Here is a 57671-nt window from a genome sequence, read left to right as displayed (position 1 = left end):
GGTGATCCGCTTTTTATGTCTGTTGTTTTTTATCTGGGTGTTGATCGGTTTCAACAGTAATGCGCCTAAACTGACACTGGCGCCGGATTACAGTGCTGAGCAGCAGGCGATAAAAAACGCGTTGAGCGAGAAAACTGGCGGTGTGCGAGATTTGTCGCCGCGCCGGGAAACAGCCGCTGAAACCAGTGAGCGTTTACAGTCTTTGCGTGAGGCGCAGAAAGAAGAGACTGTCGGAGAGGAATAGGAGCCGTTTGGACGGGGCTTGGATACTGAGCGCTCCGATACCAGTGAAAGCACCCGGAATCATCAAGAGTGCCTCGGGGCGCTCAGGCAGTAGGTGGACAGCGCAAATATGCCGGATACAGAAGATACGAGCCTTATTTGCGCCGTCCATTTTCTGATCGGGCCCCTGAGTCAGCAGCCCTGTTGCTCATGACTCAGAGGTGACTTCTCAGTTCGCGGCCAGGGACGGCATCCGGTTGCCGTCGGCATCCAGCTCCGCAATGGGGCCGATATTCAGGCTGCGGATCTTTTCCTCGATCTTGTTCTTATCCCCCACAATCACCCAGGTGAACTGATCCGGTTTGATGATCTGCCGCGCCAGGTCGTGAATGGTCTCCAGATCGGTGTTGCGGATCAGCTCGGCGTAGCCGTTCATGTAGTTCAGCGGCCGCTCATAGGTAACCATGCTCGCAACCGCACCGGAGACTGCTTGTATGGTTTCAAAGCGCCCTGGTAGTTCATTGATGCGCTTGGCTTTTACCTTGCTGAGTTCTTCCTCGGTGGCTGGCGCATTGCCGATATAGGAGCGCAGTTCCTTTTGCAGTTCTGTCAGGGATTCCGCGGTTTTATCGGTCTGCACTGGTGCGTAGACCAAAAGCGGCTGTTGGCTCTTGGCGCCGGTGAAGAAAGAGTAGGCTCCATAAGCCCAGTGTTTCTCCTCGCGCAGATTCATATTGATGCGCGCGGTGAAGGTACCGCCGAGGATGTCGTTCATCATGTGCAGGGCTTCGCGCTCGGGGGTTTTTTCCGAGGGCGCCAGAAGGCCGCCGATAATGATGGACTGTTCGGAGCCGGGTTTGTCAATTAGGAAGACACTGGCTTTTTCCGGGTGCGCCACTTCCGCTAGGTTTTTCTGTGGCAGAGGAACGTCCGGTGCGCGCCAGTCGGCAAAGTGGTTTTCCAGTTTTTGTACCAGCGTGTCCAGGGTGATATCGCCCACGGCAACCAAGGTGGCGTTGTCCGGACGCATCCAGGTGCGGTGGTAGTCGACCAGGTCTCCGCGGGTCAGGGATGCGATGGATTCCTCGGTACCGGAGCCGGTGAGAGGCACGCCGTAGGCGTGGTCTTTGCCGTAGAGCAGCGGCGGCAGACTGCGCAATGCCATGTCCATTGGCCGGGTTTTTTCCTGCTGTATGGCGGCGATCCAGCGGCTGCGCTTGCGTTCGATTTCCTCGTCGGAGAAGGCCGGGTTCAGCACTATATCGGCGAAGAGTGCCAGAGAATCGTCCAGGTTGACGGTGAGGGCATTCAGGCGCACTTCTGAGGTATCGATAGCCGCGAAGGCCGAGATGCGCGCGCCCAGCATTTCCTCGCGGGCGGAGATTTCCAGTGCGCTCAAGTCTGAGGTGCCTTCTTTCAACATGGACATGGCGTAGCTGGAGGAGCCCAGTTTTTTGCCCTGGTCGGCGGCATAACCGGCGTCAAAGATCAGGCGCAGGTCCACGATTGGTACAGTGTTGCGTTCTGCCAGTACGACTTTCAGTCCGTTGGACAATTCCGCCGTTTGTAGTTCCGGGAAGGGCACGGAAGGGAATTCGCCGGTATCCGGCAGCTTGGATCTGTCGGCGCCGCTGTCGGCCACTTTGTATTCCGGGAAGGGGTGTACTTCCAGGTTGTAGTCGCCGCTTGAGAGCCATTTCTGAGCCGCGGCCTGCACTTGTTGCGGCGACAGTTTCTGTTTCTCGGCCAGGGCCTCCATGTAGGCGGTGGGGTTGTTCAGATAGAGTTCGCCCCGGGCGAGTATTACGCCTTTGCCGTTCCAGCCGCCGACCTGTTCCAGGTTGCGCGCGTAAGTGGCGTACTCGCTCATATTGACTCGTGCCAGCTCCTCCGCGGTTGGCCCCTCTTCCAGGAAGCGCTGCAACTCCTCTTCAATCGCTGATTCCACTTGGGACAGCTCGACGCCGGGTTTGGCATCGGCGACTACCCGGAAAATCGAGGCCAGCTCGAATTCGTCAACGGTGGCGTACACTCGGGTGGCGATCTGGTCCTGATAAACCAAGCGCTTGTAGAGGCGCGAGTTCTTGCCGTCACCGAGCACCGCTGCGGCCAGGGCCATAGCGCCGGCATCTTCGTGTCCCAGGTTGGGGGTGTTCCACACCTTGTACAGGCGCGACTGCGCCACCCGGTCGTACATTTGCTCGCGCTTGGTTTCGTCTCGCTTGGCGATCCAGGCCTTCTTCTTGATTAGCGGCGGCCCGGCAGGAATGTCTCCGAAGTATTTACTCACTTTCTCCCTGGCCGTTTCTACGTCGATATCACCAGCCAGAACCAACACTGTATTGGCGGCACCGTAGTAGGTTTTGAACCACTGGTGCACATCGTCCAGGCTGGCTGCGTTCAGGTCCTCCATGCTGCCGATGGTGGTCCAGGAGTAGGGGTGGCCTGCGGGGAATATGGCGGCTTGCATCTTTTCCCAGACCTTGCCGTAGGGCTGGTTCTGGCGCTGGCGTTTCTCGTTCTGGACCACGCCGCGCTGCTCGTCCAGCTTCTCCTGGGTGATGGCGCCGAGCAGGTGGCCCATGCGGTCCGACTCCATCCACAGCGCCATGTCCAGTGCGTTACTGGGGACGGTTTCAAAGTAGTTGGTGCGGTCCAGCCAGGTGGTGCCGTTCATACCGGTGGCCCCGGCCTGCTCGAAGGGTTTGAAGTATTCGTCGTTGTAGTTTTCCGAACCGTTGAACATCAGGTGTTCAAACAGGTGGGCGAAACCGGTGCGGCCGGGCTTTTCATCCTTGGAACCCACGTGGTACCAGACCCCCACAGATACGATCGGTGCCTTGCGGTCTTCGTGCACGATGACCCGAAGCCCGTTGGGCAGGGTGAACTTTTCGTAGGGGATGTTCAGTGCCTCGGTGGCGGCCTGGGTGGTGCTCAACTGTGTCTGGGGAGCGGGCGTTGAGGAGTCGGCGGATGCGTCGGGCTTCGGCGCCTCGCCGCAGGCGCACAGGGCCAGTGACAGCGCCAGAGGAGCCCAGCGCAAATTTGCGGTCTTCATAGCGGTTTCCTTGCTTGTAGTTGTTGTCCCGAAACTGCCATACCGGCGCTTCGGGAGACCGCCGGCGACAGGGGCCGGTTTCAGCCCCTGTCGCTGTGCACCGGCATCCAACCGGCTGCGGCATCCCTGCGCGCTGTAGGAAATGATGGGGTGGCAGTTTCTGTTCGGATTTTATACCGGCCCTGTGCGGGGCTGGCAAACCGCTACCGGACGCAGGGTGACCGCTGTGCGTCTCAGTAGGCTCCGCGAATGATCTCGATGCCCGGTTGAATCGCTCTGCGCCAGGCGGATTCAACGGTGTCGGAGAACTCCGGGTCGTGCCGGCGCAGTGTTTTCATCAGCGCTTCCAGCCACAGGTGATAGAAGTCCGGGCGAACATTGTAACCCCTGCGGGAGTGACTCTCGCCGAGAGCGCGCAGCTTGGTGTCGGGCAGGCCGCGGGCGTGCAGCACCAGCTGCATAATGCCGTTGCGCAGCAAGTGGCGCTGCTGTTTCATGTCGGTTTCAGTGAACATAGCGCGGACTTCTTCGGAGCTGCTCATAAAGAAGTCGTAGAAGTCGACAAAAAACTGTTCGTTGTTGCAGCATCGTCCGTAGCTTTGAAAAACGATATCGCTATCGGCTGGGTCCATTGCGGATACTCCCTGTGATGATTACGCATGGTTTTTGTAGGGTTATGCCGCGCGGATTCTAGCGGCGGGGGGGACGGGCGCAAGGACTTTTTTTGCCGCTGCCATTGTGCAATTCGCTGCGCGGTCCTCCTGGGCGCGCGGATGTGGGTGGATTTAACCCCGTTTCCCGGACAGATAGGGCTCGGCCCAGGCGGCCAAAGTGTTGGCCAGGTAGTCCGCGTCCGCGCGCCGGGTCAGCAGGTGGTCGGCCCGGTCCAGGCTGATAAAGCTCTTTGGGTGCCTGGCACGGTTGTAGATTTCCGCTGCCTCATCGATGGACACCGTTCTGTCCACAGGCGAGTGATAGATCAGCAAAGGCCGGCCGAGATCGCCGATATAGTCTGCCTTGTGTTTGTCCAGATCATCGAGAAATTGTTTTTTGATGACAAAGGGACGCCCGGCCAGTTCCACCTCGGCTTGACCCTGGTGGCGGATAGTGTCCAGGGTGCAGGCGAACTGCTTGACCACGTGATCCGGGCTTGCTGGCGCGGCGATGGTGACAATGGCCCTGGCTTCCGGGATATCCCCCGCGGCGGCTAGTACCGCGGCGCCGCCGAGGCTGTGGCCGATCAACAGGTCCACCGGCCGGTGGACCTTGCGCAGAAAGCCCGCGGCGCATAGCAGGTCTTCTACATTGGAAGAAAAATTGGTATCGGCGAAACTGCCTTGGCTTTCGCCCAGGCCTGTGAAGTCGAAGCGCAGTACCGCGATGCCGAGATCCGCCAAGCGGCGCGCGACGCGCGAGGCGGAGAGCACGTCTTTACCACAAGTGAAGCAGTGGGCGAAGAGTGCATAGGCCCGCGGTTCGCGCCCTTCCGGCATTTCCAGTATGCCCGCCAGGCGGGCGCCGTTGCTGCCGGGAAACTCGACCTTGTGCCGCTTTGACATACACACCTCTTCTTTACCGGGACGCGTTCCACAGTGCCCATTGTATTACGCCGATGCGCGGACGCTATGGCAAAGTCATCAGTCCGCCGCTTGTGGCTGGTCGTAATTCAACTACACAGGGGCTTGGTATACTCGGCGCCGGTGGGCGGTAAGCGCGCATCGGCTTATAATCCGCGCCCACTTTTCAGTTACTCACAGTCACAGCAAGGGGATTGGCGAATGGCGGTTAAATTGATGAAGGATCTGGATTTGGCGGGCAAGCGCCTATTGATCCGTGAAGATCTCAACGTTCCAATCAAGGATGGAGCGGTCACATCCGACACCCGTATCCGAGCGGCACTGCCCACCATTGAGGCCGCCATCAATGCCGGTGCCAAGGTGCTGTTGATGTCCCACCTGGGGCGACCCACTGAGGGCGAGTATGACGAGGCGTTTTCCATGCGGCCAGTGGCTGACCACTTGAGTACACTGCTCGGCCGCGAAGTGAAGCTGGTCAAGGAGTGGCGGAACAGCGTCGAATTGGCGGATGGCGAAGTGGCGTTGCTGGAAAACGTGCGCTTTAACCCCGGTGAAAAGAAAGACGACGAGGCCCTGGCCAAAGCCTACGCCAGTCTGTGCGACATCTTCGTGATGGACGCTTTCGGAACCGCCCACCGCGCTCAGGCATCCACCCACGGTGTGGCCAAATTCGCGCCCGTCGCCTGTGCTGGCCCGCTGCTGGCTGCCGAGCTCGATGCTTTGGAAAAGGCGCTGGCAAATCCGGCGCGCCCCATGGTGGCCATCGTCGGCGGCTCCAAGGTCTCCACTAAACTGACAGTGCTGGAGAGCCTGGCCGACAAGGTGGACCAGCTGATTGTGGGCGGGGGCATCGCCAATACCTTCCTCGCCGCCAGCGGCAAGCCAGTGGGCAAATCTCTGTGTGAACACGACTTGGTGGACACCGCCAAGGCTCTGATGGACAAGTGCGATATTCCGCTGCCGGAGGATGTGGTGACCGGCAAGGAGTTCAGCGAATCCGCCGCCGCCGAGACCAAGTCCGCCGCCGATGTGGCTGAAGACGATATGATTTTCGATATAGGCCCGCAGTCTTCCGACAAGCTGGATGAGATTTTGAAAGAGGCCAAAACCATTATCTGGAACGGCCCGGTGGGGGTGTTTGAGTTCGATCAGTTTGGCGGCGGTACCGAGCGCCTGGCTCAGGCCATCGCCGATAGCGATGCTTTCTCCATCGCCGGCGGCGGCGACACCCTGGCCGCGGTGGACAAATACGGTATTGCGGACAAAGTCTCCTATATATCCACCGGCGGCGGCGCCTTCCTGGAATATGTGGAAGGTAAAAAACTACCGGCCGTGGCAGTACTCGAAAGCCGCGCCGCCGATTAGTAATTGGCCAATTCAATCATCTGAATACCCCCTCCCGGGGCGAGGTATCTTCTGGCCCCGGGAGCGAATTCACTAAAAGCGCTTTAGCGACTAAAAAATAATTATTTCAATACCTACAGACGACGAGAAAGGAAGATTCCATGGCCCTAATCAGCTTGCGCCAGTTGCTGGACCACGCCGCCGAACACGGCTACGGCGTGCCCGCGTTCAATGTCAATAACATGGAACAGATGCGCGCGATCATGGAGTCCGCGCAGCAGACGGACTCCCCGGTGATCGTGCAGGCTTCCGCCGGTGCGCGCAAATACGCTGGTGCCCCGTTCCTGCGGCACCTGGTGCTCGCCGCGATTGAGGAATTCCCGCATATCCCGGTGGTGATGCACCAGGATCACGGCACCAGTCCGGCCGTGTGCCAGCGCTCTATCCAGCTGGGTTTCAGTTCGGTGATGATGGACGGTTCCCTGCTGGAGGACGGCAAGACACCAGCCTCCTATGAATACAATGTGGACGTCACCCGCCGCGCGGTGGAGATGGCTCACGCCTGCGGTGTATCCGTCGAAGGCGAGCTGGGCTGCTTGGGCTCCCTGGAAACCGGTATGGCCGGCGAAGAGGACGGTGTCGGCGCAGAGGGCAAACTGTCCCATGAGCAATTGCTGACCGATCCGGAAGAGGCCGCGGATTTTGTCCAGAAGACCAAGGTGGATGCTCTGGCCATCGCCTGCGGTACCAGCCACGGCGCCTATAAATTTACCCGTCCGCCCACTGGGGATATCCTCGCTATCGACCGCATCAAGGAAATCCACGCACGCATCCCCGACACCCACTTGGTGATGCACGGTTCTTCCTCAGTGCCACAAGAATGGCTGAAGGTCATCAACGATTTCGGTGGAGAAATTCCGGAAACCTACGGTGTGCCGGTGGAGCAAATTTGCGAGGGCATCAAGCACGGCGTGCGCAAGGTCAACATCGACACCGACCTGCGCCTCGCCTCCACTGGCGCGGTGCGCCGCTTCCTGGCTCAGAACCCTTCGGAGTTCGACCCGCGCAAATTCCTCAAGGAGAGCGTCAAGGCGATGAAGGAAATTTGCGTGGCCCGCTACGAGGCGTTTGGCACCGCCGGTAATGCCAGCAAGATTCGCCCGGTCAGCCTGGAGGCGATGAGTCAGCGCTACGAATCCGGCGAACTGGAACCGCAGATCAAGTAGAACGCCGCGGGCGTTTGCCGCAGGGGTGGCCGCCACCCCTGCTTCCTCCCTGCCGCCTTGCAAAATGCAGTACCATTGCGTCAATGGATCTTCTGCAAGATATCACCACCGTTGAACACAGCCCGGTCATTCGGCGCCCGGACTACTCGGCCCTGCGCGATCAGTTGCCGGAGCTGGACTTCAGCAGTGCCGATGAAGGCCCCCTGCTGCCGGCACTGCAGGAGTACCGCAATTTCTATAATCTGCACTTTCCGCAGGCGTCCAGGACCGGTGTTGGCACCTTTGCGGCCGCGGGGTTCGAGCTGGTGGCCCAGTACTGGCTGGTGGAAAAGCCCCGCGGAACCCTTTTTATCTGCCACGGGTATTTCGACCACACCGGAGTCTACGGCCCGGCGGTGCGCTTTGGGCTCGAGCGCGATTTGAACGTGGTGATCTTCGATTTTCCCGGTCACGGCCTGTCCAGTGGGGAGCCCGTGGCGATAGACACCTTTCTGCAATACCGTCAGGTTTTGCAGGTGTTACTGCAAAAAGCCCGGGATAAATTATCCGGCCCCTGGCACGCCATGGGGCAGAGTACCGGTGGCGCTGCGCTGCTGGCATACCTGCAGTACAGCCGCTGGCAGCCATTCGATAAAATTTTTCTGCTGGCGCCACTGGTGCGCCCGGCGCGCTGGCATGTGCGCAAGTGGATGTACTACCTGGGCCGCTTTTTCCTGGTGGCGCCCGACCGGGGTTTCAATATCAACACTCACGACGCCGAGTTCGCGCGCCGTCAGGCACATCGGGACCCCTTGCAGTCGCGGGTGATCTCCATGCGCTGGCTCGGTGCCATGGTGGACTGGCTGAAGACCTTTCCCGCCACGGCGAAAAATCCCAAGCCCATTCTGGTGGTGCAAGGCACCGGCGATGAGACAGTGTCCTGGCGCTACAACATGCGCGCAATACGCGACCGCTTCCCCAATAGCCGCCGCGTGATTATACGCGGTGCCCGCCATCAAATGATTAACGAGACCCAGCCCTATCGGCACCAGATTCTCAAGGCGCTGGACGACTGGCTTAATCGCTAACGGGGCGGGGCAGCCGCGTCGGTGAATCAGACCAACGCCTTTTTCTGCTGCCGCATCTTCCGGCGTTGTGCCAGGGCGTCCGCAGTATAGAGCAGCAGCCCCGACCACACGCAGGCGAAGGTAATCACCTTGCCTTCGCCAAAGGGCTCGTGGAACACCAGCGTTGCGAGCAGCAGCATCAGGGTTGGCCCCAGGTACTGCAGAAAGCCGAGGGTGGAAAGATTCAGCCGACGCGCGGCGATATTGAACAACAGCAGCGGCGTCAGAGTAATGGGGCCGGCCAGTAGCAAGAGGCCGTTGGTCCGCCAGTCGTTGGCGAGCAAGTTGCTGCTGGGGCTGTCGGACCACAAAAGGTAAGCCAAGGCTGGCAGCAACATATACAGGGTCTCTATGGTGAGGCCGGTCAGGCTGTCCACCGGTGCGCGCTTGCGCACCAAACCGTAAAAGCCGAATGACAATGCCAGCAGTAGAGCCACCACTGGCACCCTGCCAAATTGCCAAAGCTCGTGAGCGATACCTATCACCGCCAGCACAACGGCCAGCCACTGCAGGCGCCGCAGCCTTTCCCCAAGAATCAGCACGCCGAGTAGGACGTTAACAATCGGATTGATGTAATAGCCGAGGCTGGCATCCAGCAGATGGGCGTTGGTGATGGCCCAGATAAACACCAGCCAGTTGCTACCGATCAAGAGGGTGGACAGGGCCAGAATGCGCATTTTCTTGCCGTCGCGCAGGGTTGCGGAGACATCGGAGAGGCGGCCGATCAGGACGAGAACCCCCACGGCCAGCACCAGTGACCAGATGCTGCGATGGGCGAGAATTTCCACAGCGGGAATCCCGTCTAATAGATTGAAGTACAGCGGCGCCAGCCCCCAGATAAGGAAGGCGGCAACGCCGGCGAGCAAGCCGGTTGCGGCGGAGTCGTGATTACGCAAAGAGGTACACCTGATTATGGAAGGGCGGCGGCGCCGCCGGAGCGAAGAGGCGCTATTTTAGGAGGGAGCGGACGTCACCATCAATCCTCCTTGAGAGCGCAGCAGAAGGTCCCGTGCACTCACTGGGTGCTCAAAAAACGCCGGCTCCGGATGAGGAACCCGTGCGAATGCATCGGAGCTTCCCCACCGGAGCCGTTTTGTTTCCCGAAGTGCGTTTTGCCTAGGCGTCTTAGAAGAGTACGCGGCAGCGCAGCGTGCCGGGAATATTTTTCAGCTTCTCCAGCGCCAGATCTGAGTATTCCGCGTCCACATCGATTACCACGTAACCGAGGGTTTCGTTGGTCTGCAGGAACTGCGCAGAGATATTGATGTTGTTCTCCGAGAACACCTGGTTGATGGCGCTGAGCACTCCGGGAACATTGCGGTGGATGTGCAGCAGGCGATGCGCGCCCACATGACCCGGCAGCGCCACTTCCGGGAAGTTGACTGAACTGGTGGTGGTGCCATTGTCGGAGTAGTAGGCCAGCTTCTCCGCCACTTCTATGCCGATATTTTCCTGCGCTTCCATGGTGGAACCACCGATGTGGGGTGTGAGCAGGGCATTATCGATTCCGCGCAGCGGCGATACGAACTCGTCGTCATTGCTGCGCGGCTCCACCGGAAATACGTCGATGGCCGCACCGGCCAGGTGGCCACTCTTCAGCGCTTCCGCAAGGGCCTCTATGTCCACCACGGTGCCGCGGGAGGCGTTTAGCAATATCGCACCGGGCTTCATGCGGGCGATTTGCTTGGGCCCCATCATCATCTTGGTGGAAGGCAGTTCCGGTACGTGCAGAGACACAACGTCCGCCTCGCCCAGCAGTTCATCCAGCGAACTGATTTGTACTGCGTTGCCCAGCGGCAATTTGGTGACCACATCGTAGAAGATCACGCGCATGCCCAGGGCTTCCGCTAGCACCGAAACCTGAGAGCCGATGGCGCCGTAGCCGATAATGCCCAGGGTCTTGCCGCGGGCTTCGAAGGCACCGGCGGCGGATTTCATCCAGCCGCCGCGGTGGCAGGCGGTGTTTTTGGCCGGGATACCGCGCAGAGTCAATATGGTTTCGGCAATAATCAATTCCGCCACACTGCGGGTGTTGGAGTAGGGCGCATTGAAAACGGCGATGCCCAGCTCTGTGGCCGCCTTGAGATCCACCTGGTTGGTGCCGATGCAGAAACAGCCGATGGCGACCAGTTTGCGCGCACTTTCCAGAACCTTGCGGGTCAGCTGGGTGCGGGAACGAATGCCGATAAAGTGGACATTGGATATTTTCTCAATCAGCTGGTCTTCCGGCAGCGAGGTCTTGAGGTACTCCACATTGGTATAGCCACGGGACGCAAGCAGATCGACGGCGGACTGATGTACGCCCTCAAGCAGCAAAATGCGAATCTTGTCTTTTTGCAAAGAAGTTTGTGGAGTCATATACACTCTCTTGACTGATGGCGAGGGAACAAGCGGTAAAATTTTCGACTGCCGGGGGCCCGGCGAAGGCGCGATCATACCACAAGCGCCCTGGAGCGCTTTATTCGAAATGCCTATCACAACTATCTAATTTTATGATGTACAGACACCATTACACCTGCGGCACTCAAATGCCGCTCAGTCCGCGCAAGATCGTCTGTGTGGGCCGTAATTATGCCGCCCACGCCGCCGAGCTCGGCAACCCGGTTCCAGAGGAGCCGCTGCTGTTTATTAAGCCGGCCACCGCAGCGGTGCCCATGGCCGAGCCGATTCGCCTCCCCGCGGGGCGGGGCAGCTGTCACTTTGAGGGGGAGTTGGCACTGCTGATCGGCGAGCGGCTCACGGGAGCCACTCCCTCGGAAGTGCCGGCCGCCATCGCCGGTTTGGGGCTGGCGCTGGACCTCACTTTGCGCCAGCTGCAGTCCCAGCTGAAAAAAGACGGCCATCCCTGGGAAAAGGCCAAGGGCTTCGACGGCGCCTGTCCTCTGTCGCCTTTCGTGAAATTGGGCTCTATTCCAGACTGGGGTGACCTCACCTATTCCCTGTGGTTGAACGGCGAACTGCGCCAACGCGGAGAGACGGCGCTGATGCTGACACCCATTCCCGAGCTGGTGGCCTATATCAGCGCTTATTTCACGTTGATGCCCGGCGATGTGGTGCTCACCGGCACACCGGCCGGTGTGGGCGAACTGCAGAGTGGTGACCGCATTGCGATGCAGCTGGAGGACGACTGGTTGCGGGTGGAAACCCGAGTGGATTGAGCGGCCTGCAGGGGCTCCCATTTGTGGGGTTACTGATATGCTTTGATTTGTGATCACATTTTGGTATAAGCCGAACAATGATTCAGGTCTGACAAGAGGTGTGCCATGGCAGCGCAACAACCGATCCCCCAAACCCTGCAGGAGTGGCAGGCTCTGGCCGCCGCTTTGGAAATTGAAAGCCGCGCGTTTATCAATGGCGAATATGTGGATGCCCTCGGCGGCCGGACCCGGCCGACCGTCAACCCGGCGGATGGCAGTGAACTGGCACAGGTGGCCAGCTGCGGTCCCGAAGACGCCAAAGTCGCGGTGGAGGTTGCCCGCCGTACTTTCGAGTCTGGGGTCTGGTCTGCAATGCCGCCCATGGAGCGCAAAAAGATCCTGGTGCGTTTTGCCGAGCTGATCGAGCGGGACAAAATCGAAATCGCGCTGTTGGAAAGCCTGGATGCGGGCAAGCCGATCAGCGACACGGTAAACGTAGATGTCCCCGGTGCGATCACCACAATCCGCTGGAGTGGTGAGGCCATCGACAAGATTTACGACGAAGTGGCGCCCACCGGACCGGACGAACTGGCCCTGGTGCAGCGCATGCCTCTGGGGGTGGTTGCGGCCATAGTGCCCTGGAACTTTCCTCTCTCCACCACCGCCTGGAAGCTGGGGCCGGCGCTCGCCACCGGCAACAGTGTGATCTTAAAACCCGCTTCCAATACGCCGCTGACGGCGATCAAGCTGGCGGGGCTGGCCAAGGAGGCGGGTCTGCCGGACGGTGTGTTGAACGTTCTGCCGGGCCCCGGTTCCACCCTCGGCAAAGCCCTGGGCCTGCACATGGACATCGACTGCCTCACCTTCACCGGCTCCACCGCCGTGGGCAAAACCCTGACGGAGTATGCCGGCCAGTCCAACCTGAAACGCACATTTCTAGAGCTGGGGGGCAAGAGTCCCAATATTGTTTTCGCCGACGCGGACCTGGACAAGGCCGCCGAGGCCGCCGCTCTGGCGATCTTCTACAACCAGGGCGAGACCTGCACCGCAGGCTCGCGTCTGCTGGTGGAAAAGTCCATCGCCGACGAATTTATCCGCAAGGTGGCCGCAGCCGCGGAGCGTTTCCAACCGGGCCATCCACAGGACCCCAACACGGTGATGGGGGCCCTGATTGATCAGAGCCAGTTCGATACCGTTGAGTTCTACGTGGCCAAAGGTCTGGAACAGGGGGCGCAGCTGGTGTGCGGCGGCAAGCCGGCGGATGTGGTGGCCGGTGGTTACTACTATCAACCGACCATCTTCCGCGGTGTCAGTGGCGATATGACCATCGCGCGCGAGGAAATTTTCGGCCCGGTGTTGTCAGTGATCGAGTTCGAGACAGAGGCGGAGGCGCTGCGCATCGCCAATGACTCCATTTACGGCCTGGCCGCCGGTGTCTGGACTCACAATCTCGGCCGTGCGCACCGCATGGCCCGCGGTCTCCGCGCCGGCTCCGTATGGGTGAACAACTATTTCGGCGGTGATATCACCGTGCCTTTCGGTGGCTTCAAGCAGTCCGGCAATGGCCGCGACAAGTCTTTGCATGCGCTGGATAAATACTGCGAGTTGAAGTCCACCTGGATCGATTTGGGTTAATTGTACTGTTACTTACAAAGGCCGCGGCAGCGGCCTTTTTTATGGCGTAGATTGGCTGGCGTTTGCGAACCCCGATACTCTAGTGAGGATTATGGACCCGCTGCGAATCGCAGTGCACGCTTGAAAGGAGAACACCATGGAGTTTCTGATTAATATCGATGTTGATGACCTGCCCCGTGCCATTGATTTTTATCAGAGCGCCTTCGGTCTGCGCCCGGGGCGCAGTTTCGGAGCTTCTGGAATGGAGATGCTCGGCGGCAACGCGCCCCTCTATCTTTTGGCGAAGGCGCCTGGCTCCCAAGCCAGCGAGGGCCAGCGGAGGAATTACCGGCGCCACTGGACACCGGTGCACCTGGACATGGTGGTAGACGATGTGGAAGCCGCCGTTGACCGGGCGGTGGCTGCCGGCGCAAAACTGGAAGGAGAAATCCGGGTAAACAGCTGGGGGGCGATTGCCACACTGTCTGATCCCTTCGGCCACGGTTTTTGCCTGTTGGAATTTCGCGGCCGCGGTTACGATGCACTGGCTCAGGAGCCTTCTGGCCAAGGAACCTCTGATTAATTCGCGTGAACACTATGGTAGCTTCCGGGGCGCTCAGGCAATAGGACGGATATTTCGAAAACGCACGAGTACTTCCCTGTAGCTCCGACGGATACATCCCTGTATCCGACGGTTTCGAAATATCCGTCCTATCACCTGAGCTTCATATCCGTCCCTGAAGAATTTCTGCCACCAGAAAGTGATTTAATCAGAGGTTCCCTAAGGCGCCTTTGACTCTGCGCTCCTCCAAGGATTTGTACAATTTCGGAGAACAAAAATGAATACACGAAATACTGTGCCTGCACTGCTGCTCGGTGTTGGCGTACTATTGGGATTCGCCGCCCTCGGTTTCCTTTTCGGCAACGCTGTGGAAAAGTTCAAGAGTTACGAGCGCACTGTTACCGTTAAAGGTTTGGCGGAGCGGGAGGTGCCGGCGGATATTGTGATTTGGCCCATCCAGTTCACGGCGGCGAGTAACGATTTACCTTCCCTCTACCAGAATATTGCCGCCAGCAGTGCGCGCATCGAACGATTTCTGAACGATCAGGGGATTGATCCGGATGAGGTCACCGTATCTCTGCCGGCCATCACTGATAAGCTGGCCCAGCAGTACGGCGGACAGCGAGCGGAGTTCCGCTATTCCGCACTGCAGACGGTCACTGTTTACTCGGATCAGGTGGACAAGGTACGCGAGGCCATGCAAAAACTCGCGGACCTCGGCAAGGAGGGGATCGCCTTTTCCCAGGGCAATTACCAGGGGCAGATCGAGTACATCTATACCGGTCTGAACGATATCAAACCGGAGATGGTTGAGCAGGCCACTCTCGAAGCACGGTTGGTCGCGCAGAAGTTTGCCGAGGACTCGGACAGTGTCCTCGGCAAGATCAAGCGTGCCTCCCAGGGCCAGTTCAGTATTCGGGACAGGGATAAAAACAACCCTCACATTAAAAAAGTGCGTGTGGTATCGACGGTAGAGTATTACTTGTCAGACTGAGAGTGGTGAGGGGCCGCCGAAAATGGGCCATTGTCACTGTACCGAACGGTTTCGGAATGTCGCTCCCATCACCTGAATTCCTTATCTTGAGGCAAAGCCACTCTACAGCCGGGAAGCGAATGAATCAGAGTTCGCCAAACAAAAATCACTCGGGCTGCAGGGAAGCGCGTGAGGGAATAAAATAGCCTCTTCAAATAAACTCCCTTTGTAAAAAAAGGAAATTTCCTATGTTTGAATGGGTGGCTAACCCCGAGGCCTGGATTGCGCTGGTGACACTGGCGGCGCTTGAGATAGTTCTCGGCATTGACAATATTATCTTTATTTCCATCCTCGTCGGCCGCCTGCCGGAAAAGCAGCGCGAGCCGGCGCGTTATATCGGCTTGACCCTGGCCATGGTCACACGCTTACTCCTTTTGTTTTCCATTGTTTGGGTGATGGGATTGGTGGAGCCCTGGTTTACTGTGTTAGGGCAGGAGATCTCTGGACGGGATCTGATTCTGATTGGGGGCGGCCTCTTCTTGTTGGCCAAGGCTACCCACGAAATTCACAACAGCTTGGAAGGTGTCGATGGCGGCGGTGGTGAGGTGGCTACCGCCGGTTTTGGTATGGTACTGGTGCAGATTGCGATTCTGGATATCGTTTTCTCACTGGATTCGGTGATTACCGCAGTGGGCTTGGTGGACGAGATCTCCATTATGGCGGTGGCCATTGTGCTGGCGGTGATAGTGATGCTGGTAGCGGCTAAATCTATCGGCGATTTTGTCGACCGGCATCCGACGGTGAAGATGCTGGCGTTGTCTTTTCTGATCATGGTTGGTTTAACTCTGATTGTGGAAGGCTTCGATGTACATGTGCCCAAGGGGTATATCTACTTTGCCATGGCCTTTTCGGTGGCGGTGGAAATGCTCAACCTGCGTCTGCGCAAGCGGCAGCAAGCGCGCCCCGTGGCGCTGCACAGCCCTTACCGTGAGGAGAGCACGAAAATAGCAGAAGGCAATTCCGATTAATTCGCTCGGAAGGCCCGGAGAGACCTTGCGGCTGGCTGAGTTGTGGATAGATGAAAAGGACCTTCCGGCGCCGTCGGATACAGGCCGTATCCGGCGGTGCGGAAATATCAATCAGCCTATTGGCACAGGCTGCGTATCTTGTGTGCCTCCTGCACTGCTTCCAGCCAATAGTAGGTGTCGTTATCGCTGAAATAGTAGTAGATACTGTTATTGGGCAGCAGTACCACGGTAATGCCGCCGAATCCGGATAGGAAGGGAATCCACAGATCGCCGCTGCAACTGCTCAGCTTCCCCGCCACATTGTGTGCCCAAAATCCATTGTTGTAGCGATAGTTCGCCATGGGCACTGTACCTGTATCAGTTGCCGAGCGCTGCAACGCCGCATCCAGTTGGTTTGCGTCCAGCACCTGCTCTCCATTGATTTTTCCCCTGTCGATACCGATAAAACTGGCAATTTTGACGATGTCGTCCGGCAGCCAGATCAGTCCCCAACCGGTGAAAGGCTGTCGCACCGAATCGTAGGTGCGGCGCGTGTAGCGGCCGGTGGCACTTACGCCGATGGGTTTCCACAGATCCTCGACGATAATATCCGTGAACAGGTCCGCATCACTGCCGCGCCGACTGCGCAAATAGGCGTTCATCAAGGTGCCGGCGATATAGGTATCCGATGTGTGGTAGACCCACTGGGTGCCGGGTGGCGCCTTGCGTGAATAGCGGGTACAACTGTAGTGGATCTTGTTGGCGTGGGTTTCCGGTAGAAAAAAATAATCCGTGTGTTTCGCGTCTTCATCCTGCATGTAAGTGCTGCTGCTGTAATTGCCGGAGGCCATGTCCAGCAAGTTATCCAGTGTCACATCATTCCAGTTGCCGTTCTTGTCACAGTCGGGCACATAGCTGCCTACAAGGCTGTTACGTACACCGGGATACAAGTACTCCAGTCGCATCATGGCGACGCCAGCGACCAGTGATTTGGCGGCGGAGTAGGAGGGGACGACCAAGGATTCGCAGAAAGGGTAGTCGCCACGGCGAGTGGTGCAGTCAGCGCGATAGTGGATACCGTCAATCACAAAGCCGGCGGTGCTTACATGAGTGGGATCTGTATCATTTGGCGCTGCAAAGGCGCTGGTATTGATACCTGGATAATCGTCTGCCAGTGTGGAAAGTGGTTTCACCGGCAGACGCGCAGCGATTTCCTCCTGGTACTCGCGGATCAGCCGGGCTTTATCGGCAATGTCCTGCGGTGTGTATGTGGCACTAAGCAGCCCCCACCAGTCCGCTTTGAAATAGAGGCAGGTTTCACTGCTGATTTGATAGGCCACCTTGGAAATCGCGCCATTTTCCTTGAACAGAAAAGACATTACGCCGTTGTGCACACAGTTGGCGTTGCGTTCCTGCAGGGCAAAGGGAATCGATACGCGCGTGTAACCCTTGTCACCGTTTTCCCGCCAAACCCTACCCGGTGCCAGCACATATTCCCAGTCTGGGTGGGCGCTGGGAATAGAGCCGCGTTGCAGTGGGAAAATATGGCTGCCAGTCTGCACAAACTGAAAATCGAATTCCGGTAAATGTTTGCGCGGACTGTCGCTGTTGTCGGTGTAGTTGTAGGTGTCCACCTGCTCGAAAAAACCTCCACCGCTGGCTTCCCCGTGAAGTGTCAGTCTGCCAGCAAAAAGGTGTTGCGGATGGGCGGCTTCGGGCGGAAGTGCGTAGCCGGATAAGTCGATGCGCGAACCGGGATCGGAGCCGTTCATCAAAGTGTCGTAGCTGAGCAGGGTCCGTTCCACATTGCCGCTACCGTTTAGCGTTCCATAGGCGTTGTGGTTATTGTTGTGATCATTGAAAGGGTGAGGAATACTGGCGGGCCGACCGTCAGTGCTGCCATCCTGAAAGTCGCCGGATACAACGGTATTCGTTTTCAATGAGGATGAGGTGCAGGCGGAGATTAATGCAGCAAAAGTTAAATATTTAAGAGCGTTCATTGTTGTAATTTTTTTCATTGTTAGGCTCAGATTCTCTAATCCCGGGGGCGATCCTACAAGTACGGTCCTTTATCTCCAATGGATACAGGGATGTATCCGTCGGAGCTACAGGAAAGTACTCGTGTGTTTTCGAAATGTCCGTCCTATTTCCTGAGCGCCCCGGAAGCTACCATAGTGTTCACGCGAATTAATCAGAGGTACCTTAGCAATATTCGTGTCACAGAAAAGAGTGACTTCGCTTTGTAGTAGCCTAACGCCCTTGATAGCCGGTGCCGTACCGCGCTGTCCGGCCTGGGTAAAATACAACGGCGTTACGGAACGGGCAGTGGATAGTAAGCTCTGTTCCGCAATGCCGCCGTGATAGAAACCTTCTGTCGCCTAAGATGACTTAAGCCGCACGGTTGAAACGCCGGCGCGGTGAGGATGGGCGGCTGGGGAAATTCGGCCCGGTGGGCGTGGATTGCCGTTGCAGATAGTCCTGGATAACCTCCCGTAGTTTGGCATCGCCGCCCTCTATACCCTGGTTACCAAAAAGCCGGTTGAATTCGAGCACGTAGGGGTGCCCGCCGACCATGGCGATATCGAAGCCAGCGTGGTTGATATCCAGCGTTCGGGCCAGGTGAAGCGCAAGGGTGACAGCGGCTTCGGGCACCGGGCTTCGCTCAATAAGACCGCCCTTGGAGACATTGTTGTAGAACCCCTGTGCCGCCTGCAGACGCCAGTACGCGGTGATGACCTGATCGCCGATAACAACGATGCGGATATCCCTGTCAATTGGCAGTTGCTCCTGTACGTAGAGTACATCGCTTTTGCTCAGGTAGTCGCGCCAGTCCTGCAGTGACTCGATCAGCCAAACGCCATTGCCCTGGGAGGATTTGGGCAGTTTGGCCACAAAGGGTTGGTCCATTTCATTCCAGAGGTGTTCGGCATTTTCCGGAGTATTGGCAAGAATACGCGTGTAAGGCGTGTTAGCCGGAGCGACTAACTCGAAGGCGCGCGTCATTTCTATTTTGTTGTGGCCCAGGCGGTAACTGGCTTCGCTGGGAAACACCCGCGCCTGCAGGCCATAGATGAGTGCGTTTAGTTGCCAGTACTCGGGGAAAAGCACCCATTCTGCCGTGCTGATCTCCTCTCGGTATTTGAACACATCTTCCGGCTTCAACTGTAGGGTATCAGGGAACCCCAAAGTGCGAAAAATATTGAACGAGACCCAGGACATCGTTTTGCTTGAGGATGCTCTGATTAAATCGCGCTAATGCTGCCAATGGTTAAGAGGCGCTCAGACATTGTGCATTCGCTCACCTGCATCTTTGCGGATGGTTGTCTGCAGGCTTGCCAAAATGCATCCGGCCTTTTTAAGCCAGCTTTGGGTTTGGGTCAATATGTGATGTGCAGCGGCGAATGCTGGGGCTGGTCATGAACTGGACACGTTGAACAGATTTGCGGGTGGGCCGGATAAACCGTCCCGCAGGATTATGCCAGTGCCGAGCGGAGCTCCCTGTTGACCAGGTCGATAACCCGAGCGTCTGATGGCATCCACCGGTGCAGCTTAACCGGTACTTCGTAAGATGTTCCGATCGGCAACAGGGCGCTGGAATGGGGCAGGATGGTGATGTCGTATTTGGTCCAGATAGAGACCGGCGCGGTACAGGATAGTGATTCCATATCGTTGTTAAGCTGCTCCAGAAACTGACTGCCAATACGCAGCTGCCGGCCGCCCTTGTACGGCAGGAAGTTGGCCCAAAAGCTGCCGAAATGGGGGCTGGATATGGCGATGAACTTGTATACCCGTTCAAGTCCACCCATTGATTGGAGGTAATATCTTGCGACTATACCGCCCATGCTGAAGCCGACCAGGGCACAGGTGTGCCCTTTGTCCGCGAGCGTCTCTACGCTGCGCTGCAACTGTTCCGATAGATGCTCCAAGCCGTGCCAGCCGGAATTGTATTTCAGGTGGATATAGTGGGCGGAAAAGCCGGCTTCATTCAGCATTTGTTCCATGCGCCGCATCGACCAACCGTAATCGAAAATACCGGGTATCAGAAGAACGGTGCGACTTTTAGGAGTCATGGATAAAACCTTCTCCAGTTGTGCCACCCTCAGTTGAAAGCATTGTTTGAGGGCGGCGCAGTAAACTGTAGTCAGCCGTTGATGATAATCCTATTCAATAGGAGACGCTTATCTTTCGTAATCCCCGGCGCGCTCCGGTTGATAGAGAACCTCAATAATTTTCACTTTAATAAAGCCGCCACCCGGCTTTGGCCATTCGATTTCATCCCCTTGGGATAGGCCGAGCAGCGCACTTCCTACCGGGGCCAGAATCGATATGGTCTTTCCGCTCGTGTCGACATCATCCGGATAGACCAGAGTCAGCTCGAATTCACTTTGGGTGGACTCTACGAAAAAGCGTACCGTTGAGTTCATTGTCACTATGTTGGGCGGCATTTCCGTAGGTTTGACGATATTGGCCCTGGCAAGCTCGGTTTCCAAATCGCTTAGGCCCGCAATGCTGTTTGATGGCAGGGCGTCAATCAATTTATACAAACGATCTAAGTCTAGTGATGAGATTGTTATTTCTGGTCTCTTGCTCATTTTTCCTCCTTGACGATAAGAAAATATTTCAACGGTTATACCTGAGATTCATTTCATTGTTTCAAACAAATAACATGGTGCTGAAATGGTAAGCCCTATCTAGGGGACCTCTGATTAATATACTCAGTGTTGACAAAATGCTTTGATTCTCAAGAATCACCCACATTGCACACGAGAATTCATCAGGGATCTCTTAACAAGTTTAATCCTTGCAAAAATACTTGACTCGCGAATATGCCTCGGCTAGCCCATTGGATTTCCAAGTGTAACGTGCCGTGGACCATTGGTGCAGTGGAATCCTTAAGGCGCCTGCCTTGGACTGTAATAGCTGGCGCTCAATTTCCGGTGTTACGGTAAATCCGTAAGCATCAAATCTTTTGTTGTCTGATGTTAAATGAAAGTCACCATCCAGTTTGAATTCCACATTGTACGGAAAGTAAAGATGTACGTCTTCCGTTTTCGGCAAATACCACGGATAGTCCCATTTTATGGTCATAGCAATTTGATTTTGTGCGGTGCAGGAAAAACTGATTCCATAATCTAAATTCGTGTGTTTGTAGTTATCCTTAATAAAAAAATTTGTGGCGACTTGTTTTGCGATTACCTTTCCTCGGGAGTCAAACGTAGAAAGAAATACCTTCACTGGTTCATAGGTTCCATCGAAGCGTTTTTCGAGAGGAACCAGGTTGCCATGAAGGATATCATCTTTATCGTTATGAACAGCTGTGTCGTTCACCGTCAATGATATGGAATCAAAACGGCTGTCAATTAAACCTAGGTCTCTCATTGTATATTTTTTATTGAAGACTCTATTGCCGCCATCGTCCAGAATATAAAACCTGAAGATGTCAAACTCCGGGTGTGCTTCAACCTCTGATAAAGTGACTTCCTGTCCGTCGTTAAGCTTTTCCATAGTTTCCAGTGCCGCCATCTGTTTGAAAACGCGGTACTTTTGTCCTTCGAGCTCTTTGGCTAAAACGCCATTGATTGCTCTGTCAGAATTTGCGTATGCGCTGCTAATAGCAAAAATACCCAATAGAAAATACGCAAATTTCATACTGTCTCCGCTGGTGTTGTGTAAAGTTTTGCACGAGTTTAGGTCGCGTGCATGTAATCGAATGCTGCCACCTTAAAATACGATCGCGATTCTAATTGGCCCGCTGGTAGATTTTAGAAGCGTTGGCCACTGGGCATCCTGGCGAGAATACAGCAGTTGCGCGCCCCCTGAAATCCCTAACCGGCAAAAGCCCCGATTACCGACTGTTTTGTTCATTATTTGGTCAGATTGGCCCGCCGGTGAGTGACGAATAGCCCCCGACATAGAGAATCATGAATCAGAGATGATTGCGCTCGGAAAGCAGATCCTGGGGTGAAATTTAGATAACCTGGATCTATTCAGATCAAGGTGAAGAGAGTTTTTATAGGTGCAGCAATAACAGGGGGTTGGCGGGTGATCGGACGAGTGGTGCGAAATTTGGGGTAGCCTGACGTTAACAGTGCCGGGAAAACGATAGTAAACTAGATAATAAATAGGATAAGAGCGAAAAACGAAGCAGCGGATAATCTGGTTTTTTGGATTGTCAGTCAGCTCGGGGTAATCATGATGTAATAATTTCTATAGGCTGTAATACAGGAAATATTAATACGCTGGATGAAATGTACAGATATTCACCGCCTTTTTGTGTTTAATGTGTGTGTTAATCTTCACTATTGATTCTAATAATAGTGTTTTAGCATATTAAAACTGCCTGTATTTATGCGGTTTTAACTTTCATTGGTTTTTTCTGAAATAAAGTATCGTTTCTTTCGTCGCGTTATTGCGGTTTTTGATTTGGCATCTTCGCCCGGGATGTCAAATAGAGTCAGTCGGGCAATAGGAGTTAAAATGAAAATTAAACTTTTTTCCGCGTTTCTCGCGAGTTCACTGCTTTTTGGTTGTGCTTCTCAAACATTCACCATTAACGGTGAAGGAGGGGAAGTGCCAACCTCGCAAAAAACGCAGCACTTTTTTGTCAGTGGTATTGGGCAGGAAAAAATTACTAATGCGGCGGAAATCTGCGGAGGTGCGGAAAATATCGTAAAAGTTGAGGCTCAGCATACCTTCATGAATGGCTTCCTGAGCTTTATCACGTACGGGATTTACACGCCCCGTGATGCCAAGGTTTACTGCAAGTCAGAATAAATAGATTGAACAAAGGGCGACTTAATTGGGGCCTTTCTCAAGCATTGCATAACTCATTATGAGTGCTTTCCTTGAAATAATTGTGATAAAAGGAGATTGGCCGGAAGGGCTCCGCGGGCAGTATCTCAAGGTGCTTTCCGTGGGCCCGCAAACTGCGCGCCTCTTCGCTGTAAATGATGGTTATGGTTGGGGATATATGACGTTTGTATTACCTTGAAGGAGCTGTTTGATAAAAGCTTCGCTCGTGTTTTTGATCGTGAGTAATCCGCAGATATATATGAGGAGCTTTTATCAGATTATCTGAGCTAAGGAACCTCTGATTAATTCGCGTGAACACTATGCTAGCTTCCGGGACGCCCAGGCAATAGGACGGATATTTCGAAAACGCACGAGTACTTCCCTGTAGCTCCGACGGATACATCCCTGTATCCGTCGGTTTCGAAATGTCCGTCCTATCACCTGAGCTTCACATCCGCCCCGAAGCGCCTCGGCCACCAGAAAGTGACTTAATCAGAGGTTCCCTAACATGGGCGGTAAAGTAATCGCTAGAGACTTGTTAGAGAGAATTTCGGCTAGATAAAAAATTTCTTGACTCTCATTGTTTCTCATATCAGAAGGGTAATCCCTGACCTTGAGTGCTAATGTACCTTCTCTCCCCTTAAAGTGGATATTTCAATAAGTAAGCGCAGTGTACAATTATTTATTGATTTCTAATGACTCCAAAAACAGCCGCACCGCCGGGTGTTCTGCGGCACTTCGCTTGAAGGTCGCCGCGTTCTCGATCCGGTAGCGGAACCGCTCCGGCCGCAGGGCCATCAGTTGTCCGCGCTGCACGTAGTCCTCCGCCAGGTACTCAGGCAAAAAGCCCACAAACTGCCCCGACAATATCATCGCCAGTCGCGCCGCCATATGGTTGGCGGTGGATTTGCGCGGAAACAGGCGGTAAAGGTGCGCTGCGCCGGATAGGACGGCGTGGCTGGGGGCCGCCAATTCTTGCTTTGTTAGTGACTCCTCGCTTACTTCTTCTGCAGCGGCCAGCGGATGCTGCTGGCTGCAGTAAAGTAGTGACTGGTGGTGGAACAGGGGGCGGTACTGAAGGCCGGGGCGGTGGGAGTGAAGCGGGTTGATACCCACATCGGCACGGCCGGCGAGGATTTCAAGTTCCAGCTCCTGCGGGTCGGCCAGCTGCAGGTCCAACTGCAGCTCCGGGGCCTGCTGGCGGATACGGGCCAGGGTCGCGGGCAGGTCCAGCTGGGGGATTTCCAGTACATCGTCTGGCAGCACGATGCGCAGGCTGCCAGTCAGGCTCGACTGGATGGCATTGACTTGGCTTCTGAAGGCATCCAGGTGGCTGTCCAGTTCAATAATGGCCCGGTAGACCGCTTCGCCTTCCGGGGTGAGCTTGAAGTCGGCACGGCCCCGGGATCTCAAGCACAGCGGCATGCCCAGACGCGATTCCAGGTCGGAGAGGTGTACGCTGATGGTGGAGCGGCTGATGTTCAGTGCCACTTCGGCGGCGGCCAGGCCGCCAGCGCGGACGACTTCGCGGAATACGCGCAGCAGACGCAGGTCCATGTCGCTCAGGCGGCCGCCGAGGGCGCTTTTGCTGGTTTTTTTGGCCTTGCTCATCCGTTTTACCCGTGTGCTTGCTGATGGATTGCCTGCGGGAGCTTGGGGCACCGCTGATTAAGCCCCTTGACGACAAAATACTTGAAGCCGCATGAGAATCTCAGGTGATGGGATGGGCGCCCCAGAATCGACTACAGCGCTCAAGCATATGAATTGGGATTCCTCGGGAACCTTTGATTAATCCGCGTGAATACTATGGTAGGTTTTGGGGCGCTCAGCCAATAGGACGGATATTTCGGAAACGCACGAGTACTTCCCTGTAGCTCCGACGGATACCTCCCTGTATCCGTCGGTTTCGAAATATCCATCCTATCACCTGAGCTTCTCATCTGCCCACGAAGAATCTCTGCCACCAGCAAGTGAATTAATCAGAAGTTCCCTAGCTTAGGAGAAAGTTTGATAAAGGTAAATTTTTGTTGGAAAGATACTACTATTCGCCGCCTGTACTCCGCGCCAGAATCCTTGCAAGAGCATTGAAAAGCAATAATTGCAAGGAGATTTGCGGTGCAACTGGCCAATAATGATTTGTTGAAACTGCACAACTATATCGGTGGTGAGTGGTGTGCGGGAGCCGGCACTGTCGAAGTGCGGGACCCGGCTAACGGCGATTTGTTGGCGGAGGTAGCGGATGGCAGCGCCGCCGATGCCGAAAGAGCGGTGGCCGCCGCCAGCGCGGCTTTTCCGGCGTGGAAGTCGAAAACTGCCGCCGAACGCGCCGCGGTATTGAAGCGCTGGTATCAGCTGATTATGGACAATGTCGATGACCTGGCGCGCATCCTGACTCTGGAACAGGGTAAACCCCTGGCGGAGGCCAAGGGCGAGATTGTCTACGGCGCTTCCTTTATCGAATGGTTTGCGGAGGAATGCCGGCGGGCCTACGGCCAGACAATTCCCACTCACAACCCGGCCATGCGCCTGAACACCATCCGCCAGCCGGTGGGCGTGGTCACCTGTATCACCCCCTGGAACTTCCCCAATGCGATGATCACGCGCAAGGCGGCGCCTGCACTCGCGGCCGGTTGTACCGTGGTGATCAAGCCCGCGGTGGAGACGCCGCTGTCCGCCCTGGCCCTGTGCCAGCTGGCGGAGGAAGCAGGTTTGCCGAAGGGCACCATCAATATGATCGTGGGATCGGATGCCCCCGCCATCGGCAAGGTACTGACCCAGGACCCGCGGGTGGCGAAGTTCACTTTTACCGGCTCCACCGCGGTGGGCAAGTTGCTGATGGCTCAGTGTGCCAGCACCGTGAAGAAAATGTCTATGGAACTAGGTGGCAACGCGCCTTTTATTGTTTTCGACGACGCCGATCTGGACACCGCGGTCAGTGCCTGTGTAGCGACTAAATTCCGCAACGCTGGCCAGACTTGTGTATCCACCAACCGCATTTATGTGCACGAAACGGTGCACGATGCCTTTGTCGATAAATTGCGTGCGGCGATGGGAGAGCTGAAAGTCGGGCACGGTTGCGATGAAGGGGTGACCGTCGGCCCGCTGATCCACCGCCGCGCCGCCGAGCGGGTAAACACTCTGGTACGGGATGCGGTGGAAATGGGTGCGAAAGTCGAGCTGGGCGGCGATTACCGGCCCATCGGCGAAAACTACTTTGCACCTACACTGTTAACCGGCGTTAGCGACGAAATGCGCATTGCCCGGGAGGAGATCTTCGGGCCGCTGGCACCAGTGCAGAAATTCGCCGACGAGGAGGATGTGATCCGCCGGGCCAACGATACACCCTACGGTCTTGCGGCCTACGTAATGAGCGAAAACATCCGCCGCGCCAACCGCGTGGTAGAGGCGCTGGAATACGGCATGGTGGCCTGTAACGCCGGTGTCTTTTCCACAACCGTTGCGCCATTCGGTGGCTGCAAGGAATCCGGCATTGGCCGCGAAGGCGGTGTCGAGGGAATGGCGGAATTTTACGAGACCAAGTACTGCTGTTTCGGCGCGTGAAGAAACCGCCTACTGGTCGCAACCGATGTTGAATCTACTGGTAATTCGCGGAGCGAGAAACCATGTCTGAACTGAAAACCGACGCTTTCTGGATGCCCTTTACTCCCAACCGCAGTTTTAAATCCGCGCCGCGGATTGTGGAACGCGCGGAGGGAATTTACCTCACCGAAAAAGGCGGTCGCCAAATAATCGACGCCACAGCCGGTCTCTGGTGTTCCAATGCCGGTCACGGCCGTACGGAGATTGCCGAGGCCATTTACCAGCAGGCCAAAAAGCTGGATTACAGCTCTATTTTTAATTTCGGACACGAATTGAGTTTTGAATATTCCGAGCGCCTGGTAAAGCACACACCCGACGGCCTCAACCATGTATTCTTTGGCAACTCGGGTTCCGAAGCGGTGGAAAGCGCACTGAAAATCGCCCTGCAATATCAGCGTGCGCGTGGCAAGGGAACCCGCACCATGTTTATCGGCCGCGAGAAGGGCTACCACGGGGTAAACTTCGGCGGTATCTCCGTGGGCGGAATTGCGCCCAATTACCAGACGTTCGGCCAGCCGGTGAAGGCCAATCACATGCGCCACACGCTGGATATTGAACGCAATGCCTTCAGCCGCGGCCTGCCGGAACAAGGTGTGGAGCTGGCGGAAGACCTGGAGCGTCTGGTGGCCTTCCACGGTGCGGATCAGATTGCCGCGGTGATTGTTGAGCCCTTCTCCGGTGCCGGCGGTGTGATACTGCCGCCGAAAGGCTATCTTCAGCGCCTGCGCGAGATCTGCGACAAGCATGATCTGCTGCTGATTTTCGACGAGGTCATCTCCGGCTGGGGCCGTACGGGTTCCGCCTTTGCTGCCATTGAGTGGGGGGTGACGCCGGATATGATCACTTCCGCCAAGGGAATTACCAACGCAACAGTGCCGCTGAGCGCCGTATTTGTAAAAGATGAAATTTACCAAACGGTAATGGACGCCGCGCCGGAAGGTGCAGTGGAGTTTTTCCACGGCTACACCTACTCTGCCCACCCTGTGGCCTGCGCCGCGGGCATGGCGACACTGGACATCTACGAACGCGAGGGCTTGCTCACCCGTGCCAGCGGCGACATCGGCAAGCACTGGGAAGCGGCCTTGCACAGTCTGGCCGAACTCGACAATGTGATCGATGTGCGCAACTATGGCCTGGTTGGCGCGGTCGAGCTGCGCGCGCCGGAAAATCTGAAGGGCAAGTTCGGCGGCAAGGTGTCCGGCATGGCCTGGGATGCCGGGGTAATGGCGCGCGGTATCGGCGATGCCCTGTGCATGTCTCCGCCGCTGATTATTGAGACGCACGAGATCGATGCCATCGTCGACAAGCTGCGCGGTGTGATTACTTCACTGGCTTGATGCGGCTGGGAAAGCGGAGGAGTGCCGTGGGCTTTTTCCGCTTTCCCTGGGCCTTTTGTTACCGCATCGGCGCAATTCAAAGCACAGTTTTTCGAAAAACTTGGATTTTGAGGGCGGTGACCTTTTAATGGTTTATCGCCAGCGCAGACAGGGGCCGAAGCGATGCGCAACCATCCCGTATCCGATCCCGACTTGGAACCCACTCTGGCGACAAGGCCGATATTGCGGGTGTTGTCGGAAAACTGGTGGCTGTTGCTGCTGCGCGGTATTGCCGGCGTAACCTTCGGGGTATTGTGTTTTATCTGGCCGGGCTTGTCGCTGCTTACCCTGGTGTTGCTGTTCGGGATTTATGTTCTGCTGGACGGCTTCGTCACCTTGATTGCCGCGGTCCTCGGGCGGCATAGAGCCATGCCATTGTGGTGGCTGGTCCTCGCCGGGTTGGTCAGTGTTGCGGCGGGTATATTTACTTTTATCTACCCCCAACTCACCGCGCTGGTGCTGGTGATTTGTATCGGTGCCTGGGCCTTGGTGCGCGGGGCGTTTGAGATCATCGGTGCTTTTCTTCTGCGCAGGGAGATCCACAACGAGTGGCTGTTAATGGCGATAGGTCTTTTGTCGATGATTTTCGGTTTGGCAATTCTAGTCAATCCATCGGCCGGAGCCTTGGCGCTGGTGTGGCTGATCGGCCTCTACGCCATACTGTTCGGCCTGCCAATGATCTGGCTGGGACTTCGCCTGCGGAAACAACAGCAGGTTTATTAACTATTTTCGCGAAGTCGGCGCTGCCCTACCGCTTGATTTGCCATTATTGCCGGGGGCATTATTCTCGCCGTACGATAACAAACCGCTGCCGGATGGCAGTGTAAAATAACGGCGGCACAAATGGCGGAACCATTGATCGTATTGGACCCGCAGGCGCAAAAGAGCCTGCAGGCGCAAATACGGGAAAAAGTCATTCAGGGTATTATTTCCGGTAGCATTCCCCCCGGCCATAAGATGCCGTCCTCGCGCCGTATGGCGGAGCAGCTGGGGGTTGCCCGCAACACGGTGGTACTCGCCTATCAACAGCTGGTAGATGACGGCTTCCTGCTTACGCGGGAACGCAGCGGTTTCTACGTCAACGAAGCGATACAGCAGCAGGGGCTGATCAGCCACACCGGTTCCGTCGAGGCGACTGCCGGCAGTGACGATGATCGCGATTTTTGGCGCAGTCACTGCAACGCTGTGTCCGTCAGTCGTCGCGCCCTGCAGCCGCGTCCCGCCAACTGGCTGCAGTATCCCTTTCCATTTGTCAGCAACGAGTATGATCCGCGTCTTTACCCGGGCGCCGAGTGGCGCGAGTGCACACGGGATATTTATAGCGCGCGAGAAGTGGCCCAGTGGGCGCCCCTTGGGGCCAATGAAGATGACCGCCAGCTGCTCGAGCAGATTTGCACACGGCTACTGCCGAGGCGGGGTATCTATGTGGAACCGGGGCAGATCCTGTTGACCAGCGGATTACAGCAGGCCTGCTACTTGCTCGGCCAGCTGCTGCTGGGGGAAAAGCGTTCTCTCGGTATGGTGTTGCCCGCCTGTGCGGAAACCGAGGAGATCTTCCGCCGCACCGGAGCGCGAATAGAGGCGCTGCCACAGGACGGTGACGGCCCGCTGATCGGAGAGGAGCTGCAAAACAGCGACTGCTGGTTTTTGCAGCCCAATGCCCACAATCCCACAGCGGTCACCACCACGCTGGAACGCCGCCGTGCACTGCTGCGGGCGGCGGCGGTGCGCGGCGCGGTGATTATTGAAAATGACTGCGAACATGAATTCTGTTACCACGGCAGCCCGCTGCCACCGCTGAAAAGCATGAGTGGGGGCCGTTCGGTCATCTACTTGTATCAGTTCCCCAAGATTATTGATCCCGGTATGCAGCTGACGTTTATTGTCGGCCCCAAACCGGTGATCCAGCGGTTGCGTGCGCTGCGCTATACCCTGCGGGAGCGCATGCCGCCGATCAATCAGCGGTTGCTTGCGAAGTTTGTTGCCTCCGGGCATCTGGATGCGGCCACTTTCCGCATCACGCAGCAGCTGCGCGAGCGCTGGGTGGCGCTTGGCGAGGCGCTGTTGTATTACCTCCCGAAGCTGAAGGTACGCCGCGCCAGTTGCGGCACCGCATGTTGGCTGCAGCTGCCCGAGGCCGTGGATGCCGATCAGCTGCAACAACGCGCCGAGCAGGAGGGGTTATTGGTGGAAACCGTGCAGGGCAGCAATACGTTGCGCATTGGCTTTTCCTCCATTGAAGCGGAAAAAATCGAAGCCGGTGTCCGGCTGTTAGCACAGCTGATCAATGGCGAAGTCTCCGCTACTGAAGAAACATTGGAAACGGCCACAGGCCGCCGACTCAGCGCCGACGATCTGCGCGCGGAATTTCCCGGTGCGGTTCTGCTCGGCACCAACACTCTGGGAGAGTCATATCGCATTGAATTAATGCCCGACGGCACTATGCTCGGCTATTCCCGTAACGATGTGGACGTGGATGAAACCGATACCGGGAGGTGGTGGCTGGAGGGTGACCTCTGGGTGCGCCAGTGGCGCAACTGGTCCTATGGGCGCAAGGCAAGTTTCTATGTGGTTGCGGAAGAACACCGTATTAAATGGTTTAACTCAGCGGGCAAACTGATCGACACCGCTATCCTTGTGCACGAATAAATCAGTAAACGCGCGATAGTTTTCGTCAGTCCGCCGGTGCTATAGCGCGCGGGAAGTCAGCCTGCGGCCCGATCGAGCCGCGACGCGGCCGGCAGCGCCGCGAGGCACACCACCAGGATGCCGCAAGTAATCGCGATTAATTGCGTATAGCTGCCGCTGGCGGAAATAAAATAGCCGGCCGCCAGCGGGCCGCAGGCCAGTCCCGTTTTCGAGGCAAAGCCGCCGAAGGCTCCCATTTGTCCCGCCGCATCAAACCTGGACGCCATGGTCAGAAAGTAGGGTACACAGAAAGCCCAGGTAATTCCTGTGATTATATTGGCGGCGACAAACACCGGTTTCAGGTCGCTGAAAATAAACATTGCCAAGCCCACCAGCGTCACGAGCAGCGCGATGGCCAGCGGCGGAGCCAGGGCAAAGCGCTGGCCCGTATAGGCGGCCAGGGCAGCGCCGCCGATGGCAACCAAGTTGGCCCAAAAGAGTGTCTGGCTGATAAAGGTAAGTGGCAGCCCGAAGGATTTGCCCAGATCAAAAATAAACGCGAACAGGGCCATATTGGAAAGTTGAAAGCAAAACAGCGCTACCAGCGTAATCAGCATGGGGGCCAGCGCCACTTTTGCATTGAATACAGCCTTTTTTTGTTCTTCTATCGATGGCAAGGGATAGTCGGCCAGGAAAGGCAACATCGCCAGCGTTACCAAACTGAAAGTAATCAGCGCGAAAAAGGGCACATAGGTGCCGTATAGCGCGACCAGCTCCGGCAGGAAACGCAAGCCCAGCGCGCCGCCAATATACTGCACCAGCAGCACCATACTGTAGGTGCGGCCCGCAATGCCGCTGCGCGCGATGACCGCAAAACCCAATCCCACCAGTGCGCCCCCGAGCATCCCGTGTACCAGCCTCAGAGGGATCAGCAGTTCCAGGTTGGCGAGCACAATGGTTAACAGATCCATGCCGATGGAGCAGAGCAGCAGGACAAAGGCGGCCAGTTTCCACTGCGGAATTTTCTTTACCAGAATTGATATTAAAAAGGCACCGATAACTGCACCCATGGTGTTGGCAAAAGTTATTTCTCCCGCCTGGGCCGCGGAAAGTCCGGCTCCGGTCATCAGAGAATTGACGATGACGGGAAAAATATTGACGTAATAGAGACCGGCGGAGGAAAGGAAGGCGAGTAACAGGCTGGCGATCCAGCCCTGGGGGGCGGCGTGCGGAAAATTCTCAATCGCCTTTTGTGGGGTTGTACCGGCATCGTTGGCCAGGCTTTCTGCGTTGTTGCTCATGGTGACTCCTGGTGTATTTATTATTGGGACATGGGTTCCGAGCGGCAGGCCCTGGCATTTCCAGGGAACCGTTGAGCGATGCGTTCCGGGCAAAAAATTCAAGTGATGGATTCATCATTTCGAACGGTAGTACCAAAGGAAAGTATTGGTACATTTTTGATCGCACCGCTCACTCGAATAAATCAGGGGTTCCCTAACTGATTGTCAAAGAGAATATAGTGCCAGATGCACCCAGTCCATAGCATCAAGCTCGGAAAAAAAACAGAAGCCAATTCGCTTTGGCCTCATGCGGGCAGAGCAACTGGCCCTATTGTCGGACGTTTCTATCCTCCAAGATACCGACCGTTAAAAAATGTTAAGGGATCTCTGTTTATTCGTTTTTTGACGATAAAGACTCGTCGGTCGCAGGTAATGGGGACATTTCGAAACTGCCGGGTAGAGGAGCATATCCGGTGGAGCAACAGGCAGTGCTGTTGCCAAAGCTCGTCCCGTTGTCTGAGCGCCTGATATTGCTAAAGCGTTCATGCGAATGAATCAGAGGTTCCCTATCCGACAAGTGGGAACTGTTGGTAATGAGCGAAGTGAATAAATATTTTGGTATTGCCGCGCTGCAGCTGAACCTGGCGGATGCGGATAACCTGGAAAGGCTGCTGGAGCGTATTCAGAAAACCAAACTGCGCTTTCCCTGGGTTCAGATGATTGTGTTGAGCGAATTGGCCCTGCGCGGCGTCGGTGTCCACCATGCCCGTGAATTGCCCTCGGACGAGGAGCGCGCTTTTTGCCGCGTCGCCCGAGAGTTGGGCATCTGGTTGGTGCCCGGTTCCATGTATGAAAAGTGTGGCAGTACTGTTTTCAATACCGCGCCGGTGATCAACCCACAAGGGGAAGTGGTGGGCCGTTACCGCAAGATTTATCCCTTCCTGCCCTACGAAAAGGGAGTGACTGGCGGCGATCAATTTTTGGTTTTCGATATTCCTGAGGTGGGGCGCTTTGGGGTTTCCATCTGCTATGACATCTGGTTTCCGGAAACCACCCGCGCGCTTACCTGGATGGGGGCGGAGGTGATTATTCACCCGACCAAGACGGACACCATCGACCGCGCGGAGGAGTTAGCCATTGTGCGCGCCAGTGCGGTTACCAATCAGTGCTACATCGTGGACGTCAACTCTGCGGGGAACCAGGGCGTCGGCCGCTCCATTATCGTGGGGCCGGAGGGAGAGGTGATTTACGAGGCCTCCGTAGCGGAAGAGGTCATCACTTTCGAGGTGGATTTGGCCAAGGTCAGGCAAGTGCGCGAGCACGGGGTGAAAGGACTTGGGCAGACACTGAAGAGCTTCCGCGATGGGAAGGTGCGCTACCCGCAATATGAACCCGGTGCCTTCTCGCCCGCGTACGAGGCCCTGGGTCCATTAAAGGCGCGAGATTAAACCTCAGGCTCATCTGGACCATGCGTTCCCGGTAAACTGGCGCTAGGTTTCCGCTCCCGTCTGTGTAGCATCAGCATAACAACCAGAGGGAGCGGTTGGGTAAAACGATAAAAAGCAGAGGGAACCATGAAGCAGCAGAGCAATCTGGGGTTTTGTAAGAAAACACTGGCGAGCGCGGTCGCCGCAGTGTCCGCCGGCACGCTGTTTTCTGTACCACAACATACGGTTGCGCAGGAATCGGCTCTGGAAGAGGTTATCGTCACTGCCACCCGCCGCGCCGAAAGTATTCAAGATGTCCCCTATAACATTACCGCCGTATCGGGAGAGGACCTGGAGAAAGCCAATATCAAGGAAGTCTCCGAATTGATGCGGACCCTTCCCGGCGTGCAGTACATAGACCGCGACTGGCGCTCCGGCGGGGTGGTGAACGGTATTTTGATGCGCGGCGTCAACATTGATGCGGGCGCCCAGGGGGATGTACAGCTGAGCGCAGCGCCACCAGTTGCCACCTACCTGAATAATACGCCACTGTTTGTAGGCCTTTCCCTGCGGGATATTGAGCGGGTGGAGGTGCTGCGCGGCCCCCAGGGAACCCTGTACGGTTCCGGCGCCCTGGGCGGTGCGGTGCGCTATATCCAGCGCGCGCCGCAAATGGGGAAATTTGAGGGCAATGTATCGGGCTACTACAGCCAGAGCGAGGGCTCCGAAGGCTGGAATCACGGCGTGGACGGTATTATTAACCTGCCCATGGGGGAAATCGCCGCGGCCCGTATATCTTACGGCACGCTCAAGCGCGCGGGCATTATCGACTACGCCAATGCTTATGTGGTGGACGCAAGCGGCGTACCTGTGCCCGCGGACGCTGCGGATATTGTCAACAGCCCCGCGCTCTATCAAAACATTGAGGACGCGGACGAAGTCAATGTGGACTACGCCCGTGCGAGTTTTCGCATAGAGCCCAGCGATCGCTTTTCCGCGCAACTGGATTATTTCACCCAGGAGGGTGATGCCGGCGGCCGCCGGCAGCAGACCGAGAGCATGGACGACTACGAATTCGGTGGTTTGATCCTGGAACCCTCCGAGCGCGAAGTGGATCTTGTGAGCCTGGAGGTCGAGGTGGACCTGGGTTTTGCCACCCTGACCTCGAGCACGTCCGACTACGATAATCAGGCCATGGCGGTCACCGACAACACCGGCTTTTATGCCAATGCGGGCTTCGGCTTCTACTATGCCGGTACGCCCCGTCCGCTGAATAAGGCTACCCGCACTTTCGAGGACAGCGCGTTGGTGCAGGAAATCCGCCTGGTCTCCAACACTGATGGTGCGGTGGACTGGATTGTCGGGGCTTACTATCAGGATCAGGATTACGGCATGACCCAGCTTTCGGAAACACCCGGGCTGCACGATTGGGTCGTCGCCTCCCTGGCCGAGGGTATTCCCCCATGGGAAGCCGGACCCTGGCTTCCGGAGACCGGTGCCGACTGGTACGCCTACTGGTGGGGTATGGATACCGAGGGCGATGTGGACTGGCGTTACAGCCGCCAGATGAATTATGTGGAAACCGCCTTCTTCGGCGAAGTCACCTTCCACCTATCCGATCGCTGGCAGATTACCGCCGGCGCGCGCCGCTTCGAGGTGGACTCCGATATCGACAGCCTCGCCGATCTGCCGTTCTGGGGCACCGTTGACAAATTCGATCAGTCCTTCTCGGATTCCGATACCATTTTCAAATTCAATACCGCTGTCGACCTGACGGAGAGTGACATGCTCTACGCCACTTGGTCGCAGGGCTATCGGCGCGGCGGCGCCAACGCCGTTTCCACCACCGGGCCCTTTCCGGAAGATCCGGGGCTGCTGAGTTACGAAGCGGATACTGTGGACAACTTCGAACTGGGCGCGAAGGGGACACTGGCCAGCCGCCTTCAGTACAACGCCGCCCTGTTCCGGGTGAACTGGGATAATGTGCAGTTGAATACATCGGGCCCGGTATCTGGCTACTTCGTGGTGGTCAACGGGGATGAAGCGGTGAGCCAGGGCGTGGAGCTGTCCCTGAGCGGTCAGTTCACCGACGCACTGGACGGCGGCATCAGCTATACCTATGTCGATGCGGAGCTGACTGAGGATCTGGTTTTCCCCGGTGCCACATTCACCACCCGCGAAGCCGGCGCGCGCCTGCCCGGTATTCCCGAACACGCCATGACGGCGCGGCTGGGCTATCTGCACTCTTTGCGCAATGGCCTGTCGCTTTACTACCAGCTGAGCAGCTATTACCAGTCTGAGACTGAGAATAGTGCCTCCAGTAGTCCGCGGGAGGCGGCAACGCTTGATGGATTCACTCTGGTCAATGCCTCGGTCTCTCTCTCCGCCGACCAGTGGAACGTGGATCTGTATGCGAAAAACCTGACCAATGAAGAAGGTATTACCGGGGCTAGAACCTTTGCCACCTGGGGGCCGAACTATGCCGGTAATCAGTCGCAGTGGTTCAACTACAACTATGAGAATGACGCCTCCAGTAGTTTCATCACAATGCCGAGAACAGTGGGCCTGTCCGCCTCGTACAGGTTCTAAAGTCCCGGAGTTGTGGGTTTTATCACCCCAACTTTTGCCGGCTCCGAGGCCGGCTTTTTTTTTACCCGTAGCAACGCAATCTGTTAAGGTCAGGCCAATCGGAGCTTGCGGGCAGTCAATGTGAACAAAAGCGATTTGTATCCATCGGCGGTAGCCTATTTCCGCGCGGGAGAACTCGACAAGGCGCTGCGGGCCGCGGAGGAAGTTCTGCGTGTAGATAGCGGTGCGATCAAAGCGCGCCGCCTGTTGGCGGATATCCACGTTGCCAAGGGGAATTTCCCGCGGGCCTTGCATTTCCTTGAGCAGGCGCTGGCGCTGTTGCCGGGTGACAGCACCGGTTACTTCCGTGTCGCCGTGCACCGGGCGGGTGTATTGCTGCGCGCGGGGGATCTGGCCGGTGCCGCTGCAGCGCTCGACAACTGCGATTTGAGCCGCACGCAAGACATCGACCTGCTGACACAGGCGGGTTATATCTACACGCTTTGCGCCCGCTATGACCATGCCCGCAAAAACTACGAACGGGCGCTTTCCTTAGCACCGGAGAACCCGCAGATAATTTTTAACTGCGCTGCCGCCAACCGCGCCATGGGAGATCTGGAGCGCGCGGAAAGGCTTTACGACCGCGCCATCGCCCTGGTGCCGGAGGACTGGGAAGCCTATAAAAACCGCAGCGATCTGCGCAGGCAGACGGAAAAAAACAATCATATTGCACAGCTGCGCCAGCTGCTGGCGCGGCCGGGGTTGCCGCAGCGGGCCCGGGTGCAATTGAATTTCGCCTTGGCGAAAGAACTGGAAGATCTGGCTTTGTACCCGGAGAGTTTCGCGGCACTGGAACGCGGCTGCGCAGCGCGCCGCGCCGGGATTCGCTACAACCTGCAGCGGGATTTAGCGGTAATGGCCGAGATAGCGTCCACCTACGGTGCCGCTCTGATGGATGGTCAGAGCTGTGACAATACACAGGGAGAGGGCATTCTTTTTATTCTCGGTATGCCGAGAACCGGGACGACCCTGGTGGACAGAATATTGACCGCGGTGCCCGGTGTTGTTTCGGCAGGGGAGCCGGATACCTTCGCGCGCTTGCTCGGCCATCAGGTGGCCCAGCAATTTCCGGGTATCGGTGCGGACAAATTGGCGTTTGTGCGTAACTCCGCCGCCATCGACTTCGGCGCGCTCGGAAAACACTATGCAGATCAGCTGCGACAGAGGGCGCGGCAGCTGGGCGGCGGAATCATAATCGACAAAAACCCTATGAATTTTCTCTACGTGGGGCTTATCCGCAAGGCCCTGCCGGCGGCAAAAATCATTCACGTGCGGCGCGATCCCATGGACAGCTGTTACGCCATCTATAAAACGCTGTTTAAAACCGCCTATCCATTTTCCTATGATCAGCGGGAACTGGGTGCTTATTACCTTGCCTATCAATCGCTGATGGACCACTGGACGAAACTGGTATCGGAGAACTTTTACGCGCTGGAATACGAAAAACTGGTGGGTGACCTGGAAGGGGAAGCCCGCGCCCTGCTGCAATTCTGTGGTCTGCCGTGGGATAGTCGCTGCCTGGAATTCCACCGCGCCAGTGCCTCCGGTACCGCTACTGCCAGTGCCGCACAGGTGCGCCAGCCGGTTTACCGCTCCTCTATCGGCAAGTGGAAGCATTACCGGGAACAATTGCGCCCGCTGGCGGAAATTTTGCGCGAGGGAGGAATCCCGGTGGATGTAAGCTAGGGCGCCGCTGATTAATTGCGCCTTGACGACAAAATACCTTGAATTCGGATGAGGCGCTCAGGCGAATTAACCAGAGGTTTCTCGGCAGGATGCAGTGATCGCGGCCGAAACCGCGACCACCTGCAAAGTTTTTAGTTGGCGGCCAAAGGCAGCGCCTCAAACAGTGCCTCTCCTTTTTCTTTCAATGCCATGCACAACTGAATTTGCTCTTCGGTTTGCGCCAGGCTGCGTTGGTGTCCGGGAGCCAGTTGACCATGCTGCGCAAACAGTTGGCGAACCTCGGTCAGCTTGCCTTTGTCACAGAAGGCGCGGGCGAAGGCCGGCGTCTGGCGACGCCACTGTGCGGGCACCTTGTTTACCACCTCGGTAAAGTGCTGTTGCAGCCACTGCCAGTTCGCCTCCCGCACTGCCGGCTCCGACAGAGCCTGCTGGATCAGTCCGAAGGCTTCGCGGGTGCCCATGTCGCCGCTCAACGCCAGCTGCTGGATTTTATCCAGCTGTTTGGGGTTGCGGTTGCGGCCGATGGCGTTGGCACTGGCGCTTTCAAAACGCGGGTCGTCCAGTTGCGCACGCATTGCGATCAAGTGGTCCAGGAAGCCGTCCGTATCCTGTACGGCCACGGTCAGCGCAGCTTCGTAGAGATCGGAGTCCAGCGCTTCAGCATCGCGCTTCCGCTTGTAACCGGTAAAGGCGATGGCCTTGTCCGCTAGCGTTTTGCGCGCGTCGCCATCGCCGGCAGTCAGTGCCATAAAGCTGAGCAACGCACTGTGGAGCAGCTGCTCTTCGCTGTCCGCACTGCCGGCGGTTCTCTCCAGTATCGGCAGATACAGGTTCTGGGTGAAATTGAGAAACGCGGATTTTTGTTCTTCGCCCAAGTAGCTGCCGCGGTATTTCTGCAGATAGCGCAGCGGGGCGACAATCACCTGCCGCTGGTCCGCATGGGCGGACTGCCGCACTACCGCCAGCAGCTGGGCCTGCGGCAATTGTCCGGCCTCAAAGGCGGCGAAGGCGCTGTCGATAATGGACAACTGTTCGCTGGGCGAGAAGTCGGTAAAGTGCTCCGCCAGTGCCTGCCACTGTGCCGGCGCCAGGGTCCAGCGGTAATAGCCACTGCCCTCAGCGTTGGGCATTACCCACTGGGGGCAGCTTCCGCCGGGAATATCCACCTGTTGTTCGGTTTTCGTCAGCATCAGGCACTGCTGCGTCTCAGTATCGCTGCTAAAGCAGAAGGGGATGTTCCAGCGCTGATCCGTGTCGGCAATGGGGGAGCCGAGCGGGCGGTAGCGGCGCTGTGCGATTTGCAATTTTGCTGCCCCCGGCTTGTTGCAATCCAAGGCGATATCCAGCAGCGGGACACCTTTTTGCTCCACAAAAGTGCGGAAGGTTTCGGTCAGCGCGGGGCTGTCGGTTTCCTCGCCGATCACGCGGTAGAAGTCCGGTGCGTCGGCCACGCCGTCGGCGTGGCTCTCAATATAGCGGCCCAGTGCCGGGCGGAATTTATCTGCCCCGAAGTAGTTGTCCACCATGTGGATTACGCCCAGGCTCTTGGCGTAGGTGATGGCGTCGTAGGCGTTGCGGACATTGTTGTTGTCTGCGATCGGTTCGCGGATGGCGCGGGTACTGGCCAAGGAGTCCAGTTGCATGGCGCTGATGGCGCGCACCGCGGCGTTGAGATCGTGACCGCCATTGGGTTCAAAGATGGTCAGCGCCAGAGGTGTGCCCCAGGTCGCGAAGCCCTCCTTCAGCCACAGGTCGTCCCACCAGGGCGGGGTGACCAGGTTGCCGAACCACATATGGGCGATTTCGTGGGCGTGCACACCCAGCAGGCTCAGGCGCGCGCCGGGGGCCGGGGTATCGCCGACCAGTATGCGTTGCTCGCGGTAGGTGATGGCCGCGGAGAGTTCGGTGGCGCCGCTGGGCCACTGAGGCGCGGCGACGATATCCAGTTTTTCAAACGGGTAGGGGCGCTCAAGCTCCGTCTCGAAGATTTCCACCAGGCGCGGGGTGACATCGAGAATGTATTTCATATCGCCGCCGCGGCCCTTGCGCGCGAAGCCGCGCAGGGGGATAGGCTTGTCCCGGTATTGGTTCGCCGGAATCGCCGGCCTCTCCACCACATCGAAGGGACCCACGGACAGGGAAAGCAGATAGGTGGACATTGGGCGCGTGGTGGCGAAGGTCACCTTTTCCAGTCCCTGGCCCGCCGGTTCCCGCTTCAGTTCGGCGCCGTTACTGATAGCGGCGTAGCCCTCGGGCACCGTAAGGCGAATATCGAAGGGCGCTTTCAGGCCCGGTTCGTCGAAGCCCGGCAGGTACTTGCGCGCCTGAATGGATTCGGATTTCGCCAGTACATAGGCGTCCCCCTGCTCTTCCACTTTGAAGAGTCCTGCCAGGTTGCGGTCGTAATCGGCGCTGTAGTTCATGCGCAGAGTGAATGTGCCCGCGGGAATGTCTTCACCAAAGCGGACCGCGGCGACGCCGCTGTCCAGCATTTCTTGGTATTGCGCCGGTATTTGTTTGCCGCCGGGGAGCAATGCGGTCGCTTCTGATACGCGGATGTTTTTTCCGTGCAGCCAGATGTGATCGGCTGCGTTGGCCATGTGAATATCGATTTCCACCTGCCCGGTAAAGCCGTCGCGTCGCGGGTCCAGAAGCAGGTCGAGGCGGTAGGCGGTGGGGCGCACGCCCTCGGGCAGCTTGCCCGTCGGCGCTTCGCCGAGGCCGGCGGCTGCTTCGGCGGCGGGTTTCTGGTCTGTTTTATCTCCGGCCACTTTCTCGGATGGGCCACAGGCCACCAGTGCCAGCAGCGGGATTGCCAGCAGACTGCGCAGGATAATTTTATTCATGGTCTCTCGCGGTTTTGGCAAAACACGCATTGTACCGGTTCGGGAATGGATTGCCGAAGATGGGGACAATTTAGTCCCGGACGGGAAGAAACTCCGTGTCCGGGACGGGGAATCACAGTTGCGGTATCGCCAGCTTGGATACCCGGTCACTGCGATAGGGCACGGTAATTTCGTAATCGGTATCCGCGGGCTTTTGGTAAATAAGCCCTTCGGTGTCTATGGCCAGCGTCACCCTGTGCCCCGCAGGCACATCGTAGCTGGTAGTGAAAAACTCTACGTCAATTTTCTGTTCCCGGCCCACCTGGGCGTTGCGCAGTGTGATGGGGGCGTGGGTAATCAAGCGGCCCATGCCGAGGGGGCCGGTGTCATACAGGTGCAGATGCAGTTGCACTTCCGGTTTGCTCGGTGTGATCCACATCTCCAGTGTCGGCGTGCCGCGGATTTTCATCCCGTTCCACAGCAGGGGAGATTGGTACTCAATGGCATAGTAACCGTTGATGGCCGGCATAAAGGTGTAAACGGGAATGCCCAGCCCTTCCAGCGCATCGGACACCAGCGGGATGCCGGTTCCCGCCGCGGTGTCGGCGCCACTGTGAAATTGGTTGCTCCAGCGCCAGCCGCTGTAGGGGTTGCTTTTCAACTGGCCGTTGCCGAAATAGGTCAGCCGCGGGTGCAGGTACCAGTGGCTTTGCTTGCCGGTTACGGGGAAGTCGTCAAACTGCTCCAGGCGATTGCTGATGCGCACTGTCATGTCCACCTTGGGCTCGCGGTCGATACCGTTGTTTTCTCCTTTTAGATAGCGGTCGAACCAGCGGAAGCTGGTGGTCCAGATATGGCCGCCGTTACCGCCGAGGGTCTCGGTCACCGCGTGGGTTCCCGGGTTAAGCAGCAACTTTTTCGGTCCTTCCAGCAGGGTGTAGAGGTCGATGGTGCTGTTGGGTTTGAACAGGTAGTCGGCGAAATTGTTCGACAGCAGCACTGCGGTACCATTGGCATTGAGCGCGTCCACATAACTGAGCGCCGAACGGCTTGCGCTGAATGTAAACACGTCGGAAAGGTTGTGCCCGTTGCGCAGATTACTCCAGATCTGATCCACAATCGGCTCGCGCTTGAAGGCGGTGTTTACCAGCAGGGTGCCCCAAACCAGGTTCACGGTGTTGTTCGGATACAGCCCCTCGACAACGTCGGACCAGCCGGACAGGGCCGCGACCGCGTCCACTCGCGAGTCCGCCGCCGCGGTGAGCAGTGAAATTCCGGCGCCGTAAGAAATACCGGCCATCCCCAGTTTGCCGACCGGGTAATTGGCTTCCAGCCAGTCGATCAGTACCCGGGTATCCGCGAGGGTATTGTCCCCGGCCACATCCACTAGGCCGCCGGATTTTCCGAAGCCGCGGGTGGAGTAACTCATCACCAGGTAGCCCTTCTCCGCCAGGGCCTTGGCTTGCAGCAGGTACTGGTGTTTATCCAGGGCCCAGCTGTTGGTGAAGAGCACCGTTGGATAGCCGCCGTCGGGTGGGGGTGTATCGGGCACGAACAGGTTGGCGTCCAGTTCCGTGCCGTCGAAGCTGATGATATCCAGGTTGGAAATAAAGCGCGGCGCCGCCCAGCTGTGCGCCGTCAGCAGGGCGCCGCAGAGCAGCGCCAGTAGCGGTGAGACTTTCATCGTTTTCTCTCTTTTGTCGATTATTATTTTCTGACCAATAAACGTCGAATGGTCATGGGGAAATATAGAAGCCGGTGAATCGTGGTTTTATCGACAAAAAGAAAACTGAGAGCTGAGTCTCACTGATTGGCGCGAATGCCAACTCTGGGTGGCACAGGCGAATCCATCAGCAGTGCCATCAGCGACCGGTCTGAATTCGAAAAAAACCGACGGAATTGAGTGAGTGGTCTAAAATTGTTCTTTTTTTGTACAGTAAAAACCGGTAGTGTGTGGGCTTTGCAGTTCCGCCACGGAGGGCTTCAGAAGAATCAACTCGGTGGTAAGAACTATGTTCTCACGCTCATTCGCGCTGTTGGTATTTTGTTGCGTTTTTGCCCTCACTGCCTGTGCCGGCCCCCGGACTCTGGGGGAGGAAACCTGGTATCAGGTGGACAGCGATCACTTCCGTATTGTCACCAACGGTGATCCCGCCGCAGTAAAGACTTTGGTTGCGGATCTGGAGCGCTACCGTGCCGTTGCCCTGAGTCTGTTTGGAGAGGAATCCACGGCGGGCGAGAAGAAGTTGACTATCTATGCTACTGCCGACCGCCAGAGCTATGCGCAGCTGGTGGGGGCGGAGCTGGCGGAGGTGACCAACGGTCTCTACGACACCACGGCCGATGGCAGTTATGCGCTGGTAAACCTCGACGGTCGTACTGGCGAGCGGCAGCTGAAAGCGCGGGAGTTTCTCTTCCACGAGTACACCCATTTCCTCACCTACAGCGGCAATACCACGCACTACCCCTACTGGTACAGCGAGGGTTTTGCCGAATTCATGTCCACCATGACATTTACCGCGGACGGGCGCTACCGCCTGGGAGCTGTTCCCCGCGAGCGCGCCATGACGCTGCTGTTCACCAGTCCCATGCCCTTGGAGCAATTGTTGCGGGCGACGGTTTACAACACCTCGGAAGAGGACAAACCGAGAGTTTATGCCAGTGGCTGGATGCTGGCGCACTGGGTGCTGATGGAAAGTGGCAAGACCGACGAATTTAAGGAATTTGTGAAGGCGTACAACAGTGGTGCCGATCCGGTGGAAGCACTGGAACAGTCTTTCGGAATGACACTGGCGGAGATCGACAAGCAGTACCAGGCGATGTTTGAAAGCGGCCATTTCGATATGGTCAGCGGCCGGATTCCAACGGATTTTCAAGAGGCCAGTCCCGTGGCTACAAGACTGCCGCAACCGCGCGCTGTGGCGGAGATCGCTAACTTTATAGTGCAGTCCGGCTACAACCTCGAAAGCTTATACGGACTGGTGCAATACGCTCGGGTCCGGGGTGTGAACAGCGCCGAGCTAACTGCCATCCAGGCGGAAGCGGAAAGCCGTATTGGCAATTATCAACGCGCCGAGCAATTACTCGCCCAGGTACCTTCGTCCCAGCGCGATACTCTTTGGTACAAAAAGGTAGACGCCTGGCTCAGCCTGAATGGTCAGGTGATGCTTCCGAATAATTCACGCGATCGCGAACAATTGCAGAAAGCACGGAAACAATTTGTCTTTCTGGTCAACAATGATGCTGAAACCGCATCCCACTGGTTTGGCCTTGCTATGACGATGGAAATGCTCGGCTACCCACGGGAGAAATATGTGGAGATGCTGGAACAGGCCTACCTGCGCGCGCCGCGCCAGGTACATATTGCCCAGTGGCTGGCGCGCGAACTGTACATGCAAAAGGATGCCGAATATTTCACCCAGGTCGCCCAGCCGCTGCTGCTCGAAATGGGGAGCGAGGAAGAATACAAGGAGATAAAAATGATGCTGGCAGAGTTGCAGCCCAAGTCCCAGGCGAAGGGAAAAGTACACAGTGGGCATGCGCATACGGGCGGCTAATCACCCTGTGTGCCCTAGCCTCCGGGCCGGGGCATACGCCACTGCAAGGTAACGAATTATGTGCTGGAATCTATGATTAATTCGCATTAACGCTATCGTTGATTTTTGCACAGACAGTGGGATAAACCTTTAAAAAAGGCACGAGTAGATTCCCATACCCTCTAGGATAGTTCTTTTTATCCGGCGGATTCGAACTGTTTATCCTATCACCGTACTTCCCATCGGCCCCCGATAGATCTATACCGCCAGGAAGTGAACACATTATAGGTTCCCCAGGCGCATTCTCTCCCGCACGTTGATAAAGCGTGCCTGCAATGGCGCAGTGCATTTGTACCGGGAAAGGTGCATTTGCGCCGATCGTGGCATAATCCAGGTGCAGGTCAAAGAAAAAGAAAGAAGGGAAGATACGTGCACTGTCAGTCTGTTCCGGTTTTGGCTTTTATATTGTCCATATTCCTGGCTGTGTCCGGTTGTGAGAGAGACTCCCGGCAGGGCGAAATCGAAGCAGCGCCGGTGGCGGAGCAAGTGGCACAGGAGCTGCCTCCGGCAGAGCCCGAACCACCGGCTTTTCAAAATTACACAGAACTCGGAGACTTGCCGGCAATCCGCGAGCGCGGGCTTTTGCGTCTGCTGGCGCCGCGCGGCCCTCAAGACGACGCTCTGCCGCGGGAGGGACTGCCGAGCAGCGAGTGGCGGCAGCTGGCAGAAAAATTTGCCCGCAGCCGTGGTCTGGAACCACAGTGGGTGTATGTGGAGAGCTTTGCCGATCTGATTCCCGCTCTGGTACAGGGCCGTGGCGATGTGATCGCCACCAATTTTTCCCGCACGGAAGCGCGGGCTGAACAGGTGGCCTTTACCCGGGCCCTGCAATATGTGCGCGAGCTCTTGGTAACCCGCAGCAATGTGCGTTCGGAGGATACTACAGCCCCCCTGCAGGTTGCGGTGCGCCGCGGCAGTGCATTCGCGCAGACGCTGTCTGCCGAGGAGCGCAGAGATCGCTATGTCATCACTTTTCTGGATGAGCCGATAGAGCACGAGGAACTGTTGTCCGCGGTGGCGGAGGGCGATTACCAGGCCACAGTTATCGATAGCAACCTCGCCGATGCATTGCTTCCTTCGTATCCCGATCTGGTGGCGAGTACAGAACTAGAATCTCAGCGCGCCATTGCCTGGGCGGTGCGCCGGGATGCCGTGGAACTGGAGCGCGCCCTGAACGAATTCTTTACCGCCGAACACCTGCTCGCCAGCCAGCAACAGCGGCGGCTTCTTCGTGACTGGGAAGAGATTAAACAGCGCCGTACCCTGCGGGTTCTGACTCGTAACCACCCCGCCTCATACTTTATCTGGCGCGGTGAACTGATGGGCTTTGATTACGATCTGCTCAAGCAGTTTGCCCGCGAAAACGACCTGCGCTTGAGCATGGTGGTGCCCGGCCCCGATGTGGATCTGGCTGAGGCTCTCAAGGCGGGTATGGGCGATATGGTCGCGGCTTCCTTGACAGTGACGGAATCCCGCCGTCGGCAGGGCATGGTATTTACCCGCCCATACCTGAAAGTGACCGAACAGGTGATCGCCGCAAAATCACAAGAACAAGAAGAGCATAGCGGAGATACCGCAATTACCGAGCTGCTCGCGGGGCAGAAGGTGGCTGTGAATCCCCTCAGCAGTTTTTACGCCCACCTCAACGCTTTGGCGATGGAGCAGGCAGAACCTATGGAAGTGCTGGCGGTGCCAGGTGCCACCACCGAACAATTGATAGAGGCTGTGGTGCGGGGGCAGTATCCCTATACCGTAGCCGATTCCCACTTGGTGGCCATAGAACACACTTACCGGGATGACTTTACCGTGGTGGGTGAACTGCCCGGTGAGCGGGATATCGCCTGGGCCGTGCGCAGGGACCAGCCGGAACTGCTGCAACAGCTAAACAGTTTTCTCGATGAGCACTACCGGGGTTTGTTTTTCAACGTCACCTATAACAAATATTTCAAAAACGCCAAGCGTATCCGCCGGCAGCAGGCGGAGCGGCTGCGCAGCGGCGACCAGTTATCCCCCTACGATCCAATTGTGCGCAAATACGCCGACCAGGCCGATCGCGACTGGCGTATGGTGGTGGCGCAGATGTATCAGGAGAGTCAGTTCGATCCCCGCGCCGAATCTTTCGCCGGTGCTCAGGGGTTGATGCAGGTATTGCCGCGCACTGCACAACAGATGGGGATCACCAATTTATTCGAACCGGAAAACGGAATTCGCGCCGGAGTTTCCTACCTGGACTGGCTGGAACAGCGCTTTCCCCGCGAGTTGCCCTTGGACCAAAAAATTTATTTCACCCTCGCCGCCTACAACGCCGGTCACGGTCATGTCCGGGATGCGCGCGAACTGGCCGCGCGCCTGGGCAAGGACCCCAACCGCTGGTTCGGCAGTGTGGAGGAAGCGATGCTGATGCTATCCAAACCGGAGTACTACCGTCAGGCGCGCTTTGGCTATGTGCGTGGGCGGGAACCGGTGAATTATGTACGGGAGATTCGAGAGCGCTATCTGGGATATCTGGCGGTGGCCAGGCAGGAGAGAAGTGTCCGCGAGCAGCTTTAAAGAACTTCTAATTTCTGCCACTGTGCGCTCTACTTTGACTGCTTTTCTATTGCATGAGCACCGCAGCACCAACTGCAGTGCTTATGCAAATTAAACAGCGGTTCTCTGCGCGTTTATCCAGTTACTTGCGGTTTCTTCTTCACGATGCTCAGAGCCAGATAGAGTACGGCAAAGACCGCAGCCAATACTCCCGCCACTGCAAACACCTGATCGCTGCTTCCAGGCAGGAATTCCAGAAATGAAGTGAGAAACTGCCCGAGAAAGATGGCCATAGTCAGGTAGGCAAGATTGCGTCCCCGCACCTGCGCGTGACTGCGCTCAACGGTCATATGGTTCAGTAGAGGGATGGAAAAACCGAAGCCGAATCCGGCAAAGGTTCCGCCAAGTATCAACATGGCGGTAGCTGCAGAGGCCGAGAAAGCAGCGTGGCAAACCGAGAAAAGGCAGAAGGCTACCACCAGCGTTTTCATCTCCCCGGTACGACGCGCGAGGTAAGGCATGGCCATTGCGGCGATAACGGCGATCAGAGAAATATAGGACAGCAGGTAGCCGGTTTGTGCTTCACTGTATCCCAATTCATTCAATCGTATGGGCAATGACACAATAGCGGAGAAGAACACCATCATCGCCACCGCAGCAGCCAGATAGACGGTGGTCAAGGCTGATGAGATCCGCCCTGACGATGCTTCCTGCGGGCTGCTTTCTCGGTGTGTCGAGTTAGCGGGTACCCACTTAAGCAGCATTGCCCAGACCAGCCAGGACACCAGATAGAGGGCAAAGGGCCATTGCCACCCCTGAGAAGCCAGCAGCCCGCCAATAAACAGAAACACCACCCCGCCGAGCTCAATGGCCATGCCCTGTTTGGCAATCATATGCAGCCGGGCGTGGCCCTGATACCAGTGCGAGATCAGGGTTGTGCCGCCGGCCATAACGATGGCGGTTATGCCGCCGAGAACCAGGCGATTCAGGAATACTGGAACCAGGCCTTCGAGAAGCGCGCCGCTGGCGCCAATCAGGCCGTAGAGCAGCAGGCCGATTGTGAGGCAGCGATAGGCGCCGTAGCGGTCGATCAGACGGCCGGCGAGCGGCGCGAAAATTACGGCGCCCAGGGATGGCAGAGTGATCAGCCAGCTGGCCAAGCCACTGACTTGCAGGTTTTGGGCGATCACAGGCAAACCGGGGGCGACGACGGCACCCACCATGATGGTCAGAGTGGCGACACTGAGCAGTGCAAAAGCACCGGTTTTTGGCAGGGAAGACATATCGGGCCTCGCTTGGGAAAGGTTGGAAGAGGGCTGGCACCCCTTTAGCCGGAGGAGCGGCTACTCTAAGCAATCCCGTCAGATAACAAAAATGTTATGGTTTTCTATCAGTAATAGTAAAAATGTATTAATTGAAGAGTAAGGCGCTATGGATTTACGGCGTTTGCGCACCTTTGTCCGGGTTGCCAAACTGCGCAGCTTTTCGAAAGCTGCCAGTGAACTGAATACAGTGCAGCCGGCCATCAGCCGTCAGATTGCGGCTCTGGAGGAAGAGCTGGGAACCCCCTTGTTGTGGCGCAATACCCGCCAGGTTCAGGTTACTCCGGCGGGAGAGGCTCTGTTGGAGCAGGCATCGGTTATGCTGGCACTGGAGTCCGGGATCAAGCGGCGGGTACTGAGCGCCGCACAGGGGGAAACCGGGGAGCTGCGTATCGGCTATATCAGCTCTGCGTGTGCGGATTTTTTGCCCGGTCTGATGCGCCGCTACCGGGAACACTACCCGGATGTGCATATCGTCCTCACGGATATGACTGCACAGCAACAGCGGGAGGCCTTTCAAGTGGGGCGGATTGACGTGGGGATGTCGCGCCCGCTGCTGGTGGCGGGGGAGTTGGGACTGACTGCGGAATTGGTTTACGAAGATGCCCTGCTGGCGGTATTGCCGGAATCTCATCCCCTGGCAAAACAGTCGAGGTTAAACCTCTCCCACCTGGCCGAGGAACCTTTTATCCTGTTTCAGCGCGGCGAAGCCATAGGTTTGTTTGACCAGATACTGAGTGCCTGCCACCAAGCGGGATTTTCACCGCGTGTGATCAGCGAACCCGCCAGTATGCAGACATTGCTGACCTCGGTCGGCTGCGGGCTGGGGGTGTCGGTGGTGCCGGGGTGTATCCGGGGGCTGAATACTGTCGGTTGTATTTTCCGGCCTTTAAAAGATCTGCTCGCCCCGGTCAGGCTGGAGCTTCACTATGACAAACAGCGGCTAAAACCGACGGTGGCGGGTTTTGTGGAAGAAGTCCACAACACACTGCCGGAGATCCGCGCCCGTATGGGCGCGGATGGCAATTGGGGTGATTGATTTTAACAGAGCCCCATTATTTCTATATGGTCGACAATTAATCCGGCTGTTCTTGCTGTTTATTCATCGCTGCACGCCACAAGCTTTGCTGCCGGCGGTTCTTTAATACTCGCTTCAGTGCCGGCATCAGTGGCTTGTTTTGTTGCGATATTCGGCTGTATTGAGCGATACCCGCCTCGCCGCATACCACCGGGAACAGCATCGCATAGGCCTTATTGTACAGGGTGTCCTTTGTGTCGCTGACTTGTGGCACGGCCTGGAATAGCTGTGCGCTGATCGCAAAATTTTGCGAGCGTTTCTTGAGGCATATCGAAGCGGTGCATATAGGCACTGGCGGTTTCCAGGTGGCTACCGATCAGGCGGATCACATTAATATTGCTTTCATCTGCGGCGTTGTGCAGGGCAAAGTCGACCCGCTCGGATAAAGACATCTTTGCGTCGGTGACGCTGCCGAACAGACTCTGCCAAAGCATCAGGCGAGTGAACGCGCTTTCAATGGCATTGATATATTGCGCTGCCTGGGCGACGGAGTTCTTGTCCAGACGGGTTTTTACATAGCCCCAGTCTTCGTCATTCAGAATAAGAATTTGCGGGCAAGGCTGGCCTTGCGCCTCTTTGACTTCAGTCTCAGCGCCACTGTAGGTGATTGGAGCCGCCGCCACCCGGCTCATGGTATCTTCCTGCGTGCGGTAAATCCCCAGCTGAATTTTCTGCTCGCGCAGTACCGGGTGTGCCTTCGGCGCCGCCTGGTACAGTGTCAGTTGGGTAATCTTGTCATCAGAGCACTGGTAGTCCGCGTAGATAGTGTTGACGCCCTGACGGAATGCTTCTTTGCCGAGGAGATGTGGTAGCTACTCCAGTACCGAACCGCCCTTACCGTAGGTGATACTGTCGAAGTTGGAGAAGGCCTCGGCAGTGTTGGGTACCTTCACTTCTATGGGGTGGGTTGTGGGCAGTTGATCCGCTAGATAAGCGGACTGCTTGGAGCGCAGGTAGAAGTTTTCCCACACGTCTTCGAATTCGCTGTTGGTGGCCAGTGCCAGGCTGGCCATATAGGTGGCAAAGCTCTCTTTCAGCCAGAGGCCGTTCCACCACTTCATTGTTACCAAAACTCCGAACCACATATGTGCCATTTCGTGAGCGATCACATTGGCGAGCCGCTGCTGCTGTGCCTGTGTTTTTTCGCCCCGGGGAAACATAGATTTCGTTGAAGGTTACCACGGCGACATTTTCCATCGCGCCAATGGTGAAATCCGGCAAGATTAATTGGCCGTATTTATCGAACGGATAGTCGATACCGTAGTACTTTTGGTAAAACTCGAAGGATTGCTGGGTAAAGGTGAACCAGTCCTGGGGTTTGACATCCGGCGCCAGGGTTTTGAGGGCCATAAGTCGCAGTGGAATATCTCCGGCGCGACTCTCCCAGACCACAAAGGGACCTGCGTGCAGAGGAAAGATATAAGCGGCGAATTTCTTGCTGACACGGGAAGTGCCGGTGCCTGCGCCCGTTCGCCAGCGTTTCGATTTTTTTCCCTCATGTAGCGGTTACTACTGCCCAGTCCCCCTGCGCCCTGATATCAACGGTATAACTCGCCTTCAGATCCGGCTGGTCGAACAGCGGTGCAACGTAATTGGCCTTGTAGGGTTCTAAGTGGGTATACAGATAAACGCTGCTGTCTTCTTTTTTTTGTCGTGGATTGTAGCCGATATGTTTCAGGGAAACGGTAGACTGCAGAGAATCTTTAAGTGAAAGAATATTCTTTTGTGGGAGTCTCCAGCCACTTTGTGTGTATGCTCTGATCGGTTCTGGGCGCTTAGGTATGATAAACTGGATTTTTCTGGAACCTGCGGGTACTTTGCTGTAGCATGCGCGTTTTAGGCTTTCGGAATATCCCAATGGCCTGAATCTGTTATTTGATTTTTTGAAGAATCTTTAACGCCGGATGCATCAGAGGGTATTCGGGCGGTAAAGCGATCTGGACTCTTCTAAAAATTATAGGGCGCAACAGCTGTGGTTTGGAATGCGTTCATTGTTCTGTCCTGGAAAGAGGATGCCGGGGATTAGAACAGATGTAAAAAATTACCCAGGTCATAAAAAATAATTTATTTCAACTGGTGGGAGATTTTTTTGGTCTTGAAGACTGCTTTTTCACTTCTGTAAATCTGTCTGTCGAGAGAGAAACCACTGCTGAGTATCAGCAAGGGAGTTCTCTATAAGCGAATAGCTATATTTTTTATACAGCTTGGGAGAAATAAGAGTGACAGTGATAAAGAAAGCTGCTTTGGGGTTATCTATTGTTGTACTGGCTGCTTGTGGGGGAGGCGGCGGATCGGGCGGCACTAGCGCGCCGAATCCCACGGGTGGCGGCGATACGGGGGCGGATCCTTATCCGGCAGGTGTAAATCTTGACGGTGTGGTTGCCAAGGGCATTGTCAGCGGCGCCCTGGTGGAGGCCTATGGGAGCGATGGTGAGCTGATCGGCACCGCAACTACAGATTCTGAGGGGCGTTACAGTATTACTGTCGGGACCTATACGGGCGCGGTAAAGTTGGTACTCAAGCCACAGGAGGGCGCACTGGTAACCTGTGACATAGCCGAATGCCGTACAGCCTCCGGCGGAGATGAAGACGCGGATGGTGACGGGAAAATAGAGTTTGGTGAACGCTATGCACTGGATTATCAGCTGACTTCAGTTGTCTTCGTAGATGAAACGGCAACAGAGGTAAACAGTCATATTACGCCCCTGACTACTCTGGTAGCGGAAAAGGCAGGTATTACTCTCAACCAGACGTCCATCTCTACAGCCAACACCTATGTGAAGAACATGCTGGGCTTAGATGCGAACCCCAGTGAAATTGAGCCGGTAGACCTCACTAAAGCAAGCAGTGTTTCCGAGCAGCAATTGCGCTTTGCCCTGTTGAACGCAGCTCTTGAAGAAGTGGCGGAAAACGGAAATGTGGCCGGTGTCCTGGATAATTTATCAGCCGCTTTCACCCTTAATATAATTGAAACTGGAGCTCTGGACTCTCTCTCCGAAGGGATCAGCCTTGTAGCTGCGGCTGTAAAACAGGGGAATCAAAATCTCACTGGTATCGAGGACGCCGCAGAAGCTTCCCAGAGCAAACTGGACGATGTGATCGCACAGGTCTGTGGTACGGGAACCTCGTGTTCTCTGAAAATTGATCTCACCCCGGAGCTGAATTCCAACCTGGAAAAAGCCAAGCAACTGGTTTCCACTGTACGCAGAGTTACGATTGAAACTGTTGATACAGTGAATTCCAAGTTGCGGGAAGATTCCGATGGCTACGATTCTGAAAATGTTCTGACGCAGTTGGACGCCGCCGAAGAGATAATGGATGAAGAAGGCCGCGATACCGTAATGGCATTTAGTGAAATCGCCGTTGTTCTAGCAAGCCAGGTGGTCGCGGTCCAGTATGAAGGACAAAGTCTGATAAGTGATATCCCCTCTGTCGCAGAAGCCCTCTACGATTCCAAAAACAGTGAAGATAACTGTGCCTGGATAACCTGGGACAAGGCGACCCAGGATGCCTGCTATGCCGAGAAGCAAGCAGATAGAGACGCATATCTGTCCAGGTTCGTTCAGGGAACTATTGAGAATTCCGGCGGAAACTGGAAGGTCCGCAATGCGGTTATCGATCTGGACGGAGATTCCTCCACAGGGTCGGATGAGGTAAAAATCAGTCTGAATCTCGCCCTGCCTCAGTTCACCGGTGATTCCTCCACGGGGATGGGACTGCCAGATGGGGTTAACGAGCTGGCGGTGAATGGTACAGCCGGTTTGGGATCCACTGAATTTACGGTTGAGGACGGATCCAAGTTGCAGCTGGAACTAGATAGTGCATTTAATGAAGAGGATGAAAATGGCCCCGATATCACCAGCATTGGTCTGCAACTGCAGGTGAGACTGGAAAACGCGACCCGGAGTTTTTCTGGAGACATGGAGCTCGGTGCACGCAAGTCTGTAAAGCTTGAAGAGATGGGATTAAATAAAGAAATACTGTATCTGAATCCGGAAAAACTGGCGCTGAGGGGATCTTTTTCTGAAAAGACGACGGGTAACTCATTAGAGGCATCTGTCGTTTTCACCGTAGATAATGCCGCGGAATTCGGGTATTTCCCCGCCGACTATGAGCGTAGTGATCTTACCAGCTACAGTTACAATGAGGCGGATAATACGCTGACTTTGGTTCACGGTGAGGGCGAAAATAAAGCTACAGTCAGATATTCACTAGAGGAAGGCGAATACGGCTGGTCTTATTTTATCAGGATAGAATGCTTGGAAGTTATCGGCAGTGCGAATTGTCCAGTAATGGGAGGAGTTGATTTCTGGGGAATTGTTCGGTCTGTTTCAGGTATCAGCCAAGAGGATTGCTGGTCTAATTACAGTGGATACTGGAGAAGTAATGGTACATGCGTATATCTGGAAGGGCCAAACTTGGATAAGGATATTCGTCTTGTATTTTCTCCAGTTTATACAGATTACTTGTTGGGTGAGCTGCAAGCCTTTGTCCCCGGTGAGGGGTGGTATGCGGCCACTCCCGACAATTACTGGGAAGAATACGGCTTTTATGAGTCGATGATTCCAACCACCGAAACCAGTGGTTTCATTACGTCAGAATTGGTGCAGCAGGACTTGAATTTCAATGCCGAAGGGCGCTATGTGAAGTTCACGGTGCGCATGGCGACCAGCGGTAGGCTTTCGGCCGATCTGCCTGAAATGGATCTAGAGCTTGTCGTGCGCCGTACAGGCTATGAGTCAGGCGATGCCGCTCTGGATGTGTCCTGGGGTGATGACAGGTTGAGAGTTGAGTATCCCTACACCGGAGAGGACAGCAGCCGTGTGGTACTGACAGATGGCGAGGGTACAAAGATGGAACTGGAACTCGCCGAAGTGAGTTCCAATGTCAAAGGTGCCATCGTGAAGGACGGTACCACCTACGGTGTCATTGCCGAAGAAAATGACGTTTACATAGTCAACTGGATCGACAATACCATTGAAACACTGTACTGATAACCACTATCTGTTGAGAAAGAGCCGCCATCGGTGGCTCTTTCTTTTTAGTTGTTTATCTGTCTTCTGCCTGCACTTTTTTCCGCAGATATCAAAAGCCGGAGAGCTGGAGCTTCAGTTTTCCAGCCGTACTGTCAGTGAAGCCATGTCTGTCGACAGTATTCTTCACGACTGGAATGGAAGACTGTACTCCGGTGAGCTCGCCTGGAGCAGAAATCGCTTTGAACTCTCCTACCGGGACCAAGTCTGGTCGCTGGCCTATGTGCAGCGTTATGACTATCAACTGCACTTTAACGATGCTACGGCAGACTTGTATTACAGAGAAGAAAACGACCTGCCGCTACCCGGTGGCGCAGTGCGGGTTAAACTGGATGTATGGCATTTGTATGCGGATGGCGTAAAGTTCGCTTATCGGTGGGCCTGGGAAAACGGCTTATTAATAGAACCTGCCGTTACCCTATTACGGCCACTGGATTTTCAGGACGGCTCTCTGCGGGGCGAACTGCAGCCAGGCAGTGGCCTGCTTTCGGGAACTGCTGATTTGAATTACCGCTATACTGAAGACCGCTTGCTGGAACACAGATTTGAGCAGCCCAGTGGAACCGGAGCCACCCTAGACCTGACTTTGAGCTGGAAATCTGAAGTCAGGGAGTTGAAGCTGCAGCTTCAGGATCTCTATGGTCGAGTCGACTGGAAGGATGCGCCTTATACACTTGGATCAATCAATACAGTAGATCGGGGAAAACCTGCAAAGGTAGAGCTGGAGCCGGCGTTTTCCGGCGTCCGCGGAGAAGAAAATTACCGGCAAAAGATGCCCGTTTATGCCAGGGCATTCTTTACTGAGACCCGGGAAGGGTTCTGTTGGCTGGTGGATGTGGACTACCTATTCGGTGAATTTTGGCTGCGTCCGGGGTTACGGTGGGATGGATTGCCCGGCAACCCTTACGTCGGATATGAAGCGCGCGATGGTCAGTGGCTGCTGGGCCTTAGTGATGACAGTAGTGCTTGGTTTCTGCAGTTAGGCAGTGACAGAAGTAATCTGCATAAAGCACGCAGTCTGACAGTAGCAGCGGGATTTCAAGTTTTTCTGTAAAACAAATAACTTTGGACTGCCGTCTTTGGATAGAATAAAACCACTCTCATTTCTCTGTGGCTTTAAAGCCAGCTGGCTCGTGTACTTTGTAAAGCTTTGTTGTATGTAGCCACAGTTTTCCATAAAAAGGCCCGCTCAGAAGGGTAAGCGGGCCGTGAAAGCATGAGGAGCCAGGGATCGGGACCCGCACTCCTATCCTGGCACTGTTTAACCCGCGCAGCGCCGGGGGCGCCGTGTTTCAGACTTTGCGATTGCCGTTCAGCAGTGCCGCCATATTCGGTCAGCGATTGTTTTCGTAGCGACGGTTCTTAAGCGCCTTTTCCAACAGCGGATTCAGTTGTTTGCCACTGTTGAGAATTTCGCTTAGCTACTGCACGCCTTTCTCGCTGCGGTTGAGCGGGAAAAACCTTGCGTAGATGTCGATAAATTCCGGGGCGATGACGCTGAGTTGGGAATGGTCGGAATTGTCTTTCGCTAGTTTCCGGGTTATCGCTTGCTTGTAATCGCCGTACAGATGCTGGTTCTGTAGTGCGATCAGGCTCCAGCGCATATTCGGGTCACGGGATAGGTCGTCGATGGTCATTTCCCACTCCAGCAATTGTTTGGCATTGACCAGGCACATGCGCTGGGACTGATTTTTTTCACCTCAGGCCACAAAGGGACCTGCGCGCAGAGGAAAGATATAAGTGGAGAATTTCTTGCTGGCCGGGAAGTGCCAGTGCCTGCGCCCATCTGCCAGCGTCTCAACTTTTTCTTCGCGTGTGGCGGTTACTACCCGCCAGTCCGCCGGAGCTTTAACATCCACGGTGTAGCTGGCCTTCAGGTCCGGTTGATCGAACAGCGGCGCAAAGCGGTTGGCTTTGTAGGGTTCGAAATGGGTGTACAGGTAAACGGCGCCGTCCTGTGGGTCTTTAAAACGGTGCAGACCGGAGCCATCGGTGGAATAGGGATGTGTGTACTCGATGGCGATACTATTGGACCCCGGCTTTAACTTGTCCGCGTCTATGGTGATGAAATAGCCGTTGTATTGAACGGGAATTGTCTGGCCGTTGATGCTGACTGACTGCACCTCACCACCGGTGAAGTCCACGGTAAGAGGTTGTTGCAGTGGACGGGCGATTTCGGTTTCGGCGATCACACGGCCGGAGAAGTGGTTGGATTTATCGTCCAGGGTTACCGAAATTCGGTAGTCCACATTGGCGATTTGCGCTCTGCGCAGGGCTGCCTGCGCGGCGGTCAGACCTGGTGCCGCGCGGCGGGCAACACGAGGGTCCGGTTTTGCTTCTGCAGCGGGTGCGCGGTTGTGCTCAGAGGTCTGTGGAGCAGTTGTCACCTTTTCGCCACAGCTGGCGATCAGTAATGTGCAAAATAAGGCGCTGGTGAATTGTTTTTTTGTCTTCATAGCATTCTCCGACTGCCGGCGAGGCAATATGTCAGTGCCCGTGGTGTTTTCTAGTTTGTGTTATATCACGACCTGGAGCGTGTGATGAGTTGCTCCTGCGCTTAATGCGGTTTCCCGGCGAAGCCGAGCGTAAAGTATGGTTATTTGCAAATGGTGTGCCGGCCACTGAATAGTGAGGCACAAAAAAAGGCCCCGAAGGGCCTTGCTACAAAGCGTGACTAGTCTGCTGTTGCCCTGCTTGGCGGCATTCTTCCACGCAGTAATCCCAACAGGTGGCCGCGGGTGCGACCAGTGAGCGAGACAATATCCACGCCGATGGCGTAGAGTGCGGGTACTAACAGCAGTGTCACAAAGAAGGCCATGAAGACGCCAAATGCCAGGGCCACTACGATGGGTTGCAGGAAGGCCGCCTGGATACTGCGCTCCAACATCATTGGTATAAGCCCGATAATGGTGGTGGTGGTTGTGAGCAGAATTGGGCGGAAGCGCGCCACGCCGGCTTCCACAATGGCTTGCAGTGGTTGCATGCCTTTATCCCGCAGTCGATTGCAGCAATCCATTAATACCAGGTTGTCGTTCACCACTACTCCGGCTGCTGCGGCGATACCGAAGTAGCTGAAAATCGCCATGGTCATGTTCAATAGGCTGTGGCCGAAGATAGCGCCGACAATTGCAAAGGGGATGGCGATTAGGATAAGTATCGGTTGGAAGTAGCTGCGGAAGGCGACTGCCAACAGGCTGTACATGGCGAAAAAGGCCATAGTGTAGAGCCCGATCACTTCGCGGATAAAACGCTGTTCGCCTTCCGCCTGTCCCACGGCACCGCGGATAATACCTGGGTAGCGTTTTTCCCATTGAGGGAAAAAGTTCTCGTCCAGATCCTTCATGATGTCGCCGCGCACATCGGCTTTCAGGTCCGCCATGACCCGCGCCGCGCGGTTGCCATTCCAGCGCTGGATGCGTTTGATACCCGGCGCGTATTCCAGTTCGGCCACCGCCAGCAGGGGCACTTCACGGCCGTCACTGGTGCGCACGCGGAAGTCTTTGAGGCTTTCAATGGAACGGCGCGAGGCGAGGGGGTAGCGCACCATGACTTTTACATCCTGGCCGGCCCTTGGCAGCCGCTGTACTTCTTCGCCGAAATAGGCTTGGCGCACTTGGCGGTTTACTTCCGCGAGCGTCAATCCCAGTTTGGCGGCGCCGGGTTTGAGGGTAATTTGGATTTCTTCTGAGGCACCCTCCAGGTTATTGCGCACATCATAGAGGCTCTCGTATGTGCGTAGCTGTGCTTCCAGGTCGGCGGTGGCCGCCCGCAATAGGTTCAAGTCGGGGTGACGGATGGATAGTTCGAAGCCGGGGCTGTCGTCTCCGCGTGTATAGCGCACGGAAACTTCTTTGGCGTCCGGCACATCGCCCATCAATTCGCGCAGGCGAACCGCGGCTTCTTTGGCGGACATATCGCGCACTTCTGGCGGGGCCAGTTTGACGATGGCCAAAACGCTATCGCGGCGCGAACGGGTATACCAGTTTTCGATCAGCGCGCCTTCACCGCCGGTGCGTTGGTTTACCTCTTCTTCAAGTGCTTTTTC

43 protein-coding genes and 1 pseudogene (2 of these 44 running past the window's edge) are annotated in these 57671 nt (G+C 56.2%); 22 read left to right on the top strand and 22 right to left on the bottom strand.

Annotated features, from left to right (window positions below; all coding sequences use genetic code 11):
- Positions 1 to 244 carry the 3' portion of a hypothetical protein gene (locus tag A3224_RS14465; RefSeq protein ID WP_067156186.1) on the top strand. The gene continues 167 nt to the left of window position 1, outside the view, so the window shows 244 of its 411 coding nt (coding positions 168-411); its start codon lies off the left edge, out of view; its stop codon occupies positions 242 to 244.
- 207 nt (positions 245 to 451) lie between these two features.
- On the opposite strand, the gene A3224_RS14460 is transcribed toward A3224_RS14465, so the two are convergent.
- The 3 genes from A3224_RS14460 to A3224_RS14450 form a co-directional block, all read right to left on the bottom strand.
- A complete protein-coding gene (locus tag A3224_RS14460) occupies positions 452 to 3280 on the bottom strand; it encodes a M16 family metallopeptidase (RefSeq protein ID WP_082817553.1) in 2829 nt (942 codons plus the stop codon).
- A gap of 233 nt (positions 3281 to 3513) precedes the next feature.
- A complete protein-coding gene (locus tag A3224_RS14455) occupies positions 3514 to 3912 on the bottom strand; it encodes a globin (protein WP_067156181.1) in 399 nt (132 codons plus the stop codon).
- A 153-nt stretch (positions 3913 to 4065) separates the two neighbouring features.
- Entirely contained in the window at positions 4066 to 4839 is a 774-nt protein-coding gene (locus A3224_RS14450; RefSeq protein ID WP_067156178.1) for an alpha/beta hydrolase family protein, read from the bottom strand.
- A 219-nt stretch (positions 4840 to 5058) separates the two neighbouring features.
- Between A3224_RS14450 and A3224_RS14445 the strand changes: the two genes are divergently transcribed.
- The 3 genes from A3224_RS14445 to A3224_RS14435 all read left to right on the top strand — a co-directional run bounded on the left by A3224_RS14445 (position 5059) and on the right by A3224_RS14435 (position 8494).
- A complete protein-coding gene (locus A3224_RS14445) occupies positions 5059 to 6222 on the top strand; it encodes a phosphoglycerate kinase (protein ID WP_067156175.1) in 1164 nt (387 codons plus the stop codon).
- A gap of 140 nt (positions 6223 to 6362) precedes the next feature.
- Positions 6363 to 7427, top strand: a complete 1065-nt coding sequence (gene fba, locus A3224_RS14440; protein WP_067156172.1) for a class II fructose-bisphosphate aldolase — start codon at positions 6363 to 6365, stop codon at positions 7425 to 7427.
- 83 nt (positions 7428 to 7510) lie between these two features.
- Complete coding sequence (locus tag A3224_RS14435; RefSeq protein ID WP_067156168.1) at positions 7511 to 8494, top strand: alpha/beta hydrolase; 984 nt, start codon at positions 7511 to 7513, stop codon at positions 8492 to 8494.
- Between the two features lie 26 nt (positions 8495 to 8520).
- Here the strand turns inward: A3224_RS14435 and rarD are convergent, their stop codons facing one another.
- Positions 8521 to 9429 carry an EamA family transporter RarD gene (gene rarD, locus A3224_RS14430; protein ID WP_067156164.1) on the bottom strand — a complete coding sequence of 303 codons (909 nt, stop codon included), beginning with the start codon at positions 9427 to 9429 and terminating at the stop codon, positions 8521 to 8523.
- Positions 9430 to 9658: 229 nt separating this feature from the next.
- On the bottom strand, positions 9659 to 10891 hold the full coding sequence (gene serA / locus A3224_RS14425) for a phosphoglycerate dehydrogenase (protein WP_067156161.1): 1233 nt from the start codon (positions 10889 to 10891) through the stop codon (positions 9659 to 9661).
- A 170-nt stretch (positions 10892 to 11061) separates the two neighbouring features.
- Here serA and A3224_RS14420 point away from each other — a divergent pair, with 170 nt between their 5' ends.
- The 5 genes from A3224_RS14420 to A3224_RS14400 all read left to right on the top strand — a co-directional run bounded on the left by A3224_RS14420 (position 11062) and on the right by A3224_RS14400 (position 15847).
- Positions 11062 to 11691 carry a fumarylacetoacetate hydrolase family protein gene (locus A3224_RS14420; RefSeq protein ID WP_231902404.1) on the top strand — a complete coding sequence of 210 codons (630 nt, stop codon included), beginning with the start codon at positions 11062 to 11064 and terminating at the stop codon, positions 11689 to 11691.
- 105 nt (positions 11692 to 11796) lie between these two features.
- The gene (locus A3224_RS14415; protein WP_067156156.1) at positions 11797 to 13305 is read left to right on the top strand and encodes an aldehyde dehydrogenase; all 1509 of its coding nucleotides are present in this window, start codon (positions 11797 to 11799) and stop codon (positions 13303 to 13305) included.
- A 136-nt stretch (positions 13306 to 13441) separates the two neighbouring features.
- Positions 13442 to 13867 (top strand): VOC family protein, encoded by a 426-nt coding sequence (locus A3224_RS14410; protein WP_067156152.1) that lies wholly within the window; start codon positions 13442 to 13444, stop codon positions 13865 to 13867.
- 256 nt (positions 13868 to 14123) lie between these two features.
- The gene (locus A3224_RS14405) at positions 14124 to 14840 is read left to right on the top strand and encodes an SIMPL domain-containing protein (protein ID WP_067156149.1); all 717 of its coding nucleotides are present in this window, start codon (positions 14124 to 14126) and stop codon (positions 14838 to 14840) included.
- Between the two features lie 227 nt (positions 14841 to 15067).
- Complete coding sequence (locus A3224_RS14400) at positions 15068 to 15847, top strand: TerC family protein (protein ID WP_067156146.1); 780 nt, start codon at positions 15068 to 15070, stop codon at positions 15845 to 15847.
- A 116-nt stretch (positions 15848 to 15963) separates the two neighbouring features.
- On the opposite strand, the gene A3224_RS14395 is transcribed toward A3224_RS14400, so the two are convergent.
- From A3224_RS14395 to A3224_RS14375, 5 genes are all read right to left on the bottom strand, one after another.
- Positions 15964 to 17826, bottom strand: a complete 1863-nt coding sequence (locus tag A3224_RS14395) for a serine hydrolase (protein WP_231902403.1) — start codon at positions 17824 to 17826, stop codon at positions 15964 to 15966.
- A 388-nt stretch (positions 17827 to 18214) separates the two neighbouring features.
- A complete protein-coding gene (locus tag A3224_RS14390; RefSeq protein WP_067156143.1) occupies positions 18215 to 19045 on the bottom strand; it encodes an ATP-grasp domain-containing protein in 831 nt (276 codons plus the stop codon).
- A 254-nt stretch (positions 19046 to 19299) separates the two neighbouring features.
- A complete protein-coding gene (locus A3224_RS14385; protein ID WP_067156140.1) occupies positions 19300 to 19896 on the bottom strand; it encodes an esterase/lipase family protein in 597 nt (198 codons plus the stop codon).
- 108 nt (positions 19897 to 20004) lie between these two features.
- Positions 20005 to 20418 (bottom strand): nucleoside diphosphate kinase regulator, encoded by a 414-nt coding sequence (gene rnk / locus A3224_RS14380; RefSeq protein ID WP_067156137.1) that lies wholly within the window; start codon positions 20416 to 20418, stop codon positions 20005 to 20007.
- Between the two features lie 202 nt (positions 20419 to 20620).
- On the bottom strand, positions 20621 to 21475 hold the full coding sequence (locus tag A3224_RS14375; RefSeq protein ID WP_067156134.1) for a hypothetical protein: 855 nt from the start codon (positions 21473 to 21475) through the stop codon (positions 20621 to 20623).
- A gap of 828 nt (positions 21476 to 22303) precedes the next feature.
- Between A3224_RS14375 and A3224_RS14370 the strand changes: the two genes are divergently transcribed.
- Positions 22304 to 22600 (top strand): Bor family protein, encoded by a 297-nt coding sequence (locus A3224_RS14370; protein ID WP_067156130.1) that lies wholly within the window; start codon positions 22304 to 22306, stop codon positions 22598 to 22600.
- 696 nt (positions 22601 to 23296) lie between these two features.
- Here the strand turns inward: A3224_RS14370 and A3224_RS14365 are convergent.
- Positions 23297 to 24229 (bottom strand): LysR family transcriptional regulator, encoded by a 933-nt coding sequence (locus tag A3224_RS14365; RefSeq protein ID WP_067156125.1) that lies wholly within the window; start codon positions 24227 to 24229, stop codon positions 23297 to 23299.
- Positions 24230 to 24733: 504 nt separating this feature from the next.
- On the opposite strand from A3224_RS14365, the gene A3224_RS14360 reads away from it, so the two are divergent.
- From A3224_RS14360 to A3224_RS14345, 4 genes are all read left to right on the top strand, one after another.
- Positions 24734 to 26179: an NAD-dependent succinate-semialdehyde dehydrogenase gene (locus A3224_RS14360; protein ID WP_067156122.1), complete on the top strand. Its 1446-nt coding sequence runs from the start codon at positions 24734 to 24736 to the stop codon at positions 26177 to 26179.
- Between the two features lie 62 nt (positions 26180 to 26241).
- Positions 26242 to 27555: an aspartate aminotransferase family protein gene (locus tag A3224_RS14355; protein ID WP_067156119.1), complete on the top strand. Its 1314-nt coding sequence runs from the start codon at positions 26242 to 26244 to the stop codon at positions 27553 to 27555.
- Positions 27556 to 27717: 162 nt separating this feature from the next.
- The gene (locus A3224_RS14350) at positions 27718 to 28317 is read left to right on the top strand and encodes an HdeD family acid-resistance protein (RefSeq protein ID WP_067156115.1); all 600 of its coding nucleotides are present in this window, start codon (positions 27718 to 27720) and stop codon (positions 28315 to 28317) included.
- Positions 28318 to 28437: 120 nt separating this feature from the next.
- Entirely contained in the window at positions 28438 to 30243 is a 1806-nt protein-coding gene (locus tag A3224_RS14345) for an aminotransferase-like domain-containing protein (RefSeq protein WP_067156112.1), read from the top strand.
- A 56-nt stretch (positions 30244 to 30299) separates the two neighbouring features.
- Here the strand turns inward: A3224_RS14345 and A3224_RS14340 are convergent, their stop codons facing one another.
- Positions 30300 to 31523, bottom strand: a complete 1224-nt coding sequence (locus A3224_RS14340) for an MFS transporter (RefSeq protein ID WP_067156109.1) — start codon at positions 31521 to 31523, stop codon at positions 30300 to 30302.
- Positions 31524 to 32095: 572 nt separating this feature from the next.
- On the opposite strand from A3224_RS14340, the gene A3224_RS14335 reads away from it, so the two are divergent.
- The 3 genes from A3224_RS14335 (at position 32096) to A3224_RS14325 (ending at position 37243) form a co-directional block, all read left to right on the top strand.
- A complete protein-coding gene (locus tag A3224_RS14335; protein WP_067156106.1) occupies positions 32096 to 32950 on the top strand; it encodes a carbon-nitrogen hydrolase family protein in 855 nt (284 codons plus the stop codon).
- Positions 32951 to 33076: 126 nt separating this feature from the next.
- A complete protein-coding gene (locus A3224_RS14330; protein ID WP_067156102.1) occupies positions 33077 to 35518 on the top strand; it encodes a TonB-dependent receptor in 2442 nt (813 codons plus the stop codon).
- A gap of 120 nt (positions 35519 to 35638) precedes the next feature.
- Positions 35639 to 37243 carry a tetratricopeptide repeat-containing sulfotransferase family protein gene (locus A3224_RS14325; protein ID WP_197463002.1) on the top strand — a complete coding sequence of 535 codons (1605 nt, stop codon included), beginning with the start codon at positions 35639 to 35641 and terminating at the stop codon, positions 37241 to 37243.
- Between the two features lie 131 nt (positions 37244 to 37374).
- Here A3224_RS14325 and A3224_RS14320 read toward each other — a convergent pair whose 3' ends face one another.
- Together A3224_RS14320 and A3224_RS14315 are read right to left on the bottom strand one after the other, a co-directional pair.
- Positions 37375 to 40089, bottom strand: coding sequence for a M1 family metallopeptidase (locus A3224_RS14320; RefSeq protein ID WP_067156094.1), 2715 nt, complete (start codon positions 40087 to 40089; stop codon positions 37375 to 37377).
- Between the two features lie 112 nt (positions 40090 to 40201).
- Positions 40202 to 41752, bottom strand: coding sequence for an alpha/beta fold hydrolase (locus tag A3224_RS14315; protein WP_067156090.1), 1551 nt, complete (start codon positions 41750 to 41752; stop codon positions 40202 to 40204).
- Positions 41753 to 42080: 328 nt separating this feature from the next.
- Here A3224_RS14315 and A3224_RS14310 point away from each other — a divergent pair, with 328 nt between their 5' ends.
- Together A3224_RS14310 and A3224_RS14305 are read left to right on the top strand one after the other, a co-directional pair.
- Complete coding sequence (locus A3224_RS14310; RefSeq protein ID WP_067156085.1) at positions 42081 to 43625, top strand: collagenase; 1545 nt, start codon at positions 42081 to 42083, stop codon at positions 43623 to 43625.
- Between the two features lie 408 nt (positions 43626 to 44033).
- A complete protein-coding gene (locus A3224_RS14305; RefSeq protein ID WP_156481504.1) occupies positions 44034 to 46214 on the top strand; it encodes an MltF family protein in 2181 nt (726 codons plus the stop codon).
- 113 nt (positions 46215 to 46327) lie between these two features.
- On the opposite strand, the gene A3224_RS14300 is transcribed toward A3224_RS14305, so the two are convergent.
- Positions 46328 to 47476 (bottom strand): MFS transporter, encoded by a 1149-nt coding sequence (locus tag A3224_RS14300; protein WP_067156077.1) that lies wholly within the window; start codon positions 47474 to 47476, stop codon positions 46328 to 46330.
- Positions 47477 to 47624: 148 nt separating this feature from the next.
- Here A3224_RS14300 and A3224_RS14295 point away from each other — a divergent pair, with 148 nt between their 5' ends.
- Entirely contained in the window at positions 47625 to 48554 is a 930-nt protein-coding gene (locus A3224_RS14295) for a LysR family transcriptional regulator (RefSeq protein WP_067156074.1), read from the top strand.
- Positions 48555 to 48766: 212 nt separating this feature from the next.
- Here A3224_RS14295 and A3224_RS14290 read toward each other — a convergent pair whose 3' ends face one another.
- The 4 genes and pseudogenes from A3224_RS14290 to A3224_RS14275 all read right to left on the bottom strand — a co-directional run bounded on the left by A3224_RS14290 (position 48767) and on the right by A3224_RS14275 (position 50451).
- Positions 48767 to 49225, bottom strand: a complete 459-nt coding sequence (locus A3224_RS14290; protein ID WP_067156070.1) for an ERAP1-like C-terminal domain-containing protein — start codon at positions 49223 to 49225, stop codon at positions 48767 to 48769.
- 180 nt (positions 49226 to 49405) lie between these two features.
- Positions 49406 to 49687: a M1 family aminopeptidase gene (locus tag A3224_RS17450; RefSeq protein WP_269454586.1), complete on the bottom strand. Its 282-nt coding sequence runs from the start codon at positions 49685 to 49687 to the stop codon at positions 49406 to 49408.
- Positions 49688 to 49808: 121 nt separating this feature from the next.
- Positions 49809 to 49943, bottom strand: a pseudogene (locus tag A3224_RS17690) (hypothetical protein); the annotation flags it as partial.
- Positions 49944 to 50088: 145 nt separating this feature from the next.
- Positions 50089 to 50451, bottom strand: coding sequence for a hypothetical protein (locus A3224_RS14275; protein ID WP_067156058.1), 363 nt, complete (start codon positions 50449 to 50451; stop codon positions 50089 to 50091).
- A gap of 361 nt (positions 50452 to 50812) precedes the next feature.
- Here A3224_RS14275 and A3224_RS14270 point away from each other — a divergent pair, with 361 nt between their 5' ends.
- Both A3224_RS14270 and A3224_RS14265 read left to right on the top strand, forming a co-directional pair.
- Positions 50813 to 53587: a hypothetical protein gene (locus A3224_RS14270; RefSeq protein ID WP_067156055.1), complete on the top strand. Its 2775-nt coding sequence runs from the start codon at positions 50813 to 50815 to the stop codon at positions 53585 to 53587.
- A gap of 145 nt (positions 53588 to 53732) precedes the next feature.
- Positions 53733 to 54680 carry a hypothetical protein gene (locus tag A3224_RS14265; protein WP_067156052.1) on the top strand — a complete coding sequence of 316 codons (948 nt, stop codon included), beginning with the start codon at positions 53733 to 53735 and terminating at the stop codon, positions 54678 to 54680.
- A gap of 367 nt (positions 54681 to 55047) precedes the next feature.
- Here the strand turns inward: A3224_RS14265 and A3224_RS14260 are convergent, their stop codons facing one another.
- From A3224_RS14260 to A3224_RS14250, 3 genes are all read right to left on the bottom strand, one after another.
- The gene (locus tag A3224_RS14260; protein ID WP_067156049.1) at positions 55048 to 55302 is read right to left on the bottom strand and encodes a hypothetical protein; all 255 of its coding nucleotides are present in this window, start codon (positions 55300 to 55302) and stop codon (positions 55048 to 55050) included.
- A gap of 24 nt (positions 55303 to 55326) precedes the next feature.
- Positions 55327 to 56082, bottom strand: coding sequence for a gluzincin family metallopeptidase (locus A3224_RS14255; RefSeq protein WP_067156045.1), 756 nt, complete (start codon positions 56080 to 56082; stop codon positions 55327 to 55329).
- Between the two features lie 218 nt (positions 56083 to 56300).
- On the bottom strand, positions 56301 to 57671 hold the final stretch of the coding sequence (locus A3224_RS14250; protein WP_067156041.1) for an efflux RND transporter permease subunit. It continues 1755 nt past the right edge of the window; only the last 1371 of its 3126 coding nucleotides appear in the window; its start codon lies beyond the right edge, outside the window — the gene reads right to left on this strand; it ends in the stop codon at positions 56301 to 56303.

The organism is Microbulbifer thermotolerans (assembly GCF_001617625.1).
Classification (GTDB): Bacteria; Pseudomonadota; Gammaproteobacteria; order Pseudomonadales; family Cellvibrionaceae; genus Microbulbifer; species Microbulbifer thermotolerans.
This window is presented reverse-complemented; position numbering and strand designations above follow the sequence as displayed.

Bases quoted from the DNA above. Each gene is read 5' to 3' on its own strand.
- A3224_RS14460 (WP_082817553.1), bottom strand. From the start codon at position 3,280: ATGAAGACCGCAAATTTGCGCTGGGCTCCTCTGGCGCTGTCACTGGCC.
- A3224_RS14455 (WP_067156181.1), bottom strand. From the start codon at position 3,912: ATGGACCCAGCCGATAGCGATATCGTTTTTCAAAGCTACGGACGATGC.
- A3224_RS14450 (WP_067156178.1), bottom strand. From the start codon at position 4,839: ATGTCAAAGCGGCACAAGGTCGAGTTTCCCGGCAGCAACGGCGCCCGC.
- A3224_RS14445 (WP_067156175.1), top strand. From the start codon at position 5,059: ATGGCGGTTAAATTGATGAAGGATCTGGATTTGGCGGGCAAGCGCCTA.
- fba (WP_067156172.1), top strand. From the start codon at position 6,363: ATGGCCCTAATCAGCTTGCGCCAGTTGCTGGACCACGCCGCCGAACAC.
- A3224_RS14435 (WP_067156168.1), top strand. From the start codon at position 7,511: ATGGATCTTCTGCAAGATATCACCACCGTTGAACACAGCCCGGTCATT.
- serA (WP_067156161.1), bottom strand. From the start codon at position 10,891: ATGACTCCACAAACTTCTTTGCAAAAAGACAAGATTCGCATTTTGCTG.
- A3224_RS14420 (WP_231902404.1), top strand. From the start codon at position 11,062: ATGCCGCTCAGTCCGCGCAAGATCGTCTGTGTGGGCCGTAATTATGCC.
- A3224_RS14415 (WP_067156156.1), top strand. From the start codon at position 11,797: ATGGCAGCGCAACAACCGATCCCCCAAACCCTGCAGGAGTGGCAGGCT.
- A3224_RS14410 (WP_067156152.1), top strand. From the start codon at position 13,442: ATGGAGTTTCTGATTAATATCGATGTTGATGACCTGCCCCGTGCCATT.
- A3224_RS14405 (WP_067156149.1), top strand. From the start codon at position 14,124: ATGAATACACGAAATACTGTGCCTGCACTGCTGCTCGGTGTTGGCGTA.
- A3224_RS14400 (WP_067156146.1), top strand. From the start codon at position 15,068: ATGTTTGAATGGGTGGCTAACCCCGAGGCCTGGATTGCGCTGGTGACA.
- A3224_RS14395 (WP_231902403.1), bottom strand. From the start codon at position 17,826: ATGAACGCTCTTAAATATTTAACTTTTGCTGCATTAATCTCCGCCTGC.
- A3224_RS14390 (WP_067156143.1), bottom strand. From the start codon at position 19,045: ATGTCCTGGGTCTCGTTCAATATTTTTCGCACTTTGGGGTTCCCTGAT.
- A3224_RS14385 (WP_067156140.1), bottom strand. From the start codon at position 19,896: ATGACTCCTAAAAGTCGCACCGTTCTTCTGATACCCGGTATTTTCGAT.
- rnk (WP_067156137.1), bottom strand. From the start codon at position 20,418: ATGAGCAAGAGACCAGAAATAACAATCTCATCACTAGACTTAGATCGT.
- A3224_RS14375 (WP_067156134.1), bottom strand. From the start codon at position 21,475: ATGAAATTTGCGTATTTTCTATTGGGTATTTTTGCTATTAGCAGCGCA.
- A3224_RS14370 (WP_067156130.1), top strand. From the start codon at position 22,304: ATGAAAATTAAACTTTTTTCCGCGTTTCTCGCGAGTTCACTGCTTTTT.
- A3224_RS14365 (WP_067156125.1), bottom strand. From the start codon at position 24,229: ATGAGCAAGGCCAAAAAAACCAGCAAAAGCGCCCTCGGCGGCCGCCTG.
- A3224_RS14355 (WP_067156119.1), top strand. From the start codon at position 26,242: ATGTCTGAACTGAAAACCGACGCTTTCTGGATGCCCTTTACTCCCAAC.
- A3224_RS14350 (WP_067156115.1), top strand. From the start codon at position 27,718: ATGCGCAACCATCCCGTATCCGATCCCGACTTGGAACCCACTCTGGCG.
- A3224_RS14345 (WP_067156112.1), top strand. From the start codon at position 28,438: ATGGCGGAACCATTGATCGTATTGGACCCGCAGGCGCAAAAGAGCCTG.
- A3224_RS14340 (WP_067156109.1), bottom strand. From the start codon at position 31,523: ATGAGCAACAACGCAGAAAGCCTGGCCAACGATGCCGGTACAACCCCA.
- A3224_RS14335 (WP_067156106.1), top strand. From the start codon at position 32,096: ATGAGCGAAGTGAATAAATATTTTGGTATTGCCGCGCTGCAGCTGAAC.
- A3224_RS14330 (WP_067156102.1), top strand. From the start codon at position 33,077: ATGAAGCAGCAGAGCAATCTGGGGTTTTGTAAGAAAACACTGGCGAGC.
- A3224_RS14320 (WP_067156094.1), bottom strand. From the start codon at position 40,089: ATGAATAAAATTATCCTGCGCAGTCTGCTGGCAATCCCGCTGCTGGCA.
- A3224_RS14315 (WP_067156090.1), bottom strand. From the start codon at position 41,752: ATGAAAGTCTCACCGCTACTGGCGCTGCTCTGCGGCGCCCTGCTGACG.
- A3224_RS14310 (WP_067156085.1), top strand. From the start codon at position 42,081: ATGTTCTCACGCTCATTCGCGCTGTTGGTATTTTGTTGCGTTTTTGCC.
- A3224_RS14300 (WP_067156077.1), bottom strand. From the start codon at position 47,476: ATGTCTTCCCTGCCAAAAACCGGTGCTTTTGCACTGCTCAGTGTCGCC.
- A3224_RS14295 (WP_067156074.1), top strand. From the start codon at position 47,625: ATGGATTTACGGCGTTTGCGCACCTTTGTCCGGGTTGCCAAACTGCGC.
- A3224_RS14290 (WP_067156070.1), bottom strand. From the start codon at position 49,225: ATGAGCCGGGTGGCGGCGGCTCCAATCACCTACAGTGGCGCTGAGACT.
- A3224_RS17450 (WP_269454586.1), bottom strand. From the start codon at position 49,687: ATGGCACATATGTGGTTCGGAGTTTTGGTAACAATGAAGTGGTGGAAC.
- A3224_RS14265 (WP_067156052.1), top strand. From the start codon at position 53,733: ATGTCTGTCGACAGTATTCTTCACGACTGGAATGGAAGACTGTACTCC.
- A3224_RS14260 (WP_067156049.1), bottom strand. From the start codon at position 55,302: ATGTGCCTGGTCAATGCCAAACAATTGCTGGAGTGGGAAATGACCATC.
- A3224_RS14255 (WP_067156045.1), bottom strand. From the start codon at position 56,082: ATGAAGACAAAAAAACAATTCACCAGCGCCTTATTTTGCACATTACTG.